This is a genomic window from Sphaerisporangium melleum, from assembly GCF_014646695.1.
Taxonomy (GTDB): Bacteria; Actinomycetota; Actinomycetes; order Streptosporangiales; family Streptosporangiaceae; genus Sphaerisporangium; species Sphaerisporangium melleum.
The window spans coordinates 56,822-105,465 of sequence record NZ_BMNT01000010.1 but is presented as its reverse complement, the minus strand read 5'-3'; the positions used below and the strand labels follow the sequence as shown (position 1 = coordinate 105,465).

Genomic DNA, 48,644 nt, shown 5'->3' with positions numbered 1-48,644 from the left:
GTGGACGTTCGTCAGGGGTCCGGGGCTTGGGGAACCGTGCATGCCGACAAGGCCGACGTCAACGGTGTGAACACCGAATGGGTGCAAGGGAGAAGCTCCGACGACGGGAAGATCACCTTCCCTAAAGCAGGGCTGAACGTGTACCGAGATGGGACCCAGGAGTGGGGGACCATGGCGGCCGACAAGGCCGACGTGAACAGCGTGATCACCCACGAGGTCCGCGGGTCGCGCGATGGCCAGGGGTACATCCAGTTCCTGGACAAGGACAAGGGCGTGCGGATATTCGGTGGTGTGTCCGCCGGTTGGATACGAGGACTCAACGATGACGAGGCATGGATCCGGTTCAACGAAGAGGGCATTTGGGTGCTCAAGCACCGGAACGGCAAGCGTGAGAGCGCGAACGTGACCTGCTCGACGGTCAATGAGCGGCCGGCATGATCACGTTGTGATCAGCGCTTTCGGCGGATGACGGGGACAGGGGCAGGGTGCTCCACCTTGCCCCTGTCCCTGCTCTTCTCCGGCAGGCGAGACGACGGCAACGGCTGATCGGCGGCGAAAGGAAGGTGAAGTCCCTCGGCGGGATACGGCCGGCTCGGACCGCCCAACGCCGGCGCCTGGCCGCCGGTCTCAGGGAGTTCTTCTCGTGCTCCAGCTCCGCGAATGCTGATTCCGGGCGCGGCGGCGCTCGGTCAGGTGGGTCCAGGCTGAGGCGACGGTGATGGAGACGATCAGCAAGGTGGCGCTTCCGGCGAGGTCGAGGACGTAGTGGTTGCCCGTGGTGAGCACGACCGCGACCATGCCCAGCGGGAAGAGCCACGCCGCCCGCGCCAGTCGGGGATGGGAGACGCGCAGCGCGTACCAGACGGCGTACGCGCACCACAATGACCACCCCGTGTGCACTAACGCCCCCGCTCCCAGCGGTCAGGCCGCCACGGCCGGGTGCGGGATTGCGCGTACGGCTTCCTGCTCACGCCGCCGAGCCTTGAGGGCCATGCGGAGGTTCACCGGACGACGTGCAGGAGGGCCTGGGTGCGGGCGGCGGCGGGCTCGGCGAGGCGCTGGAGTCGCTTGCCGGACGCGCTGAGGACGACCAGCGTGTTGTGGGTGGCGCCGGCGACGCGGACCACGAGGCGGCCGTCGGGAAGGTAGAGGGCGCCGACGAGCCGGCCGGAGACGGGGATGGGCACCTGCGCGCCGGTGGCCGTGTCGATGATCGTCGGGCGGTACCAGGTGGGCCAGGCGCCGTCGCCTCCCGGCTCGCGGGGGGACAGCGTGCGCACCACGACCCGCCTGCCGTCGGGCGACAGGCTCTGCACGTGGTTGCTCAGCTTGACGCCCTTGACCTTGACCGAGCGGCCGGTCGTGAGGTCGAGGCGGAAGACACCTTCGGTGGTTCCGGCGTATCCGGCCAGGTAGCGCCCGTTGGCGGACCAGGCCAGGTGGCAGGTGCCGGTGGTGCTGCCGGCCACGCGCTTGCCGGTGCCGCGGGCGTTCACGATGACCACGGGCAGGGCGTCGGCGGTGCCGCGGGACGGGAACGCGATCTTGGTGGAGTCGGGGGACCAGACCGGGGTGAGGCACGGGATGCCGGCGGGGGCGCCCTTGGCGATGGTGGTGGGCTTGGCCCCGGCGGCCACCTGCACCTGGCCGCCGGCGGTGACCCAGGCGACCTTCTCGCCGTCCGGGGACGCGCTGAACTGCGCGGTGTCCGGCGCCACGCCGAGCCGGGTGAAGCCCTTCGCCGGGGTGTAGCGGGTCACGGCGTACCCGCGGTCGTACCGGGCGTAGACGGCCACGCCGGTGAGCGGCCGGGCGCTCGTGCCGGCCGGGGCGGTGGCGTGCGCCGTGGCCGGTACGGCGGTGGCCGCCGAGGCGGCGTCGGCGGACGCGGAGGCTGCGAGCGGCGCGAGAAGGACCGCGGCGCTGACCGTCGCGAGTGGCAGGCGATGCTTCATGGGACCCCCGTCGTGGATCATGCGAACGAATCGGCCGGTGCCGAGGTTGCTTCGTTGGACGCGGGAAGACGCGGCGGAGTTCGCATGGAGAAGGTGATCTCTGCGCGAGGTGCCCCCGTTCCAAGGAGACCTCGGGTCGCGGAAGCGGTCTCCCCGCGTGTGCGGCGGTGTGGGGGGTTGAGGAGCGGGGGTGTCGCTGGTTGGCTGGAATGGAAGAGCGCCGGCCCGCCCATCGGCTGTGACCAAAGGGGTGTACGGGACGTTAGCGATGGCTTAACCGCAACGTTCGTATTGCGGGAGGAAGCGTTCATATCTAGAGGCTTGGGTCCACTATGACCACCCCGCCACGTGACTGGAAAAGGTGTTTTCATGACCTCCTCGATGTCTCGCCACGAGACGCCGGGCGCCGAGACGGAGGCCTCGGAGCGCGGCCTGTCCCGCCGTGACCTGTTCCGCGCCGGAGCGGTGGGCGGCCTCGGCATCGCCGTCGCCGGAAGCCTTGAGACGATCGCCGGCCCCGCGGCCTTCGCACAGACCGGTGCCCAGGGCACCGCGGGGTACGGCGCCGTCGTCGCCGACCCGGCCGGCATCCTCGCGCTGCCGCGTGGCTTCTCGTACAAGATCGTGGCGGAGGCCGGCAAGACCCTGCTGGAGACCGGCGAGCCGACCCCGAGCGACGCCGACGGCACCGGGTGCTTCCGTGGCCCCCACGGGTTCGTCCTGGTGAACAACCACGAGATCGGCGGCACCGAGCCCTATGGCGTGCCCGCGCTTGCCGGCCTCACCTACGACCCGGGCGCCAGGGGCGGCACGACCAACATCGAGGTCGACAAGAACGGGAACCGCGTCCGCGAGTACGTCAGCGTGGCGGGCACCCACAACAACTGCGCCGGTGGCGTGACGCCGTGGGGCACCTGGCTGACCTGCGAGGAGACCGAGCAGCGCAAGGGCGGCGCCTTCGAGAAGGACCACGGGTACGTCTTCGAGGTGGACCCGTTCGACCGCGAGGCCAACAAGAACCCGGTGCCGCTGAAGTACCTCGGCCGCTACTCGCACGAGGCCGTCGCCGTCGACCCGGCCACCGCGGCGATCTACCTGACCGAGGACGCGAGCGGCCCGAACGGCCTGTACTTCCGCTGGACCCCGCCGCGCGGCTTCCGCGCCGGCAAGGGTGCGCTGCGCAGGCTCGCCCTCGGCCCGAACGGCGACACCGCGGGCAAGCTGGAGGCGATGAGCTGCTACAAGGGCGGCAAGCACATCGCCGACCTGTCCGAGGCCACCCAGCCCGGCACGCGGTACAAGGTCACGTGGGTCGAGGTCCCCGACCGCGACGCCACGACCACCTCGGTGCGCAAGCAGTTCACCGACGACCAGATCACCCGCAGCCGCAAGCTGGAGGGCGCCTGGTGGGCCGAGGACGGTGCGTACTTCGTCGCGAGCTACGCCCGCAACGACGACGGCAGCGTCAACGAGCACGACGGCCAGGTCTGGTTCTACGACCCCAGGTCCGAGACCGTCACCCTCAAGACCATCTTCGGGGTGAACCCCGACCCGGAGGCGGACACGAACTATGACGGCCCGGACAACATCACCGTCTCGCCGTACGGCGGCGTGATCCTGGCCGAGGACGGCGAGGGCGTCTCCCACCTGGTCGGTGTGACCAAGCAGGGCACCCCGTACCCGATGGCGCGCAACGAGATGAACGACAGCGAGTTCACCGGCCCGGTGTTCAGCCAGGACGGCAAGATCCTGTTCGCGAACATCCAGTCGCCGGGCTACGTGTTCGCGATCACCGGGCCGTGGCGCCGTCCGTCCGACGCCGGCGGCCACCACCCGCACGACGGTGGCCACCCGCACCACTGAGCCGCGGCCGGCGGCTCCGCCACCCGCGGAGGCGCCGGATCCACGATCCACCGATCCCCCGGGCCGGCGGTCACCTGTCCGCCGGCCCGCTGATCCACCGGTCCGCTGATCCGGGACCTGGATCACCCTGACCGTCGGCCGCCCGGCCGGCCCACCGGCCGTCCGGTGCCGGTGGTCGCTTGTTCGGTGTGCCGCACACGGCGCCGTCCTCGCCCTCCACGGGCGAGGACGGCGCCGTTTTCGCATGTCGGGGCACCTCAGCCCGGACGCGGGCCCTCGCCGGGGAATAGTTGTATCCCTTGAAAGGTTGCCCTGGGCAATCATATATATTTGCCTAAGGCAACCAGATGGAGGAAGGGTCATGGCGTCGGAGGCCGACTGCGAGGAGCTGCTCGCCCGGCTGGGCGAGGTGGTGCCGATGCTCAAGGCGCTCAAGCGCGACCTGCCGTTCACCGGCCCGCGCGCCGGGCTCGGCCTGCTCGCGGTGCTGCGCCGCCAGGGCGACCTGCGCATGGGCGAGCTGGCCGAGTGCTCGGGAGTCGACCAGTCGGTCATCACCCGGCACGTCGCCGACCTCCAGGAACGCGGCTGGGCCGAGCGCGTGCCCAACCCCCGGGACGGGCGCTCCTGGTACGTGCGGCTCACCGCGGACGGCGAGCGCGTGATCGACGAGATGGCCGCCCACGCCAGGCGGGTCCTCGCCGTGACGCTGGACGACTGGACCGACCAGGACGTCACCGAGCTGTCCCGCCTGCTCGCCCGGCTGCGCGCCGGCTTCGACGCCCGCCCCGTCCGGCCAGGCCATCCCCATCACGACCGTCCCGGCCATCCCCGCCGCGACGGTCCCGGCCACCCCTACCTCGACGGTCCGGCACCGCCGGACGAGGACGGCTCCCCCCGACCGCTCCGTACTTCTCAGACACTGAAGGGAATTCGATGACCACCGCAGTACCGGCACAGACACGGGAGGCCGCCCCCGGTCCGGCCGAGCCCATGTCGCACAGACAGATTCTCGAAGCGCTGTCGGGACTGCTGCTCGGCCTCTTCGTGGCGATCCTGTCGTCCACGGTCGTGTCCAACGCGCTGCCCACGATCATCAACGATCTGCACGCGGACGAGACCACCTACACCTGGGTGATCACCGCCACCCTGCTCGCCACCACCGTCTCGACCCCCATCTGGGGCAAGCTCGCCGACCTGGTCAGCAAGAAGACCCTGGTCCAGCTCTCCCTGCTGATCTACATCGCCGGCTCCATCGTGGCCGGCCTCGCGCCGAACCCCGGCACGCTGATCGGCGCCCGGGTGATCCAGGGCCTCGGCGCCGGCGGTCTCACCGCCCTGGTCCAGGTGATCATGGCGGCGATCATCTCCCCGCGCGAGCGTGGCCGCTACTCCGGCTACCTCGGCGCGGTGTTCGCGCTGGCCACCATCGGCGGGCCGCTGATCGGCGGCGTGATCGTCGACACCTCGTGGCTCGGCTGGCGCTGGTGCTTCTACGTCGGCGTGCCGTTCGCCCTCATCGCGGTGCTCGTCCTGCAGAAGACCCTGCGCATCCCGGTGCACAAGCGTGAGGTCCGCATCGACTGGCTCGGCGCGACCCTGATCACCGCTGCGGTGTCGCTGCTGCTGGTGTGGGTCTCCTTCGCCGGCCACGACTACGACTGGGTGTCCTGGCAGACCGGCGCCATGGTCGGCGGTTCCCTGGTGCTGGCGCTGCTGTTCGTGCTGGTGGAGTCCAGGGCGGCCGAGCCGGTCGTCCCGCTGCGCCTGTTCCGCAACGGCTCCATCAGCCTCGCGGTGATCGGCAGCATGTTCGTCGGCATCGCGCTGTTCGGCGCGACGACCTTCCTCAGCCAGTACTTCCAGCTCGCCCGGGGCGAGACCCCGACGATGGCGGGCGTCATGACGCTGCCCATGATCCTCGGCCTCGCGCTGTCGTCGACCATCTCCGGGCAGATCATCACCCGCACCGGGCGGTGGAAGGTCTTCCTGGTCATCGGCACCCTGTTGCTCACCGCCGGAGTGGCCCTCATGGGCACGGTGCGGTACGACACCGACTACTGGCTGATGGCCGCCTACATGTTCCTCATCGGCGTGGGCGTCGGCATGACCCTGCAGAACCTCGTCCTGTCGGTGCAGAACCAGGTGCGGCCGCAGGAGCTCGGCGCGGCCAGCTCGGTCGTCGCCTTCTTCCGCACCCTCGGCGGCGCCATCGGTGTCGGCGCGCTCGGAGCCGTGCTCGGCCACCGCATCCTTGACTACCTCGCCGAGGGCCTGAAGGGCATCGGCGCCGGTGGCGCCGCCCTCGACAGCGGCACCATTCCCCGGCTCTCCGACCTGCCCACGCCCGTGCGGAGGGTCGTGCAGGACGCCTACGGGCACGGCATCGGCGACCTGTTCCTGTACGCGGCGCCGTTCGCGCTGCTGGCGCTCATCGCCGTCCTGTTCATCAAGGAGGTCCCGCTGCGCACCGCGAGCGGCGAGGAGCTGCGCGCGGCGGGCGCCGCACCGGCCCCGGCGGACTCCCCGGCCACGGCCGCGAGCGGCGCCAACGGCGCGGTGGCGGACCTCGCCGCGAACGGCGCGGTGACCACCGCGAGCGCGGCGAACGGCGCGATGGCCGGCGTGGCGGCGGCCGGGAACGGTGTGTCGTCCAGGACCGGGCGGCACGCGCAGCGGCCCGCGCCGTCGCCGGTGGCCGGCACACAGCCCGGCCTGACAGTGGGTGCTCATGCCGCCGAACCCACCGCGTTCGACGCCTTCGCGCCCGCCGCCGTGTCCGACGCCCCGGACACCTTCGCCGTCGACGGGACGGCCTTCGGCGCTCCCCAGGACGGGAGCGGGATCCAGGGCGTGATCCGCGGCGGCGACGGCGCCCCGGTGGGGCACGCCACGCTCACCCTGATCGACCTGCGCGGCCACCAGCTCGGCCGGGCGGTCACCCAGGCCGACGGCGCCTACAGCCTGTGGACGCCCGGGCCGGGCACCTACGTGCTGATCGCCTCGGCCGGCGAGCACGACCCGCAGGTGGCGACGCTCGCCGTCGGGGAGCGGCCGCTGGACTTCGACCTGGTGCTCGTCGGGTCGGGACGGCTGGCCGGCACGGTCCGCGACATGGACGGAGCCCCCGTCCAGCAGGCCATGGTCGTCGTGGCCGACGTACGCGGCGAGGTGGTCACCACCGGCGTCACCGGCCAGGACGGCGGCTTCGGCTTCACCGGCGTCGTCGCGGGCGACTACACGCTCGCGGTCAGCGCCGAGGGGTATCGCCCCGCCGCGGTGCCGGTCGCGGTCGGGACCGGCCTCACCACCCAGGACGTCGTGCTGCTGAACGGCGCCCGGGTCCGGGGGACCGTACGGGTCAAGGGCGGCGACCGGCCGCTGGCCGACGCCCGGGTCACCCTGGTCGACGCCGCGGGCAACGTGGTCGGCTCCGCGACCACCGGGGAGGACGGCGAGTACGCCTTCGCCGACCTGACCGGCGGCCAGTACACCGTCATCGCCACCGGGTACCCGCCGGTCGCGAGCACGGTGAACCTCACCGGTCAGGGCGACGACGCCCACGACGTGTGGCTCGGTCACCCCGAATGAGCGGCGAACGGAGCATCGCCGGTCCCGGTGCCACGGCCACCGGGACCGAACCCGGCCTGCGCGCCGTGGTCCGGGGCAAGGACGGCTGGGCGATCCGGCACGCCGTGCTCACCGTGACCGACGCCGCCGGGCGCCAGATCGCCCGTGCCGAGGTGGACTCCGAGGGCGCGGCGGCGACGCCGCCGCTGCCTCCCGGCGTCCACACGGTCGTGGTCACCGCGGTGGGGTACGCCCCCGCCGCGGCGACCGCGGTGGCGACCGCGTCCGGTGGCGCCGACCTCGGGGTGATCGTGCTCGCGCGGCAGGGCGGGGTGGAACTGCCGCCGCCCGGCCGCTGGACGATCGACCCGGCCCACTCGAAGGTCGCCGCCACCGCCCAGCACCTGGGACTGTCCAGCGTGCAGGGACGGTTCTCGGAGTTCAGCGGGCACATAGAGATCGGTGTCACGGCCGAGGCGTCGTCGGTGGTGGCCGAGATCGACGCGGCGTCGATCGGCACCGGCAACCGGACGCGCGACGACCATCTGCGCTCGGCCGACTTCCTCGACGTGGCCGCCCACCCGGTGATCTCGTTCCGCAGCACCGGGCTGTCGGCCGCCGGCCCGGACCGCTGGACGCTGCACGGCCTGCTCACGCTCGCCGGGGTCACCCGTCCGGTGGATCTCGCGCTGTCCTATCTCGGCACCGGGCCCGATCTGTGGGGCGGGCTGCGCGCGGCCTTCCGCGCGGTAACCGAACTGCGCCGGGAGGACTTCGCGATGAACTACAACCAGGTGGTCCAGGCCGGCATCGCGCTGATAGGAGCGACACTGAAAGTGGAGCTCGACGTACAGGCGGTACGGGACAATGATCTCGCGGGCGACACGGAGCCCGAAGGCACGGGGGCGTGAAGGGGGCGGCGAGATGAAGGCGGAGACGGGGGCGCCCGCGCCTGTCGAAGACGCGGACGCCTACTGCGAGCTGGAGGCCCAGCTCGGGCTGCTGCTGCGACGATCCCGGGCGCTGTCCGCCGAGGTGGGGCGCGCGGTGCACCCCGGCCTCGAGCCCGGCGCGTACACCCTCCTCGTCCGCATCAACGAGGCCGCTCCCGCCCGGCCGAGTGACCTCGCGGTGCACTTCGGCGTCGGCAAGGCCACGATGAGCCGGCAGATCAAGGTGCTGGAGGAGCTCGGCCTGATCGGCCGGCAGTCCGACCCGCTGGACGGCCGCGCCTGGCTGCTCGCCCTCACCGAGGAGGGCAAGGCCCGGCTCGACCGCGCCCGCCGGGCCCGCCAGCAGCGCTTCTTCGCCCTGCTGGGCGCCTGGCCGAAGGAGGACGTGCGGCTGCTGGCCGACATGCTCGCCCGCTTCAACGACCTCACGGCCACCTACACGGTCGGCGAGGTCCCCCCGCAGTCGCCTGTCCCGGCCCGCGAACGGGCCTGAGCCCCGCCGCGAAACCGGACGGGCGGGGGCGGGCTGCTGATTCCACCTGCCCGCGGCCGTCCGGGTGCTGCGCTTCCCGGGGTAGGGGGTTGGGTGGCGCATGGTGCAGGCGCGGCTGGGGTTGACTTTGGTGGCAGAGCGATTGCCGATACTTCAAGAAACGAAAGGTGATCAGGCATACTCTGTGCGGCTATGGAGACGCGCTGGGTCGGACCGGACGGGTACGAGATCACCGCCGCCACGCGCGGCGGCCACCAGGTGCTGCGCCTCCGGCGGTACGGCGAGCTGGTGGCCGACTGTTCCAGCGTGGACGAGCTGCGGGATTACGTGGATCTCGCGGACCTGTGCGAGGTCATCACCGTGCCGTTCGGCCTCCGTTCCGCGCGCCCCCGCACCGAGGCGCTGTCGTAGCCGTCCAGACCCAAGCCCGGAAAGCGCGCAGCGAGGCCGCACCACGCCCGCAGGCAGGTCGTTCTCCGGCTCGCCGGCCGTAGAAGTACGTGCGGCCGGGGGCGCTGCAGGCTCGGGGAAGTGGGCGTCCGGGGGCGGGGTGAGCAGGTGTGACGGCCGGGGGAGTCAGGGGCTGGTTCTGATTCGCGTAGCCCGGCGGGGGCGTGTATGGTTACACCTGTCCGAAGCGCGGAGCGGGAACGCGAAACGCACGCGAGACAGGCCCCTTTAGCTCAGTCGGCAGAGCGTCTCCATGGTAAGGAGAAGGTCTACGGTTCGATTCCGTAAAGGGGCTCGGCAGCGTAAACGCCCTCTCCTGGGAATCCAGGTGGGGCTTTTCGCTTGTTGATACCTGGCCGTGTTCACTCCGTGCCGGAAATAGGGGAAGTGCAGGGGTCCCGTGTTCCGGCATACTGGGAACACCCGGTCGAGATCGGACACGCGACCGCCATGCGCGATCGTCGTGCTGGTCGGGTATCCTTTCGAGGCCGGTCGAGTTCGCCGGTCGTGAGGCGGAGTAGCTCAGTCAGGCAGAGCAAGCGGCTCATAATCGCTGTGTCGCCGGTTCAAGTCCGGCCTCCGCTACTACCCTGCCGGGTTCCCTGCGAAGGTGACCTGGTGCGGGTTGTCCATGTGTCCCGAACGTAGAAAGGCACTCCCACGTGGCTGCCACCGACGTTAGGCCGAAGATCACGCTGGCCTGCCAGGAGTGCAAGCACCGCAACTACATCACGCGGAAGAACCGGCGCAACGACCCGGACCGGCTTGAGCTGAAGAAGTACTGCCCCAACTGCAAGACGCACCGTCCGCACCGCGAGACGCGCTAAGACCGACACCGCCCGCCGCGCCGTACGGCCGCGGCGGACGCCACCGTCACGCACGCTGACGTGCCCTGGGACGGTGCCCGCGAGGGCGGGGGGCCTTCGCGACCACACGTGTACTTTCACGCGTGACCGGCGTTCTCCAATGAGAGAACGCCGGTTTTGTCGCGTCCGGCGACCGATTCTTCCCGCCGTGTGCGGCAGGCGGCCGTGCTACCGGCGGATGTCCGGGCCTTCGGCCGGTGGCGTTTCCTGGGACACTTCTGCGGACGGCTCGCGCCCCGCGACCGGTTCGCCGAAGGTTGTTCTGTTACCGTCGGCCTGACGTGGACGTCCGCGTCGCCTCCCGCCGAGGTTCGCGGCGGCCCGGGGCACCCGCGGACGCCGTCCTGGTCAGCTTCGCGCACGTCGAAAGGGCACCGGCACGATGGCTTTGAACCGAGATTTCGTCGGACGGACATATCCGGCCGCCGGCACCTACGAGGTCGCCCGGGTGAAGATCAAGGAGTTCGCCGCCGCGATCGGCGACGACAACCCGATCTACCGCGACCCCGAGGCCGCGCGGGCCGCCGGGCACCCCGACGTCATCGCCCCGCCGACCTTCCCCATCGTGTTCACCCTCTCCGGTGCCGCCGAGGCGCTCGCCGACCCCGAGTTCGGTCTCAACTTCGCCATGGTCGTGCACGGCGAGCAGCGCTTCGAGTACACCCGCCCGATCTACGCGGGCGACGAACTGAAGTGCACCTCGACCATCTCGGAGATCCGCTCGGTCGGCCGCAACGAGCTCGTCACCGTGACCAGCGATGTGACCACCGTGCAGGGCGAGCCGGTCTGCCGGACGCACAACCTGCTGATCGAGCGCGGAGGGGCGGCGTAACCCATGACGGCGACCGTGAAGTACGACGAGGTCGAGGCCGGCCAGCAGATCCCGGCCGTCGACTACCGCGTCCACCGCGTGGACCTGGTGAAGTACGCCGGCGCGTCCGGTGACTTCAACCCGATCCACTGGAACGAGCGGCACGCCAAGGCCGTGGGCCTGCCCGACGTGATCGCGCACGGCATGTTCACCATGGCGCAGGCCGGCCGCTTCGTCACCGACTGGGCGGGCGACCCCGGGGCCGTGGTCGACTACGGCGTCCGGTTCTCCTCCATGGTGGTCGTCCCGGACAACGACGAGGGCGCGGTGATCACGGTCAGCGCGGTGGTCGAGGAGAAGCTCGACGGCAACCTCGTGGTCCTCGCGCTCACCGCCCGGTCCGGGGACTCCCGCGTGCTCTCCAAGGCCCGCGCGACCGTCCGCCTCGCCTAGCCGGCGTGCCGGGCGGGGCGGGGCTGAATGCTTCCGCCGCAGGTGGGTAGTGGGGCGAGCGTGACAGAGCCACCGAACCACGTGACCGGACTCGCCGAGCGGCGGGCCAAGGCCCGCGAGGCCCGCGACTACGCCGCGGCCGACAAACTGCGCCAGGAGATCGAGGACGAGGGCTGGCTGATCCGCGACGTGGCCGAGGGTTTCGCGCTGACCGTGAGGCCGCCGTTCACGATCTGGCCCACGGTCGCGTCGATCCCCGTCCCCGGCGGCGCCGGGGACACCGGGAGCGGTCGGCCCGGCCGGGAGCGGGCCGCCGAGGCCGTGGAGGAGAGGCACTCGCCCGCGCGTGAGCAGGCCGCCGGTGGCGCGGCCCGGACGCCCAACGTGGCCGACGGCACCGAGGGTGAGCCCGGCACCGAGAACGTGGTCGCCTCGCAGGTGCTGTGGGACGCCGCGCTCGCGACGTCCCGGCTGCAGGAGGCGATCAGCGCCGCTCCCGCCGCCGGGGAGCACGCCGAGGTCCCCTCGGGCCAGGTGAGCGTGGGCCTGCTCGTCGACGGCGGCCCGGCCGACGTGCGCAAGTGCGTGGACGCGCTGATCGCGCACACCACCGCCAAGATCCTCGTGCTGGACCTCGGCGACGTCGAGGGAGCCGGCAGCGTGCTGCACGAGCTGGCCGAGCGGCACCCCGAGCGCATCGAGGCATGGCACGTCGCCGAGACCCCGCACTGGCGCGGCGGCCCGGCCGGGTGGGGCGCCGCCCGTAACAAGCTGCTCGCGCTGGACTCTGCGGACGTCCACGTCGTCATGGAGACCTCCACGATCCTCGACGGCGACGCGATCACGCCGCTGGTCGCGGCGATCGAGGGCGACGTGGTCGCGGCCGGATGGAAGGGCGTCGATCCCGACGAGGGGGGCCGCGACTGGCACGAGGCGGGCCCGGGCCAGGTGCGCGGCCTGCTCGGCTACCTGTTCGCCGTCCGGCGGGACGCCGCGCTGGAGGCGGGTGGTTTCCCGGACAAGGCGCGCTACTACCGCAACGGCGATCTGGAGTTCTCGCTGGCGCTGCCGGGCACCCTGGTCGTCCCGCACGAGCGGCTCCCCGTCCACCAGGAGCGGCACCGCGGCTACCACGACGTGGACCCCGACTACCGCGACCGGGAGTCCCGCCGCACCTACGACCGGGTCCTGAACCTCCTGCGTTCCCACCCGGCCTCCTGACCGGCCCGGCCATCCCGACCCGGTCCACGAGGGTGGCCGGCCCATGGGTGATCGGCCATGCCGGGCCGGGTGACCTGGTTCCTCGGCCCGCACCCGAGATGAGCGACCTCGGCGCGGGGGTGCCGATTCTGCGGCGCCGGCGCGGCCGGGGGGCAGCCGGGTGTGGTGGGGCGGGCGGGGGTGGCCGTTAGGCTGATGCCCGGCGCGCGGCCGGCGCGCGCCGCTTTGGCAGGTCCGGGGAAAAGACGCATGGCTGACCGACTGGCAGGTGTACGGCTGGCGCCGTTCACGACGTTGAGAGTGGGCGGGCGGGCCCGCGCCTTCGCCGAGGCCGCCACCGCGGACGAGCTCGTCGCGCTGGTGGCCGCGGCCGACCGGGACGGCGAGCCGGTGCTGGTCCTCGGCGGCGGGAGCAACGTGCTCATCTCCGACGAGGGGTTCGACGGCCTGGTGGTGCGGGTCGGCTCGCGCGGCGTCGCCGTCCGGGACGAGGGCGACCGCGTCGTGGTCACCGCCCAGGCGGGGGAGGACTGGGACGCGCTGGTCACCCGGGCCGTCGCCGAGGGCTGGTCGGGCGTCGAGTGCCTGTCCGGCATCCCGGGCCTGGTCGGCTCGACCCCGATCCAGAACGTCGGCGCGTACGGGCAGGACGTCTCGCAGACGGTGACCGGGGTGCGCGTCTACGACCGCCGCGCCGGCGAGGTGCTCGACCTGGACGCCGCCGAGTGCGGGTTCGCCTACCGGCACAGCGCCTTCAAGGCCGATCTCGCGCGTTATGTGGTGCTCGCCGTCACCTACACGCTGGAGAAGTCCGGCACGTCCCGGCCGGTCGCCTACCAGGAGCTGGCGGGCAGGCTGGGCGTCAAGCCCGGCGACCGGGTCACCCTGCACGAGGCCCGGCACGCCGTGCTGGAGCTGCGCCGCGGCAAGGGCATGGTGCTGGACGCCGCCGACCCCGACACCTGCAGCGCCGGGTCGTTCTTCACCAACCCGGTGCTGGACGCCGGCCAGGCGGCCGACCTGGACCGCCGGGCCCCCGGGTTCCCCCGGCATGAGATGCCGGACGGTGCGGTCAAGGTGCCGGCCGCGTGGCTGATCGAGCACGCGGGCTTCGCCAAGGGGTACGGGCGCGGCCCGGCCCGCATCTCCACCAAGCACACGCTCGCGCTGACCAACCCCGGGGGCCACGCGGTGACCGGCTTCCCCGCCGACCCGGAGGAGGTCGCGCTCGGCGTACCGCACCGGGCGCCGCACCACGGGGCGACGGCGGCCGACCTGCTGGCGCTCGCCCGGGAGGTCCGGGACGGCGTCGAGGCCAAGTTCGGCGTCACCCTGGTCACCGAGCCCATCCTGGTGGGCCTGCACCTCTGAGACACCCGGCTTCGGCAGGGTGCGTGATCGTTCGAGCGGCCGGGCGCGCGTTCGATCACGCACCCGGCCGGCTGCGACGGTTCGGTCAGAGGAGGGCTTCGGCGAGCAGGAGAACGCCGAAGACGGCGAAGGCGGCGGCGGCACCGTAGCGGATGACCTTCTCGGGGAGGTGCCGGCCGAGCATCCGGCCGACGACGATGGCCAGCGCGTCGGCGGCCACCATGCCGACGGTCGAGCCGATCCAGGTGCCGAACCAGCCGTGCTGGGTGGCCAGGGTGATGGTGGCGAGCATGGTCTTGTCGCCGAGCTCGCTCAGGAAGAACGCCACGGTGACCGCGATCAGCGCGCTGCGGGTGGCGCGGTCGGCCTTGCGGGACTCCTCCTCGCTCAGTTCGTCACCGCGCAGCGTCCACAGCGCGAAGCCGAGGAACGCCACACCTGCCACCACCGCGATGGCGGTGGTGGGGAGCGCGTCCCCGATGAGACCGCCGAGCCCGACGCTCAGCAGGTGGACCACGGCGGTCGCCAGGGTGATGCCGGCCAGCACCGGCAGCGGCTTGAACCGGGTGGCGAACGTCATGGCCATGAGCTGGCTCTTGTCGCCCAGCTCGGCGACGAAGATGACGCCGAGACTGATCCAGAATGCTTCCACGTGGGGGTCGCCCTTCCCTCTCCGCGCGACCGGGGTGGAAGCGGCACCGGGGATCTCCGTGGCACGACGCTTCGGCCCGGTCGCGTGCTCGCACACGACAACGGGCCGAAGGTCTCGTCCGCCCCGGAGGACCGAGGCCCGCGCGACCGGGCTTACGCCAGCATGTCGACCACGCGGTTGGGACTACTCCCCTTCGGTGTTCGCCCCACCCTACCCGAGGCCCCCGGGTGCGCCTCCACCCCCGTCAGGCGAACAGGGAGAGGCGGTGGGCCGCCGCGGCGGCCTCGCCCCGGGTGGTGACGCCGAGTTTGCCGAGGATGTTGGAGACGTGCACGCTCACGGTCTTCGCCGAGATGAACAGCTCGCCCGCGATGTCGCGGTTGGACCGGCCGAGGGTGACCAGCCGGAGCACCTCCAGCTCGCGGGGCGTCAGGTCGGCGGCGGCGTCCGGGCGGTCTTCGGTGGGGGCGCCGGTGACCGTCGCGCCGACCCGGCGGGCCAGTGCCTCGATCTCGCCGAGCAGCGGCCGGGCGCCGAGGGCGAGGGCGATCGGGTGGGCCGTACGCAGCCGCGCCGCGGCCCCCTCCCGGTCACCGGCCTTGGCGCGGGCCGCGGCGGCCTGGGTGAGCGACCGGGCCCGGGGGTACGGGCGTCCCAGGCGCTCCCACGCCTCGGCGGCGGCGTCGTGCTCGCCGGTGGTCATCAGCCCGAACGCGTCGGTCACCGGCCCGTCGGACCGCATGACGGCGAACAGCTCCTCGGCCCGGCTCCACACCGCGCGCGCCCGTTCGGGGTCGCCCCCGGCGGCCACCTCGCAGGCCAGCCGGGCCTGTGCCATGAACTGCCGGCCGAGCATCGCGTTGCTGAAGTGCGGCGTGCCGGCCGCCCCCAGCATCGTCTCGACCTCGTCGAGGGCCTTGGCCGGCCGGCCGCGCAGCAGGTGCAGCTCGACGTGCAGCCGCAGGTTGATCAGCCACTCCTGGGCGTACTCTTCGCGTTCGTTCTGCAGGGCGCCGACCTCGGCGATGATGCGCTCCAGCAGCTCCACCTCACCACGCCCGGCGGCGATCTGCCCGCGCAGGCGGCGCAGGTGGCCGCGGACCTTCGGGATCGGCTCGAGGACCAGAGCCGACTCGATGACCTCGACGGCCTCCTCCCAGCGGCCGAGGGCCTCCAGCGCCTCGGCCCGGTTGTTGGCGATGAACGTGCCGTTCACCCGGTAGCGGCCGTACTGCCTGGCCAGCGTCTCCCCCTCCAGCGCGAGGGCCACGGCCTCCTCGGAGCGGCCGAGGTTGTTCAGCGCGTCGACCTTGTTGCCGAGCGCGCGCAGGACGGTGCGCTGCGCGCCGACGCCGGCGGCGATCTCCTTGGCCCGATCGTTCGTGCGCAGCGCGCCGATCATGTCGCCGTCCAGCGACTGGCCGAGGGCGAGGTTGATGAGCAGCTCGGCCTCCATGCAGGAGTCGCCGAGGTCGCGGACGATGTGCAGCGCCTCCTCGGTGACCGCGGTGCCCTCGGCGGTCGCGTTGCTGAACATCAGGAACATGCCGAGCCGCCCGAGCACCTGGGCGCGGACGGCACCCGGCGCGGGTACGAGGCGTTCGGCGTACCGCAGGTCGGGCATCGCGCCGCGCCGGCCGCGGTCGAGGGTGAGCTGCGCTTTGCGCACGAGCAGGGCCGCGACCCGTTCCGGCTCGGTGGTCTCGTCCAGCTCGGCGAGGGCGCCCTTGACGAACTTCATGCTGCGCTCGGTCTCGCCGCTGATGATGGCGGCCTCCGAGGCGAGCTCCAGCACCCGGACATGGTCGGCGCCGATGCGCTCGGCGGCGTCCGGGACGCGGTCCCAGAGGGAGAGCACGCGCTCCAGGAGCTGCACCTGCTCGGTGTAGGCGAACGCGCAGGCGGCCTGGGCGGCGGCCTCCCAGGCGGAGATGAGCGCCCAGAGGCTGTCGCGGGCGGAGTACCAGTGGTGGGCGATCTCGATGGCCGCCCGCCCGGGCGGGACGAGAGCGCGGTCGCGGTCGATCACCTCGGCGAATCGGGCGTGGATCCGGTTGTGTTCGCCGGGGAGCATCTCCTCGTGGACGGCCTCGCGGATCAGCGCGTGCCGGAAGACGTACGCCCGTCCGTCCACCTGCATGACGTTGCCGGCGATCGCGGGGCGCAGGGCGTTCTCCAGGTCCACGTCGGACAGCTCGGTGACCGCGGCGAGCAGTTCGTGGCCGACGCGGTTGCCGCCGGCCGACGCGATGCGCAGGACCCGCTGGGTGTCCTCGGGGAGCCGTTCCACCGAGCCGAGGATAAGATCCTGCAGCGAGTCGGGGACGGAGGAGTCGTCGTCGCGTTCCATCAGCGCCTCGACGAACAGCGGAATGCCCTCGCTGCGCTGGTAGACCCGGCGGACCAGGGCCGTCTCGGGTTCACCGCCGAGGATGCCGGCGATCTGCGCGGCGACCTCGCTCTCGCTGAGGCGGGGCAACTCGACGCGGGCGACCCCTTCCAGGCGGCTCAGCTCGGCGAGCACCGGGCGCAGCGGGTGCTGGCGGTGCAGCTCGTCCGAGCGGTACGTCATGATGATCAGTACCGGCGCGGCCCGCAGGTTGCGGCTGAGGAAGGCGATCAGGTCGCGGGTCGACCGGTCGGCCCAGTGGATGTCCTCGATGGTCAGGATGACCGGCCGCCGCTCCGCGAGGCGTTCGAGCAGGGTGAGGAACTGTTCGAAGAGCCGCGCCCGGCCGGTCTCGGTCTCGCGTTCACCGCTGGGCTCGCCGAACTCGGGCAGCAGCCGGGCCAGATCGCGGGCGGCGCCCTCGGGGAGCAGGGCGGCGACGTCGGCCGCGCCCATCTCCCGGACGAGCTGGCGCAGGGCCGCGGTGAACGGCGCGTAGGCCAGGCCCTCGGTGGACAGCTCCACGCAGCCGCCGGCCAGGACGTGCGCGCCGGTGCAGGCGGCTTCCTCGGTGAAGCGGCAGACCAGGCGGGTCTTGCCCCCGCCGGCCTCGCCGCCGACCAGGACGGCGGACGCCGACTGCTTACGCGCCTGCTCGAACGCCTCGGACAGCGTTCGCAGCTCCGCGTTCCGCCCCACGAAGACGGGGCTCACCATCCGGCCCACCATGTCCGCCAGCATTTCATGCCCTCTGACATCTTTCGTACTGCTTTTCGAGGTCGCTTCTCACGGTGGCTTCGATGCCCGGCCGGGAGGGAGGCTCCGGCCGGGCATCGGGTGGACGGGTTTCAGCCTGGCGTGGTGGCGTGGCTCCGGTCCGCCTCCGTACCCCACGTGGGGCCGGGCCGGGCCGGCGCCGCCGTGACCGGGGCGGGTCACGACAGGCGCAGCTTGCCGAAGGCGGCGCGCAGGCGGTGCTGCGAGGTGTCGCGTCCGGAGGCCGTCTGCCGGCCGGAGGCGGCCTCACGGACGCGGCGGCGCTCGTCGGCCTCGCCGTGCAGTTCGGCCACGCGGTGCTGGATGAGCTGGTAGTGAAGTTCGGGAGCCATCTCGGCGTCTCCTTTGGTGTCTGGTCTTTTCCGACACCTCTAGATTCCGGCTAAGGCGGCCCCCGGCACATCGGGCGAAAGCCTTATCTCTCCGCCCCGGGCGGCCCGGCGAGCGCCTAAGCCCCCTACGCCCGCCTTAGGCCCGCCCGCCCCGCCTTAGGCCGCCATTCAGGGGTCGCCGGCCGGAGTTCCCGGTTTGGAACAATCAGGCCGGTCGGCGATGCTGGGAAGGTGTCAACACTGACGACCTCGCCCGCGGAGATCGCGTCGTCGAACGCGTCCCTGCGGGCATTCCTGCACGGCCTGCCCGGCGTCGATCGCGTGGGCGCCGACCAGCGCGCCGCGATGCTCGGCACCCGTTCCATCAAGACCACCGCCAAGGCCCAGGCCATCGACCTGGCCATCTCCATGGTCGATCTGACCACGCTGGAGGGGGCCGACACCCCGGGCAAGGTGCGCGCTCTGTGCGCCAAGGCCGTCCGTCCCGACCCCGGCGACCCCTCTGTCCCCAAGGTCGCCGCGGTGTGCGTCTACCCCGACCTGGTCGAGCGCGCCGTGGACGCGCTCGCGGGCTCCGGAGTGAAGGTCGCGAGCGTGGCCACCGCGTTCCCCAGCGGCCGATCGTTCCTGGACGTCAAGGTGGCCGACACCCGGCAGGCCGTCCAGGCCGGCGCCGACGAGATCGACATGGTGATCGACCGCGGCGCGTTCCTGGCCGGTGACTACCGCAAGGTGTACGACGAGATCGTCGCGATCAGACAAGCCTGCGCCCGGGACGCCGCCTCCGGCGGGGAGGACGCCCACCTGAAGGTCATCCTGGAGACCGGCGAGCTCGCGACCTACGACAACGTCCGGCGCGCCTCCTGGCTCGCGATGCTGGCCGGCGCCGACTTCATCAAGACCTCCACCGGCAAGGTCTCCCCGGCCGCCACCCTCCCGGTCACGATGGTCATGCTGGAGGCCGTGCGCGACTTCCGCGACCGGACCGGGCGCGTGGTCGGCGTGAAGCCCGCCGGTGGCATCCGCACCACCAAGGACGCCATCAAGCACCTCGTGCTGGTCAACGAGACCGCGGGCGACGACTGGCTGACCCCGTCGCTGTTCCGGCTCGGCGCGTCCAGCCTGCTCAACGACCTGCTGATGCAGCGCCAGAAGATGACCACCGGGCGGTACGCCGGCCCCGACTACTTCACCCTCGACTGAGGCAGGCGGATCATGTTCGAATACGCACCCGCGCCCGAGTCGCGCGACATCGTGGACATCCGCCCGTCCTATGGCCTGTTCGTCAACGGCGAATGGGTCGACTCCCTGGGGGACGAGCGGGCCAAGACCATCAACCCGGCCAGCGAGGAGGTCCTCGCCGAGTTCGCCATGGCGGACGACGCCGACGTCGACCGTGCCGTCGCCGCGGCCCGCAAGGCGTACGAGTCGGTCTGGGGACGCCTCCCCGGCCGCGAGCGCGCCAAGTACCTGTTCCGCATCGCCCGCATCATCCAGGAACGGGCGCGTGAACTGGCCGTGCTGGAGTCCCTGGACAACGGCAAGCCGATCCGCGAGTCCCGCGACGTCGACCTTCCCCTGGTCGCCGCGCACTTCTTCTACTACGCCGGCTGGGCCGACAAGCTGGCCTACGCCGGGTTCGGCCGCCGCACCGCCGACGGCGCGGGCTTCGCCGACCCGCGCCCGCTCGGCGTCGCCGCCCAGGTCATCCCGTGGAACTTCCCGCTGCTGATGCTCGCCTGGAAGGTCGCGCCCGCGCTGGCCTGCGGTAACACCGTGGTGCTCAAGCCGGCCGAGACCACGCCGCTCACCGCGCTGGCGTTCGCCGAGATCTGCCGCCAGGCCGACCTGCCGCCCGGCGTGGTGAACATCGTGACCGGCGCCGGGGCCACCGGGGCCGCGCTCGTCGCCCACCCGGACGTGAACAAGGTCGCCTTCACCGGGTCCACCGAGGTCGGACGGCAGATCGCCCGCACCGTCGCCGGGACCGGCAAGAAGCTCACCCTGGAGCTCGGCGGCAAGGCGGCCAACATCGTCTTCGACGACGCCCCGCTCGACCAGGCCGTCGAGGGCATCGTCAACGGCATCTTCTTCAACCAGGGCCACGTCTGCTGCGCGGGCTCCCGGCTGCTGGTGCAGGAGTCGATCGAGGAGGAGCTGCTCGCCGCCCTCAAGCGGCGCCTGGGCACGCTGCGCCTCGGCGACCCGCTGGACAAGAACACCGACATCGGCGCGATCAACTCGGCCGCCCAGCTCGACAAGATCAAGGAGCTGAGCGAGGCGGGTGAGCAGGAGGGCGCCGAGCGCTGGTCCCCGCCCTGCCCGCTCCCGGACAAGGGCTTCTGGTTCCCGCCGACGCTGTTCACCGGCGTCGCCCAGTCGCACCGCATCGCCCGTGAGGAGATCTTCGGCCCGGTGCTGTCCGTCCTCACCTTCCGCACGCCGGCCGAGGCGGTGGAGAAGGCCAACAACACCCCCTACGGCCTGTCCGCCGGGGTGTGGACCGAGAAGGGCTCGCGCATCCTGTGGATGGCCGAGCGGCTGCGGGCCGGAGTGGTCTGGTCCAACACCTTCAACCGCTTCGACCCCACCTCGCCCTTCGGCGGGTACAAGGAGTCCGGTTACGGTCGCGAGGGCGGAGTGCACGGATTGGAGGCGTACCTCGATGTCTGACCCCTGCGAGCACCGCCGCCGGCCGCGCCGGGCCCGCCGCGCGCAGATCACCCGCGGGCACGCCCACGCCCGCGCCGGCCGTACGACCACGACCGCCCGCCAGGGCTGGTTCGCCCACCGCTGCGGAGTGAGCCGCTGCCGGCAGGTCCTCCTGCCGGTGCGGCTGTGGCAGGAAGAGATGACCTGGAGAGGCGATGACTGAGCCCGGCAGGCTCACCGTGCGCAAGACGTACAAGCTGTACATCGGCGGGGCGTTCCCGCGTTCGGAGAGCGGAAGGTCCTACCCGGTGACCTCCTCCAAGGGCGACTTCCTCGCCAACGCCGCGCTGGCCTCGCGCAAGGACGCCCGCGACGCGGTCATCGCCGCCCGCAAGGCGTTCCCCGGCTGGTCCGGCGCGACCGCCTACAACCGCGGGCAGATCCTCTACCGCATCGCCGAGATGCTGGAGGGGCGGCGCGCGCAGTTCGCCGACGAGGTGGCCGCGGCCGACGGGGTGTCGGCGCGCAAGGCCGGCGAGCTGGTCGACGCCGCCGTGGACCGGCTGGTCTGGTACGCGGGCTGGTCGGACAAGATCGGGGCGATCCGGGGGTCGGCGAACCCGGTGGCCGGGCCGTACCTCAACCTCTCCACCGCCGAGCCGGTCGGGGTGGTCGCGGTGGCCGCGCCGCCGGAGGGCCCGCTGCTCGGCCTGATCTCGGTGATCGCGCCGGTGATCGTCACCGGCAACACCTGCGTGGTCGTGGCCTCCGAGCGGGCGCCGCTGCCCGCGGTCACCCTGGCCGAGGCGCTGGCGACCTCCGACCTGCCGGGCGGCGTGGTCAACCTGCTCACCGGCAGGCTCGGCGAGCTCGCGCCGTGGCTGGCGTCCCACATGGACGTCAACGCGCTGGACCTGACCGGCTGCCCCGACGACCTCGCGCTCTCCTGCGAGCAGGCCGCCGCCGAGAACCTCAAGCGCGTCTTCCGCCCCTCCGGCAAGCCCGACTGGCTCGCCGACCCCGGCACCGCCCGCCTCACCGCCTTCCTGGAGACCAAAACCGTCTGGCACCCCATCGGCGTGTGACCCCCGCCCTCCGGAGGCGGCGCCGGACGTTCGTAACGTGCGACCCCGCCCTCCGGAGACACCGGACGACCTCGGAGAGGGAGCTTCGGCCGGGGATGGCGGCACCGGACGTGCCGCCCTCCTCGGCCAGGGCCGCCTGGACGCACCCGCCCGGGTCAGCGTTGCGGGCGGCGGTTGGTCCTTCGGGTGGGGGCGGCGGTGAGCGGGTCCTCGGGCCAGGGGTGTTTCGGGTAGCGGCCGCGTAGTTCGGCGCGGACGGCGCGGTAGCCCTCGCGCCAGAAGGACGCGAGGTCGCCGGTCACCGCCGCCGGGCGGCCCGCCGGGGAGAGCAGGTGGACGACGAGGGGCACCCCGGCGACCTGCGGCGCGGCCTGCCAGCCGAACAGCTCCTGGAGTTTGGCGGCCAGCACCGGCCGGTCGCCCGAGTAGTCCACCCGGATGCGGGACCCACTTGGCACGGTGACCCGCTCCGGGGCCACCTCGTCCAGGCGCAGGTGCCAGGGCAGCAGCCGTCGCAGTGCCGCCGCCACGTCCACCCGCGCGAGGTCGGCCCGGCGGCGCAGGCGCGGGAGGTCGAGCCAGGCGGGCGCGGCCTCGACCAGGGCGGCGTCGGAGACGTCCGGCCAGGGGTCGCCGAGGACCCGGTGGCAGAACGCCATGCGCTCGCGCAGCGCGACGGCCTCCGGAGTCCAGCGCAGCAGGGACAGGCCCTCCGCGCGCAGGCCGGCCACGATCGCCTCGCTGACGTCGGCGTCCGGGAGCGGGACGGCGGCCAGCTCGACCGCGCCGAGCCGCTCGACCCGCCGGGCCACCACGTCCCCCTCCCAGCGGACCTCCTCCTCGACCCGGTGGAACGGCGCCGCGGCGTGCCGTGCCACGTCCTCGTCGATCACGACGGCCTGGCGCACCCGGGCCGAGGCCGAGCCGGTCGGGCGGTCGGCCACCGCGATGGCCAGCCACTCGGCCGCGCCGAGCCGGGAGTCCGGCGGGAGCGTGGCGGCGGTCCCGGACACCATCAGGTACCCACCGCCGGGACGCCGCCTGGCCACCCGCTCGGGGTAGGCCAGCGCCACCACCAGCCCCGCCACCGCGTCATCCGCATCCGCCACGCTCAGGTGGCGGCCCGGCTCGCGTACGACCATCGCCCGCCCGCCGGTCCGGCCGGCGCCTGCGCCCGTACGCTCGGTGCCTTGTCCTGCGCCCGTACGCTCGGTGCCTTGTCCTGTGCCCGTGCGCTCGGCGTCTGTGTCCGTGGCCGGGTGTCCGGCGCCTGGGCGTGTGCTCGCGCTAGCGCGGGAGGGGTCCTTGCCGGCCGTTTGCGCGTCTGCCCGGGCGGCGGACTGGGCGAGGCGGCGGGTCTCGCGGCGCCAGGCGGGGGCGTCGCCGCGCCTGGCCTCGCGCCACACGGCCACCAGGTCGTCCGAGGCGGACCGCGGCAGGTCCTCCGACAGCAGGGCCACCACCTCGGCGGCTCGCGGCGGCCCGTCCAGCAGGGCACGGGCCAGCCGGGGGTGGACGCCGGCCTCGGCCATCCGGCGTCCCCGCTCGGTGACGCGCCCGTCGGCGAGCGCGCCGAGCGCGTGCAGCGTACGCAGGGCCACGGCCATGGAGGCGGCCGGCGGCGGGTCGAGCAGCGCGAGCCCGGAGGCGTCCGGCGTCCCCCAGCAGGCGGCCTGCAGCGCGAACGCGGTCAGGTCGGCCAGGGCGATCTCGGGCCGGGCCTGGTCGGGCAGCCGCGCGTGCTCGGCCTCCGGCCAGCAGCGGTACACCGTGCCCGGCGCTTCACGTCCCGCGCGCCCGGCCCGCTGCTCGGCGGACGCCTTGGACACCCGCACCGTGGTCAGCGCCCCCAGGCCGCGTCCGTGGTCGGTGCGCGGCTCGCGTGCCAGCCCCGAGTCGACCACGATCCGCACTCCGGGGACGGTCAGGCTGGACTCGGCCACCGAGGTGGCCAGGATGACCCTCCGGCGCGGCCCGGCCGACAGCACGGCGTCCAGCCCTTCGGCCCGCCCGTGGGCGCGCAGCAGGTCGACTCCGGCGGGCAGGTGCCCGGCCAGCGCGGCGGCCACCCGCTCGATCTCGCCGACGCCCGGCAGGAAGCACAGCGCGTCGCCTTCCCGTTCGGCCAGGGCCCGGCGGACCACCGCGGCCACGTGGGCGAGCAGGGCCGGGTCGACGCGCATGCCGTGCGGCGGGGTCACCGGGCGCTGCGGCGGCGCCCACACCACCTGGACGGGGTGCGAGGTGCCCGAGGCGCGGACGACGGGCGCGTCCGACAGCAGGCGGGACCAGGGCCCGGTGTCGGCGGTCGCCGAGGCGGCCAGCAGCCGAAGGTCCGGCCGCAGGGTGGCCCGGACGTCCAGCAGGAACGCGAGCGCGGTGTCGGCGTCCAGGTGACGTTCGTGGCACTCGTCGACGAGCACGGCGTCGACGCCGTCCAGGTCGGGGTCGCGTTGCAGCCGCTGGAGCAGTACGCCGGTCGTCATGACCTGCACCAGCCGGCCGGGCCGGTGCTCGCCGCGGACGGTGAACCCGACCTCCTCGCCGACCCGCGAGCCGAGCAGCCAGGCCATGCGCCGGGCCGCCGCCCGCGTCGCGACCCGCCTCGGCTCGGCCACGATCACCCGCCGCGGCGGCCCGCCGTCCACCAGGCCGGCCAGGGCGAGCGGCACCAGGGTCGTCTTGCCGGTGCCGGGCGGCGCGGCCAGCACCGCGCCGCCGGCGGCCTCCAGCGCCGCGCGCAACTCGGGCAGTGCCTGGCGGACGGGCAGGTCGCCCGCGCGCGACTCCTCCACGGTCATGTATCGAGCTTGCCGCACCCGCCGAGTGCCGGGCACCGGCCGGTCGCGCGTGCCGCACCCCGGTGGAGTGCCGGACACCGTTCGGCGGGCCGCGGCTCGCGTCAGCGCGGAGTGGACGCGGCCGCCGTCGTGGTGGTTCAGCGCCTGATCTGGTAGTGGGCCGTGCTCATCGGGGAGGCGCGGGAGGTCAGCGGGCCTGGAGGGCGTCCAGGGCGACGGCCATGGCGATGATCAGCCGGCGGTCCAGGCGAGGGTCCTGGATGTCCACCATGTACCGGTCGCGCAGGCCGTACTTGCGGTCCACCGAGAACGCGATCTGCGCTCCCGCGCCGAAGTCGAAGTGGTAGGGCAGCCAGGACAGCGAGTCGACGAACCGGCGCAGGATGCTGACCAGCACGTTGCGCTCCTGCCCGGTGAGCGTCGGCAGGCCGGGCTGCTGGAAGTGCCAGGTGGAGCGCAGCAGCGAGGCGGCGAACTCCTTGCGGAAGAAGCCGATCGGCTGGCCGGCGTGGTCGACGACGTCGTACCCGCTGCCGAGGTCGAGCACCTTGCGGGCCTTGAACCCGGCCAGGACGTACTGCCGGGAATCGTCGGTGTACAGGGTGACCTGTTCCTTGAACGCCATGCGCTTCTGCTCGGCGAAGGCCACCATGGGGCCCTCGGACCCGTCGGGCATCTCGATATGGACCACGTAGCGGTTCACCATCATGGTGATCTTCTGGCGAACGAGCAGGCGGCGCTGGGCCTGCAGGGTCGGGAGGTCCACGGTGCTACTCCATTGTCAGGGGATTGCCACCTTAAAGCCTGGCGGATCAGCGGAACGTGTGCGTGGCCGTGGCGTGACGAATGCCGGTCCCGGAACCGGGCAGGAGTCTCGATCGTTGGTCAAGTAACGAAGATCGGGGGAGGAGATCTCATGTACAGATCGAGGAAGCATAAGATCATCGCCGGCGTCTGTGGCGGCCTGGCGGACAAGTGGGGCGTGCCGCCCACCCTGGTGCGCCTGCTCTTCATCCTGTCGTGCATCCTGCCCGGCCCGCAGTTCGTGATCTACATCATCATGTGGGCGATCGTGCCGAAGGCGCCGTCCGCCCACGACCAGTGGTCCTCTACGGCACACTACTGACCGACGGCGGCCCGGCCGCCCGGTTCCCGCCGGACGCGCCGGTCCGTTCTTTCCGGCCCCCACGCGAGCCGCCGCTGATGAGCGTGACGGCCCGCGTGCCGGCGGACAGGCAGGTCAGCGGCGGCTCCGGGATGCGGGTCGTCCCGTTGTGGGACGTATGCTCGGAGTCGTGAGCGAACGAACCGTACGTGCGCGGCCGCTGGCCCTGATCCACGATGAGCTCGTCGACTACGAGCAGGCCATGGACCGCATGAACGACCTGGTCGCCGCGCGGCAGCGCGACGAGCTGCCGGACACCCTGTGGCTGCTCAGCCATCCGCAGGTGTTCACGGCCACCAAGCGCACCGCCGCCGAGCATCTGCCCGACCCCTCGCACGGCATCCCCGTCGTGCTCACCGGCCGCGGAGGCCAGCTGACCTACCACGGGCCCGGCCAGCTCGTCGGCTACCTCATCGTCAAGCTGCGCCCGGACGAGGGCGTGGTGGACTACGTCCGCGAGGTCGAGCTGCGGCTGGTCGAGGCGCTGGAGAAGCTCGGCCTGCCCGCCGAGCGACGGGAGACCCCGCCGGGTTCGGAGCTGCTCACCGGGGTCTGGACGCGCGAGACCGGCCGCAAGATCGCCTCGATCGGCATGCGGGCCGGCCGGGGTGTGACCAGCCACGGTTTCGCGCTGAACGTGGACGGCGACCTCGACCCCTGGCACTTCGCCGTGGCCTGCGGCATGCCGGACGTCGACATGACCTCCCTGGCCCGTGAGCTGGCCGAGCCGCCGTCGATGGGGCACGTCCGCCGGGTGGTGGCCGAGGCCTTCGAGGTCACCCCCGCCTGATCCGAGCCACCGGGCCGGCCCGATCGGCGGACCCGGTGGCCGCCGGACGGGCCCGATGCGGCTGGATGGGCAGGGGGTGACGGGCCGCCTCGCCCCCGGCGCGCAGGCCGGAACGAGGCGGCGCCGGGTCAGACGACCGGTTCGTCGAGGGGGACCTCGTCGACGGTGCGGCGCGGGCCGGTGAACCAGTGACGGGCCGACAGCGTCCACCACAGGGCGATGCCCAGCAGGACGGCGCCGACCGCGATCGGGGCGTAGTTGACCGAGGTCCAGGTGAAGTCCGGCGAGCCCGGCACGCCGGCCGGGCTGATCGGCATGACGAAGTACACCGAGATGATGGCGATCTCGATGACCGCGATCCAGCCGAACAGCTTGTACCTGCCGCCGAGCGTCCACGGGCCGGGCCGGAAGGCGGCGCCCATGCGCAGCCGCAGCCAGATCGGGATGAGGAAGGCCAGGTAGAGCCCGATCACCGCGATGGACACCACGGCAAGGAAGGCCACCGGGGTGGTGGTCCCGGCCGGCGCGTACAGCGCGGGCAGGGTGATCAGCAGGGCGACGGCGCAGCCGGCGATGATCGCGTTGACCGGGGTCCGGTTGCGGTCGACGCGCGACCACAGGCGCCAGCCGGGGACGGCGCCGTCCCGCGAGAAGGCGTAGGTCATGCGGGACATCGAGGTCACGCAGCTCATGCCGCAGAAGAACTGCCCGATCGTCGAGATGCCGAAGATCACCGTGGCCAGGCCCGGGGTCAGCGACGAGGTGAAGATCGCCCCGACGAATCCGGCCTCCTTGTTCACGGCGTCCACGTCGGTCGCGGCGAACAGGAAGGCGAGCAGCAGCACCCAGCCGCCGATGGCCGAGTAGAAGATCGACCGCCACAGTCCCTTGGCGGCCGACATGGCGGCTCCGTGCGTCTCCTCCGACACGTGGGCGCACGCGTCGAACCCGGTGATCGTGTACTGGGTGAGCAGGAAGCCCAGCGGCAGCACGTACAGCCAGAACGACGGCCCCGAGGTGCCCGAGCCGAAGCCGGAGTTGTTGAACTGCTCGAACAGGAATCCGACGCTCTGGTGCTCGGACGGCCCGAAGATCAGGATCAGCACGACCGCCGCCGCGCCGAACACGTGCCACCAGACCGAGATGTTCTGCAGCAGCGAGATCAGCCGGTGGCTGAAGATGTTGATCAGCGCGTGCAGCACCAGGACCACCGCGAACAGCAGGAACGTCTGCTGCAGCGGGTCGCCGCTCGCCCAGCTCTCACTGAACCGGCCGATGGTGATGTTCAGGAACGTCGCGCAGCCGTAGTCCACCGACGCGGTGACCGCGATCAGCCCGATCAGGTTAAGCCAGCCGGTGAACCAGCCGTGGACCGGTCTGCCGAGCTTGGCGGCCCACCAGTAGATGCCGCCGGCCGTCGGGTAGGCCGAGACCAGCTCGGACATGCACAAGCCGATGATGAGGATGAACGCCGAGATCAGCGGCCAGCCGATCGAGATGGCGATCGGCCCGCCGTTGTTCCACGCCTGGCTGAAGGTCGTGAAGCAGCCGGCCAGGATGGAGATGATCGAGAACGAGATCGCGAAGTTGGAGAAGCCGCTCCAGCTTCGCGAGAGCTCCTGCTTGTATCCGAGCTCGGCGAGGCGTCTGGCGTCGTCGTCGAGATGGGGCTGGGCCATCTGGCCTCCTTGGATGGCGCGGGTGGTGCCGTGGTGCGATGCGACGAGGGTGAGCCGAGAGAACGAGAGAACGGACGGAGAGGCGACGGGATCGGGGAGGAGCAGCGGGGGGAGCGGCCGGCGCGGGATCAGGCAGGGGATGAGGGCGGGGCGGGGCCGGGCGGCATGCGGACGAAGGGCGCGCCGGCCCCGCCCGTCCGGTGCCGCCCGCCCCGGACGTCGTCGATGAGCCGGCCGAACCCCGGATCGTCGAGATCACGGACGGCCTGCGCGAACTTGTCGGCGGCCTCGGCCTCGTAGTCGAAGTCGGCCGCCGCGGCGTGCTCGGCGAGCAGGCCGTGGTGGACGCTGAACCACAGCGTCCAGGTGAGGTTGGACATGATCAGATTGAGCCGGACTCTTGCCGCGGGAGTCTCGTCCCCGAAATAGGCCCGCGTCAAGCACCCGACCATGTCCGGGTCGTAGTCGGCCTCGGCGGCGATGTCGCCGAGCTCGAAGGCCGGGTCGTTGTTGCCGGAGAGCTGGTAGTCCACGATGCGGACCCGCGAGCCGTCGAAGATGAAGTTCTCCGGCAGCAGGTCGTTGTGGCACGGCACGTCCGGCAACGGCCGCGCGGCCAGCGCGGTCTCGATCGCGGCGACGGCGGGCAGCCGGTCCTGGTAGCCGTCCGGGATGGGCAGGTCGTGGGCGCGGCAGAGCCCCAGCAGCTCCTCCAGCTTCCGGAAGATCGAGAAGTCGGTGGCGAAGCGCGGCCCGGCGTGCAGGCGGCGGCAGGCGGTCGCGATGCGCCCGGCCATCTCCGGGTCGCGCACCGCCGCGGCGTCCAGCGTGACGCCGTCGATGTACTCCAGCAGGATCGCGCCGGGCAGCCGGAGCAGCACCCGGGCGCCGACCCCGGTCTGCGCGGCCCGGGTCGTGTTCACGATCTCCAGGTCCAGCGGGATGCCGAGCCCGGCGGCCGAGACGCGCGGGTCCAGGATGCGCAGCAGCCAGCGCTCGCCGGTCTCGGCCTCGACGCGCACGATGCGGTGGCTCAGCCCGCCCTTGATCTGGGTAGGGGTGATCGGCCGGCCCGCCCAGGCCGCGACGAGTTCGAGGGCCGAGCCGAGGTCTGGCACGCGTGCCTCCTTTGGTCTACCTTCAGACCATTGATCCGATTGTCCGGGCCAGGTGTTACACGGGGGTACCAATGGTGAAACTTCCCGCCGAGGCACGGGCGGTGGTCATCGGTGGTGGCGTCGCCGGGTGCAGCGTGGCCTACCACCTGGCACGACTCGGCTGGACCGATGTCATCCTCCTCGAACGGCACGGCCTCACGGAAGGCACCACGTGGCACTCGGCCGGATTCGTCGGCCAGCTCAGGTCCACCGTCACCCAGACCCGCATGATCATGTACTCGGCGGGGCTGTACCCGGAACTGCGCGAGCTGACCGGCCTGGACCCGGGCTGGCACGGAGTGGGCGGCCTGCGGCTGGCCACCACCGCCGAGCGGCAGGAGGAACTGCTGCGCCAGGCGGGCGCCGCCGAGACGTACGGGCTGGACATGGCGCTGGTCTCGGCGCGCGAGGCCGGCGACATGCTGCCGTTGATGCAGGTCGGCGACGTGCGCGCCGCGCTGTGGCTGCCCGGCGACGGCTGGCTGGACCCGGCGAGCCTCGCCCGCGCCCTCGCCGCCGGCGCGGAGAAGCTCGGCGCGCGCATCGTGACCGGGGCCGAGGTCACCGGGTTCGACGTACGGGACGGGCGGGTGCGCGGGGTGCTCGTGGGCGAGCAGGTCATCGCCACCGAGACCGTGGTGAACGCGGCGGGCGCGGCGGCCGGGCGGCTCGGCCGGCTGGCCGGCGCGGACGTCCCCATCGTGCCGATCAAGCACCAGTACGTCGTCACCCGGCCGTTCGGGGTGCCGTCCTCGGCGCCGACGGTCCGTGACCCGGACAACATCGTCTACTTCCGGGAGCAGGACGGCGGCATCCTCGTCGGCGGGTACATCCGCGACCCGCAGGTGTGGGACGCCGCCGCGCCGCTGGCCGAGCCGCGCACGCTGTTCGCGCCGGACATGGCGAAGTTCCGCGAGTCGTGGCAGTCGGCCGTGCGCAGACTCCCTGCGCTGCGGGACGTCACCGGCGAAGGGCCGCAGGGGGCCGCCGGGGAGGACCCGGCGGCGTTCGCCAAGGTCGTGCACGGCCCGGAGGCGTTCACCCCGGACGGTGAGTTCCTGCTGGGCGAGACCGCGGTCGCGGGCCTGTGGGTCGCGGCCGGCTTCTGCGTCCACGGGCTCGCGGCGGCGGGCGGCGTGGGCAAGGTCATGGCCGAGTGGATCGTGGACGGCACGCCCGAGTACGACGTGTTCGGCATGGACGTGCGCCGGTTCGGCGCGCACGCGCGCAGCGCGCGGTGGGCCCGGGCCAAGGCGCTCGACTCCTACAGCAAGTACTACGACGTGGTGTACCCCGGCGAGGAACGCACCGCCGCCCGCCCGCTGCGCCGCTCACCGGCCTGGGTGCGGCACGCCGGGCTCGGCGCCGCGTTCGGCGAGAAGTCCGGCTGGGAACGCGTCAACTGGTTCGCCACCAACGAAGCTACGAGCGCGGCCTCCGGTACGAGTGCGGGCTGGGGGGAGGAGTTCCGGCCGGTGGGGTGGGCGGGGAGGTTCTGGTCGCCCGCGATCCGGGCCGAGTGCCTGGCCACCCGTGACGCCGCGGCCCTGTTCGACCAGACCTCCTTCGCCAAACTGGAGATCACCGGGCTGGCGGGACTCCAGCGGGTGTGCGCGGGCGACCTGGACCGGCCGGTCGGCTCGGTCGTGTACACCCAGATGCTCAACGAGCGCGGCGGCATCGAGGCCGACGTGACCGTCACCCGGCTGGGCGCCGACCGGTTCCGCATGGTGACCGGGACGGCGTTCGGCGTGCACGACGCGGCCTGGCTGCGCCGCCACGGCCTGGACGTGCGGGACGTCACCTCGGCCTACGCCTGCTACTGCCTGTGGGGGCCGAAGGCGCTGGACATCCTCGGCGGGCTGAGCGACGACGACCTGACCTTCGGCTACCTGCGGGCCAGGGAGATCGCGGTCGCCGGCGTGCCGGTGCTCGCCCAGCGGGTGACCTTCGCCGGCGAGTTCGGCTGGGAGCTGTACTGCCCGTCGGAGTACGGCCTGACGCTGTGGGACGTGCTGATGGAGGCCGGCGCGCCGCACGGCATGCGCCCGGCGGGTTACCGCGCGCTCGACTGCCTCCGGCTGGAGAAGGGGTACCGCGTCTGGGGGCTGGACATCACCCCCGAGACGACCCCGCTGGAGGCCGGGCTCGGCTTCGCGGTCGCGGCGGGCAAGGACTTCCTCGGCCGGAGCGCGCTGACGCCCCCGAAACGCACGCTGCGCTGCCTCGTGCTCGCCGACCCCCGCCAGGTCTGCCTGGGCGGGGAGCCGGTGCGGGTGGACGGCGTCCCCGCGTCCCGGGTCACCAGCGGCGGGTACGGCCACCGGGTGGACCGCTCGATCGCCTACACCTACCTGCCGGTGACCGATGACGGGCCGGACGCCCTCGGCGCGGTGGAGGTCGGCGTCAACGGCGGCTGGGTGGCCGCGCAGGTCGTCGCCGAGCCGGTCTACGACCCGGGCAACACGCGCGTACGGCGCCTCCCCGGATCGTGAGAGACCGTCCCGGTCCCCGGCACGGCGCGTGCGCGGGGAGTTCGATCATGCGGATGCCATGACCTGGCGTTTCGTCAGTCCGCCGCGGGCGGGGAGTCGTCGGTCATCCCGGGGACGGGAGCTCCGGACGGCAGGCCGGCGGCCAGATAGGCGTCGTAGTACGGCCGCCACGGGGCGGCGGTGGCACTGTGCGGCCCCTCGGCCTGCGCTCCGGCGACGTGCCGGTCCAGTTCGTTGAGGCAGACGCTCCAGCCGGCCGCGTTGCGCGCGGCGGTGTCGGCCTCGCCGAGCACGTTGACCAGGGTCAGCCGGCACCGGCCTTCGCCGAGCGGCTCCAGCTCGAAGTGCAACTCGTCCTCGAACCAGGTGAAGGCCAGGCGCCGTGGCGGCTCGAACGCCACGATGGTGCCGGTCGACGGCTCCATGTGGGGATCGCCGGCGAAGCTGATCTTCCCGCCCGCGTGGGGTTCGAGCTCGACGGCGGAGGGGAACCAGTGGGCCAGCCCTTCCGGCGTCGCGACGGCCGTCCAGACCTTGCCGATCGGGTGGTCGTAGGTGCGCTCGAAGCGGACGGCCGGGCGGCCCTGGTGCTCGATGTAGGTGCCGAGATCCATCACGTCTCCTCGTTCGTGGTGTCCAGGTGGTGCCCGAGCGCGTCGAGGCGGTCGTTCCACAGCCGCCGGTAGGGGGCGAGCCAGGCGTCGAGGCCGGCCAGCGGCGCGGGGTCCAGGCGGTAGACCCGCCGCTGCGCGTCCGGTGTGACCCGTACGAGGCCGGCGTCGCGCAGCACGCGCAGGTGCTTGGAGGTGGCCGGCTGGGACAGGCGCAGCCCTTCGGCCAACTCGCCGACGGTGCGCGGGCGTTCGCGCAGCAGGTCGAGCATCGCGCGGCGGTGCGAATCGATCAGTACGGACCACACGACATCGGGCACATCACCGAATATGCCGCATGCGGTATATGTCTGGCAAGGCATATACGCAGCTGGCCGACTGAGGCGCAATGATCGATCGTGATCGGCGGAACGATTCCGCTCCACGAGTGCCGCCTGCGAAGGAAAGTTTCACACGTGGCCAGGGCGGTCGGCGCCGCTGCCACCAGAGACGTGCGAAGCGGCGTGGCGGAGCTTGACCGGCCCGGGCCGTGATGAGTTGATGCGGAAGAACACCGGCTGCGCGTGGGAGCGGAGCCCGCAGGCGGGACGGCGGAGCCACGCCCGGCCGTCCCGCCCGCCGGCCGCCGATTTCCGGCGCCGCACCGGCCCGACGGCGCTCGTGCGAGGGGGCCGCCCTGTACGTGGTGCCAGCCGCGGACACGGCACGTCCCGACGGGGGCCGGTGGATGACGCGGTGCACGGTCTACGCGATCGGGCACCGTTCGATCGGTATCCGAAGAAGGGGTGATCGGAAATGTCGGTACGCCGAGGCGCGCGTCTGGTCTCACTCGCCGCGCTCGCGGGGGCGGCGGCGCTGTCGCTCGCGCCCCAGACGGCGCGGGCCGCCGTGGAGGACTGCAAGCCCGGCTCCATCTGCGCGTGGAGCGGCTACAACTACACCGGCACGATGACCTACCTGTCGCCGGGATCGGGATGCGTGCGGCCGCCGTTCCCGATCTTGTCGATCAAGAACACCTTCGGCTCGCCCGGCATCCCCGCGGTCGCCGCCGTGTACGGGTCGGCCGGCTGCACGGGCCCCATCATCGGCGGGGTGGGCGCCGGAGCCGGCATCCCGTTCCTGCCGCAGCCCGGGGTCAGCGTCTTCCTGGCCTGGTGACCCGCCCCCGGTGCGTCAAGGACCGCCCTTCCGGTCAGAAGGTGAGCGGGGGGAGTTCCGAGCGGGTGGGCAGCCCTTGCCAGGGGCTGGGGCTGGCCACGGTGAACGCCGCGAGGGCGGCGCCGCGGCGCAGCCGGTCGGTCGGATGCAGCTCTTCGAGCATCCCGCTGAGGTAGCCCGCGACGAAGGCGCCGCCCGCGCCCACCGGGTCGACCACGGTCACCGGGGCGGCCTGGGCGTCGTAGCGCATGCCGCTGACGGTCGCGCTCGCGCCCTTGCCGCCTCGGGTGACCACCAGCTCGCGGACCGTTCCAATGGCCGGCTCGATGAGCTGCAGCTCGTCCTGGTTGGCGAACAGGACGTCCGCGCCGGTGGCCAGCTCGGTGAGCGCCTCGACGGCCTCCTGGCGGTCCACCCATAGCTGGGGACGGTGGTTGACGTCCACGGAGACCGTGACGCCGGCCTCCCGGGCCAGCTTGATCGCATGGTGGGCCGCGCTCCACGCGGTGCCGCTGAGCGCGGGCGTGACGCCGGTGATGTGCAGCACCTTGGCCGCCTGTACGGCGCGCGCCGGGATGTCGCCCGGGCCGAGCCTGGAGCCGGCCGAGCCGCCGCGGTAGTGGACGACGTGCCCCACCCGGCCGATGCGCCGCTGCCGGACCACCAGCCCGGTGGGGGCGGCGGGGTCGATCTGCGCGCAGGAGATGTCCACCCCCTCGCCGCGCAGCACGGTGATGACGCGGGCGCCGAGCTCGTCGTCGCCGACCCGGCCGAGCCAGGTCACGGCGTGGCCCAGCCGGGCCAGGCCCACGGCGGCGGTGAACTCGGCGCCGGCGACGTCGAGGCGCACCTCGGAGTCGTGCCGGAGCCGGTCGGCCGAGACGACGCCGAGCGCCTCGCCGAGCGTGAATACCTCGGTCATCTGGTGATCTTTCAGATCGGGCGGCATGCCGATCCGCCGCCGATGGCGGAAAGCATGGCAGAGACCGATATCGCGTACAACGAGATGGCCGGATTCGGCGTGGGCCGTCGCGAGCCGGCCTGGCCCGCGACGGCCCGCGACATGGTCAGGAGCCGCCGAATGCGTCGATCGTGGCCTGGCAGAACGCCTTGAGGTCGTCCGGCTTGCGGCTGGTGATCAGGGTGTTCGGCCCGTTGGTGCACACCACGACCTCCTGGTCGACCCAGGACGCGCCCGCGTTGTGCAGGTCGGTCTTGATGCTCGGCCACGACGTCATCGCGCGGTCGCCCACGACGCCCGCCTCGACCAGGGTCCACGGCGCGTGGCAGATGGCCGCCACCGGCTTGCCCGCGTCGAAGAACCCGCGCGCGAAGCGCACGGCGTTCTCGTGCATCCGCAGGTTGTCCGGGTTGGCGAGGCCGCCGGGCAGGACCAGCCCGTCGAAGTCGTCCACGCCGACCTCGTCCACGGTCGCGTCGATGTCGAACGCGTCAGCCTTGTCGAGGTGGTTGTAGGCCTGGGCCTTGCCGTGCTGGGTGGAGATCAGGCGCGGAGTGCCGCCGGCCTGTTCCACGGCCCGCCAGGGCTCGGTCAGCTCGATCTGCTCGATGCCCTCGGGGGCCACCAGAAAGGCGATCGTCTTGCCTTGGAGCATGATGCCTCCTCTGATCTGCGTTTACCTTCTGATAGCCCGTGCCCGGCATTCGGCCGGATATACCCGCGAAGCGCCAGGGCTCACAGCTCCTTGCGCAGGGCCTCCAGGAAGCGCCGGGATTCGGCGACGTTGGCGGCCTCCACGCACAGGCGGTCCATGACCTTCATGTACGGGTCGGTCTCTTCGCGCTTGTCCAGATAAAGGGCGCTGGTGAGCTGCTCCATGTACACGACGTCGGGCAGGTCGCGCTCGGTGAAGCGCAGGATGGTGAACGGCCCACCGGCCGCCGCGTGCCCGCCCTGGCCGAACGGCACCACCTGGAGGGTGATGGCCGGCAGCTCGGTGAGCTCCAGGAGCCGCTCCACCTGGGCGCGCATGACGTTCCTGCCGCCGAGCGGGCGCCGCAGCGCCGCCTCGTCCACCAGGGCCCACAGCCTCGGGCCGTCGGGTCCGATGATGCGCTGCTGCCGTGCCATGCGCAGTGCGACGCGCCGGTCGATCTCCCCGGCCGGGGCCTCGGAGTGGCCGAGCATGATCACGGCGCGGGCGTAGTCCTCGGTCTGGGTGAGACCCGGCACGAACTGGATCTCGTAGGTGCGGATGACCGAGGCGGCCTCCTCCAGGCCGACGTACAGCTCGAACCAGTTCGGCAGCAGGTCGCTGTACTTCTGCCACCAGCCGGGGGCGTTGGCCTGCTGGGCCAGCTTGAGGAACGTCTCGCGCTCCTCGGGGGTGACCACCCCGTAGAGGGTGAGCAGGTCGGCGATGTCGCGCGTCTTGAAGCCGACGCGTCCGAGCTCCAACCGGCTGATCTTGGCGTGCGAGGCACGGATGGCGTCGCCCGCCGCCTCGCGCGTGATGCCCTTTTCGGTGCGCAGCCGGCGGAGGTGCGCGCCGAGGAGGATGCGCAGGGCCGTCGGGCCGCCTCGCGAGTACGCGAGGATATGTCCATCAGGTGCTTCGTCGTCTTGTCCGAGGGCCGAGATCATGCGAGCTCCCTGGAGCCACGGATGAATGAGCAGCCGACAGTGTCTCATCCCTGAGTCATGCTCGTACACCGGGCGAAAGGGGTCGGAGGTTTTCGACCGTCGCTTTCGTCAAAAACGGTCATTGGTGGTCATAAGTCCGACTTTCTTGAGAAAAGTGGGATTTGCACGTGCATCCGTACTTGCATCGGAACGTGTCGTGAAGAAAGATTGACTTGCCCCGTCATGTCAGGGCCGTCTGACCGGCCGCGACACAGTGAGGACCTCGATGACCGCACACCAGGTAGGCCGGCAGTCCGTAGTCCGGGGTGAGGCTCCCTGGTGGCTGCTGCCCGCAGTCGAGGGAGACTCCTGGGAGCCCTTCGGCGCCGAACTGGGCGGGCTCGGTCACAGCGGCGCGACCGTAAAGGTCGCGCGGGACTTCACCGTCGCCACGCTGAACAACTGGGGCCTGGACGAGCTGGCGTACGAGATCCGCGTGGTGGTCTCCGAGCTGGTGACCAACGCCATGCGGCACGCGGGGGAGCCCACCCGGCTCCGGCTGCTGCATCGCGCCTCCCATCTCGTCTGCGCCGTCTACGACCCGCATGACCTGCCGCCCGTGATCACCCGGGCCGACCACTTCGCCGAGAGCGGCCGTGGCCTGCACCTGGTGGAGAGCCTGAGCTGCTCGTGGGGCTGGCGGGTGAACCAAGGCCACGGCAAGCTCGTCTGGGCCGCCTTCACCGCTCCCTTCGCCACCCCTCTGGCCTACCACCAGACCCGCGCCTCCGCCTGAAGCCCGCCTCCGTGCGGCCCGCGTCCCCGGTCACCCCTGCGTCCCCGGTGACCCCTATTGAAACGCACCGGCCCCCCGGCGGGCACCCGAATCCCCGGCCGCCTGACGGCCTTCTCCCGGGCGATCCCGCGCCGGGCACGCCGGCACGCCCTCACTGAGCACCGGAAACGGCAATCATCGGAGGGGTGGGCCGGCGGGCGCCTCGTGCAGACGTCCTTGCACGGCGTTCCGGCCTCAAGGTCGGCGTGCCCCGGTGGGCGTTCACATCCCTGGACGGTCCGATGTGTCTCGGCGGCCGTCGGGCGGGGTGGCGTCGTGACGGCGTTCCAGGACGAGCCGGGTGAGCTCCACGCGTGAGCCGATGCCCAGCTTGCGGAAGGTCTGGCGAAGGTGGAAGGCCACCGTGTGCGCGCTGAGGAACATCTGCCCGGCGACCTGGCGGTTGGTCAGCCCCTGGGCGACGAGCAGCGAGACCGTCCGCTCGGTGTCGGTCAGGCTGGCCCAGCCGCACGCCGGCCGGTCGGCGGTCGCCCAGTGCCGGTGCCGCACCCCGAGCCGGCGCAGCCTGTGGCGTATCCGGCCGGCGTCCCGGGCCGCCCCGCAGCGCTCGTAGCCGGCCAGCGCCTCCTCCAGCGCCCGTACGCATGCCCGGTGGCCGTCGTCCCCGGCCGCAGGCGCCTGCCCGAGGTCCTCGGCGGCGGACGCGCGCGCCCAGGGGTCGCTGCCACGCGCGGCGACGAGGCCCAGCGCGGCGGCGTCCCCGTCCAGCAGTCCGCGCGCGTGCACGGCCGCCGCCCGAGATGCGGGCGACTCGGGGACGAGCCTCGCGAGGTCCTCGGCGGCGGCGGCCACCAGCTCGGCGGTGCGGCGGTCCCCGGCCGTCAGGGCCAGGCGCAGGAGCCATGGCGCGGCGCCGGGCTCACCGGCCAGGACGGCCCGCGCCCGTGCGCCGCCCTCGCGCAGTGCGGCGTACAGCGGGGCGGCCTGGGCCATGGCCGCGTGCGGGCCGGCCGCCGCCTCGGTCACCTGGACCGCCACCAGCGCGGCCCGTACGGACGCGGAGGTGGGGCGCCGGGGTGACCGGCCCGGCGGATCCTCCGGCGCGCCGGGACCGCACGGGGAGTCCGCGGCGAGGGCGGTCTCGGCGTGCCGGGCGGCCGAGCGGATGTCGCCGCGGCGCAGGGCGGCGGTCGCCAGCACGGACGCGGCGTCCGGGACGAACAGCCGGGCGCCGGTGGCCTCGGCGAGGTCGAGCGCGGCCTGTGCGTGCCCCGTCGCCTCCGCGAGCCGTCCGCAGGCCAGCTCGGCCCGCGCGGTCAGCACGGCGGGGGCGGGCGCCCACGCGAGGTGGCCGAGCGCCTCGATCTCCTCCGCGGCCTCGCGCAGTACGGCCCGCGCCTCGTCCGGTCGCCCGGCGTCGAGCAGCGTCGCGGCCAGCGCGAGCCGGGGCCGCGCACTGCGCCCGGCCGGTGCCCGGTGTACGGACTCCCAGGCCCGCCGCAGCCCCTCGTCCGGCCGCCCGCCGCTCCAGGCGACCGCCCCGAGCACCGCCAGCGCCGCGCTCACCGCGACCTCGCCGTACCCGGCGCCGAGCCCATCGAACTGCCGGACGACGGCCGTCCCGGCGCCCGCGCCGGGGTGTGTTCCGGTGTCGTGCTCGTCGCGGTGTCCGGTGTTCGTCCGGCCTTGCGGCTCGCCGCTCGCCGGTCCGCTGTGCCGTCCGGCGTCCGTTTCGCCGCGCGGCCGGGCGTCCGAGGCGATGCCGCAGGTGCGCAGTACGTGGTGGGCCTCGCGTTCGGCTGCTTCGTGGTCGGGAAGGGCCGCCAGGGCGTACAGCAGGGCCTCGGTGGCACGGTCGCGCAACGGCACGGACGACCCGGGTGACGACTCCCGCGAGTCGGGCCGGTACGGCGGCGAGGGCGGGCCGGGGCGGTGGGGCGGGGGCGGTGTGCCGGGCTCGCGCAGCGCGCCGCGCGCCGCGGTGACCGCCTCGGCGGCGCGTCCGCGCAGCAGCAGGACGCCGGAGAGCGCGCAGTGCAGCTCGGCGAGGAGAGGGGCGGGCAGTGAGTGGGGGCGTGCCGAGCGCGCCAGCCGTTCGGCCTCGGCGAGCCGGCCGGCCCGCGTGGTGGCCTCGACCGCGGTGAGCAGTCGCGCGGGCCGTCCCGGGTCGGCGGGGTCGCTCAGCTCGACGGCGAGGACGGCGAGGTCGGCGGCGGCGTCCGGCGTGGTGGCGAGGACCTCGGTGATGGCGTGGTCGAGGTCGGCCAGGGTGCGGGTGTCGCCGGGCCGGGTGCCCTCGATCAGGTGCCCGGCGGCGCGCGCGGGGGCGCCGCCCCGGCCGAGCAGGATGCGGCCGATCTGATGGTGCAGCGCGTGCCGCATCGGCGGCGGCAGTTCGGCGACCACGGCCCGCCAGACCAGCTCGTGCCGGAACTCCAGGGTGTCGTCGGTGGCCGTCACCAGCCCGGCGTCCAGTGCCTCCTCGACGGCGGGCAGCAGCGCCGCGGGGGTCGTGCCGACCAGCTCGGCGGCGTCCTCGGGGGAGAACCGCCTGCCGAGCACCGCGGACACCTCGACGAGCTGCCGCGCCTCCCGGCTGAGCGCGCAAAGGCGCGAGCGCACCAGGGCCCGCACCCGTCGCGGCGGCTCCGGCGGGCGGGTGAGCCCGGCCCGGCCGCCGTGGATCTCGACCGCGCCCTCCTCGCGCAGCCCGTTGAGCAGCTCCACCAGCAGGAACGGGTTCCCGCCCGCGCCCGCCGCGCCGGCCAGCAGGTCGGGCCTCGGCACCGCGCCCAGCACGTCGGCGGCCACCGCGGCCACCGCCTCCTCGGCCAGGGGGCGCAGCGGCAACCGGACCGCGCCCTGCCGCTCCAGGCTGCGGAACAGGTGGTCGCTGCCCTCGGCGGCCCACGTCCGGGACGGCGAGCCGCCGCCGGTCCCGGCCTGCCGCCGGGCCGGCCACCCCGCACCGGAAGCGGTCCGGCAGGTGTACCCGGCCGGGGTGACCGACCGGGACAGCAGCCACACCGCCCGGGACGCGCCGAGCCGCGCGTGCAGGGTGCGCAGCGCGGCCAGGGTGGCGGCGTCGGCGCACTGCAGGTCGTCCAGGCCCACCAGCACCGGGTGGTCCGCCGTGCCGCGGCTCAACCGGGCGCGCAGCCGGCGCAGCGCCCGCGCCCGGGGGTCCGCGGCCTCGGGCCGTGCGTCACCGCCGGGCGTCTCGTCCCGCTCGGGGTGCGTCGCGGCGCCGGTCGCCCCGGCGACGGCCAGCAGGAAACCCTGCCTGGCGGCCTGTGCGGCGGCCTCGGCGAGCAGCAGGCTCTTGCCCGCCCCCGGCTCGCCTTCGATCAGGAGCGTGCCGCCGCCCCCGTGCTCGGCCGCGCGCAGCAGCCGGTTGACGATGTGCCACTCGGGCTCGCGTCCGCGCATCACTCCCCCGCGACGCCCCGCGCCTCACCCTGCTCTACCAGCGCTTTTCCTCTTTTCACGGTACACAAGGGGCCTGGACGTGATTCCGGGGCGTCCCCTCCAAGGACCCGTCCCGAACTAGCCGGATTGAGGATGTGGACCGCCGCCGGGCTGGAAAGGGTCGGTTGTGTGGGCGTGCACGCTGCGCATCGGCGCGTCAGCGTGCACGCCGCCAGCCCGCGACTCCGGGAGGCGGAAATGGCCAAGGCAGTCGGCATCGACCTCGGGACGACCAACTCCGTCATCGCCACCACCGAGGACGGCCAGCCGGTAGTCATCCCGAACGCCGAAGGGCAGCGGACCACCCCGTCGGCGGTCGCCTTCACCGACACCGGGGAGCGGCTCGTCGGGCAGCTCGCGCGGCGGCAGGCCATCCTCAACCCCAAAGGCACGCTCTACTCCGTGAAGCGGTTCATCGGCCGCCGGTACGACGAGGTGCAGAGCGAGATCAACGCCGTGTCGTTCGACGTGGTGCCCGGCCCGGACGACGCCGTGCGCTTCAAGGTCAGGGACAAGCTGTACGCGCCGGAGGAGATCTCCGCCCTGGTGCTGCGCAAGCTGGTCGCGGACGCCGCGAAGTTCCTCGGCGAGAAGATCACCGAGGCGGTGATCACCGTGCCGGCCTACTTCAACGACGCACAGCGGCACGCCACCCGGGACGCGGGACGCATCGCGGGCCTCGAGGTCATGCGGATCATCAACGAGCCGACCGCCGCCGCCCTCGCCTATGGCCTGGACAAGAAGGGCAGCGAGACGGTGATGGTGTTCGACCTCGGTGGCGGCACCTTCGACGTGAGCATCCTGGACATCGGCGAGGGCGTCATCGAGGTCAGGTCCACCTCCGGTGACACCCACCTGGGCGGCGACGACTTCGACCGCCGGATCGTCGACCACCTGGCCGAGGAGTTCCAGAACCAGACCGGCATCGACCTGCGGCGCGACCCGCAGGCCCTGCAGCGGCTGTTCGAGGCCGCCGAGAAGGCCAAGGTCGAGCTGTCGTCGGTGACCCAGACGACGGTCAGCCTCCCGTTCATCACCGCCGACGCCAACGGGCCCAAGCACCTGAACACCACGCTGATGCGCTCCACGTTCGACGAGATCACCAGGGACCTGGTGGAGCGGACGATGGAGCCGGTGCGGCGCGCCATGGAGGACGCCAAGCTGTCGGCCGACGACCTGGACGAGGTCATCCTGGTCGGCGGTTCCACGCGCATCCCGGCCGTGCAGAGCCTGGTGCGCCGCCTGACCGGCGGCAAGGAGCCCAACATGACGGTCAACCCCGACGAGGTGGTGGCCGACGGGGCGGCGGTCCAGGCCGGTGTGCTCAAGGGCGAGGTCAGGGACGTACTGCTGCTGGACGTCACGCCGCTGTCGCTGGGCATCGAGACCCTGGGCGGGGTGATGACCAAGGTGCTGGAGCGCAACACCACCATCCCGGCCCGCCGCACCGAGACCTTCAGCACGGCCGAGGACGAGCAGAGCGCCGTGGACGTGGTGGTGCTGCAGGGGGAGCGGGAGCGGGCGGCGGACAACCGTGCCCTCGGCCGGTTCCGGCTGGAGAACATCCGCCCGGCGCCGCGCGGCGTGCCGCAGATCGAGGTGACCTTCGACGTGGACGCCAACGGCATCCTGAACGTCACCGCCAAGGACAAGGAGACCCAGGCCGAGCAGCGCATCACGATCAGCGAGAGCTCCAACCTGGACAAGAGCGAGATCGAGCGCATGGTGCAGGACGCCGAGCGGCACCGCGCCGAGGACGTCAGGGTGCGCGAGACGATCGACCTGCGCAACGAGCTGGACGCGGTCGCCTACCAGGCCGAACGCCGGCTCGGCGAGCTGGGCGAGGCGGTGCCGGTGCACGAGAAGGCCCGGGCCGAGCAGCTCGTCGGCGACGCGCGGCGGGCGGTCCGGGAGGAGGCCCCGGTCGAGCGCCTGCGCGATCTGATCGCGGAGCTGCAGCAGGTCTACCACGGCCTGGCCGGCGTGTCGGCGCGGCAGGAGCCGGCGGGCGCGGAACCGGGCGCCGGGCCGTCCGCCACCCAGGGGGCCGGGCAGGGCCGCAAGGCGGGCGGTGAGGACGTCATCGACGCGGAGTTCACCACCTCGGACTGAACGGTGTCCGCCCTGGCGGCACCGGACGGGACCCCGGTACGCGGAACGAGGCCGCAACCCAGGTCGGCGGAACCCGACGTGGGCCGGCAGGTGGCCGCGGGGACGCGGTCCGGCGGTCCGGCGGTCCGGCGGCACGGACGCCGGGCCGGCCGGGGGAGCCGGGCCGCCACCGGGGTCCGGGGCGGATCGAACGGGAGGAGGGACATGGTCGAGGAACGCGGCACACCATCGGCCGGGCCCGCCGACGGGTCGTACGGGCCGCAGGCCGACGACGCGGTGCAGGACATGGAGGTGAAGCTCGCCGAGCTGGAGGACCGCTGGCTGCGGTCCGCGGCCGAGCTGGACAACCTGCGCAAGCGCGTCGCGCGGGACGCCGAGCGCATCCGCGCCGACGAGCGGGCGCGAACGGTGCGGGAGGTGCTGCCGGTCGTCGACAACCTGGACCTCGCCCTGCGGCACGCCGACGCCGAGGCGGGCAGTGTGGTCGAGGGGGTGCGCGCGGTGCGGGACCAGGCGGTTTCCACGCTGGCCCGGCTGGGGTTCCCCCGGCACGAGGAGCTCGGCGTGCCGTTCGACCCGGTCCACCACGAGGCGGTGGGCACGGTGGCCGACCCGGAGCTCCCGGCGGGCACCGTGGCCGGGGTGGTGCGGCCGGGGTACGGCGACGCCGACCACCAGCTCCGCCCGGCGGCGGTGATCGTCGCCATGACCCCGGAACAGGCGCCGGTGGAGCCGGTCGAACGGGTCGAGCAGGCCGACCTCGGCGAGCTGACCGAGCAGGCCGATCTGGGCGAGCAGGCCGAACGGGTCGAGCAAGCGGATCTGGGCGAGTTGACCGAGCAGGCCGAACGGCAGGCCGAGGAGGCGGAGCCGGCCGAGCAGGACGAGCGAGGTGCGCCTCCCGGATCGGCGCGGTGATGGCCGGGCGGGACTTCTACCAGGTGCTGGGGGTGCCGAGGACGGCCGGCCAGGACGAGATCCAGCGCGCCTACCGCAAGCTCGCCCGCGCCTACCACCCGGACGTGAACAAGGACCCCGGCGCCGAGGAGAGGTTCAAGGACGTCTCCGAGGCCTACGACGTGCTGTCCGACCCGGCCAAACGCCGCAGGTACGACGCGTTCGGCGCCGACTGGCGCTCGGTCCCCGAGGACGTGGACCCCGAGGCCTGGCGCAGGGCCCGCGCGGGCGCCGGAGCCGGCCGGCCGGCCGGTGGCTTCCCCTGGGAGCACGCCGGAGCCGGGGCCGCGGGGGAGGGGCGGGGCTTCCGCTTCACCTCGGAGCAGGCAGGTGCGGACATCGACCTGGAGGAGTTGCTGGGCGGCATGTTCGGCGGCGGCCGGGGCCGGCGGCGCCGGGGCGCGGTCCCCGGGGCCGACCAGGAGGCCGAGATCACCCTCGACGTCGGCGAGGCGTACCACGGCGGGCGCCGCCCGATCACCATCCAGGGGGCCGGCGGGACGCGCACGTTGCAGGTGACGATCCCCGCCGGGGTCACCGAGGGGCAGCGCGTCCGGCTCGCCGGCCAGGGCGGCCACGGCACCGACGGCGGCCGGCCCGGCGACCTGTACCTGATCGTCCGTATCGTGGACCCCCGCTACCAGGTCGACGGGCGCGACGTCCACGTCCCGCTGCCGCTGACGCCCTCGGAGGCCGCGCTCGGCGCGACCGTCCCGATCGACACCCCCGGCGGCGAGGCGAAGGTCAAGGTGCCGCCGGGCACCTCCTCCGGCCGCCGGCTACGGCTGCGCGGGCGCGGCCTGCCCGACCCGAAGGGAACACCGGGCGACCTGTACGCCGAGGCGCGGGTCATGGTGCCGCGCACGCTGACCGACGCCGAGCGCGAGGCGTTCGAACGCCTGGCGGCGGTGTCCCACTTCAACCCGAGGGAGCGCGCGTGAGGGGAGACCGGGTGACGACGGCGCTGATCCGGGTGCCGGGCATCGCGCTGGAGGAGTTCGCGCGGGCGGGCGGCCTGCACCCCGACCACGTGCGCAGGCTGGTCGCCCTCGGCCTGCTGGAGCCGCTGGACCGCCACGACGAGGACCTGCGCTTCCCGCCCTCGCAGCTCGCCGTGCTCGGCCGCATCGAACGCCTGCACGAGGGCCTGTCCATCAACTACGCCGCGCTCGGCGTGGTGCTGGACCTGCTCGACCGCATCGCGGAGCTGGAGTCGGCTCTGCGCCGCTACTCGCGACCGACGGGAGTGCCGCCGTGGACCCGAACCGACTGACCCAGAGATCGCAGGAAGCCCTGCACGACGCGCAGACCAAGGCGATCCGCCACGGGCACACCGAGGTGGACGGCGAGCACCTGCTGCTGTCCCTGCTCGGCCAGTCCGAGGGGCTGGTCCCGCGGCTGCTGTCGGCCGCGGGCGGCGACCCGGACAAGCTGGTGCTGGAGCTGGAGTCCGAGCTGGGGCGCAGGCCCAGGGTCACCGGCCCCGGCGCGGCCCCCGGCGAGGTGTACGTCACCCGCCGCCTGTCGAGCCTGTTCGACCGGGCCGACCAGGAGGCCAGGCGGCTGAAGGACGAGTACGTCTCGGTCGAGCACCTGCTGCTCGCGCTGCTGGAGGAGGGGGTGGAGAGCGCGGCGGGGCGGCTGCTGCAGGGGCACGGCATGACTCGCGAGCGGCTGCTGGACGCGCTGACCCGCATCCGCGGCCACCAGCGGGTGACCTCCGCGCACCCGGAGGTGGCCTACGAGGCGCTGGAGAAGTACGGCATGGACCTGGTCGCCGCGGCCAGGGCCGGCAAGCTGGACCCGGTGATCGGCCGGGACGCCGAGATCCGCCGGGTCGTGCAGATCCTCTCCCGCAAGACCAAGAACAACCCCGTGCTCATCGGGGACCCGGGGGTCGGCAAGACCGCGATCGTCGAGGGGCTGGCCCAGCGCATCACCCGGGGTGACGTCCCCGAGGGGCTCAAGGACCGGACGATCTTCAGTCTGGACATGGGCGCGCTGATCGCGGGCGCGAAGTACCGCGGCGAGTTCGAGGAGCGGCTGAAGGCCGTGCTCACCGAGGTCAAGGCGTCCGAGGGGCGCATCCTACTGTTCGTCGACGAGCTGCACAACGTCGTCGGCGCCGGGGCCACCGAGGGCGCGATGGACGCCGGCAACATGCTCAAGCCGATGCTGGCCCGCGGCGAGCTGCACCTGATCGGCGCGACCACCGTCGTGGAGTACCGCAAGCACATCGAGAAGGACGCCGCTCTGGAGCGGCGCTTCCAGCCGGTGGTCGTGGACGAGCCGTCCGTCGAGGACGCCGTGTCGATCCTGCGCGGCCTGCGCGAGCGCCTGGAGGTGTTCCACGGGGTGAAGATCCAGGACGCGGCGATCGTCGCGGCCGTCGTGCTCGGCCACCGCTACATCGCAGACCGCTTCCTGCCCGACAAGGCGATCGACCTGGTGGACGAGGCGTGCGCGATGCTGCGTACCGAGATCGACTCGATGCCCGCCGAGCTGGACGAGCTGACCCGCCGGGTGATGCGGCTGGAGATCGAGGAGGCCGCGCTGGCCAAGGAGGGCGACCCGGCGAGCGTCCAGCGCCTGGAAGCCCTACGCAGGGACCTGGCCGACCTGCGCGCCGAGGCCGACGCCACGCGGGCGCAGTGGGAGGCCGAACGGCACGCGCTGCGCAAGGTGCAGCACCTGCGCCGAGAGCTGGAGGAGGTGCGGCGCGAGGCCGAGCTGGCCGAGCGGCGGTACGACCTCGACCGGGCCGCCGAGCTGACGCACGGCCGGCTGCCGGAGCTGGAGCGCAGGCTGCGCGCGGCCGAGGAGCAACTGGAGGCCAAGCAGGGCGAGCACCGGCTGCTGCGCGAGGTGGTGACCGAGGACGAGATCGCCGGCATCGTCTCCCGCTGGACCGGCATCCCGGTGCGGCGGCTGAAGGAGGGCGAGCGGGAGAAGCTGCTGCGGCTGGACGAGATCCTGCACGAGCGGGTCATCGGCCAGGACGAGGCGGTACGGGTGGTCGCCGACGCGATCATCCGCGCCCGCTCCGGCATCAAGGACCCGCGGCGGCCGATCGGCTCGTTCATCTTCCTCGGCCCGACCGGCGTCGGGAAGACCGAGCTGGCCAAGGCGCTGGCGCAGGCGCTGTTCGACACCGAGGAGAACATCGTCCGGGTCGACATGAGCGAGTACCAGGAGCGGCACACCGTCAGCCGGCTCGTCGGCGCCCCGCCCGGCTACGTCGGCTACGAGGAGGGCGGGCAGCTCACCGAGGCCGTGCGGCGCAAGCCGTACTCGGTGGTGCTGTTCGACGAGATGGAGAAGGCGCACGCGGACGTGTTCAACACCCTGCTCCAGGTGCTCGACGACGGGCGGCTGACCGACGCCCAGGGCCGCACCGTCGACTTCCGCAACACCGTGATCATCATGACGTCCAACATCGGGTCGCAGTACCTGATGGAGGGCGTGACCGCGCGGGGCGAGATCGAGCCGCGGGCGCGCGAGCTGGTCATGGGCGAGCTGCGCGCGCACTTCCGGCCGGAGTTCCTCAACCGGGTGGACGACACGGTGCTGTTCAAGCCGCTGACCGAGCCGGAGATCGAGCAGATCGTCGCGCTGATGTTCGACGACCTCAGGGCGCGGCTGGCCGACCGGCTGATGACGTTGGAGGTCACCGGGGCGGCGCTGCGGTCCATCGCCGAGCAGGGCTTCGACCCGGTGTACGGCGCCCGGCCGCTGCGCAGGTTCATCGCCCGCGAGGTCGAGACCCGGGTGGCGCGGGCCCTGGTCGCCGGGGACGTGCGCGACGGCGCGGTCATCCGGGTGGACGCGCCGGGGGACCGGATCGCCGTCACCTACGACAATCCCGGCCCTTCGCCCGAGTCGTCCGCTCCCTCCTCCGGCGCCCCGGCCGGCGAGCGGATCGAGGGATGGGGGAGATGACGGGCGACGGCGGAATTCGTCCAGAGCGAAATATCGGCCGGAATGATTCGCCGGGAGCGTAGCGAACGGGTGTCGCGGACGCCCACAGTGAAAAGTCTGTCGAACGGGAAGCGGGAGCTGGCACCGTTGGGTTCGTGAATTCCGCCGCGTCCGCCGCGGCGGGTGGACGACCTATTACGGGAGCAGGTGGCGAACGATGAACCCGGCATTTTCCCCGGCGAGCCCCTTCGACTTCTCCGCGCCGCACGTCATGCGGGCCAAGCCCGTCGAGGTGCCCCAGCAGCAGCCGGTGGACGCCCTGGAGCAGCGGCTGCTGCGGGAGCGCATCATCTTCCTCGGCAAGGAGGTCGACGACGAGATAGCCAACCGCATCTGCGGCGAGCTGCTGCTGCTGTCCGCCGAGGACGCCGACCGCGATATCTTCCTTTACATCAATTCCCCGGGCGGTTCCGTATCCGCCGGCATGGCCATTTACGACATCATGCAATTTGTCCCAAATGATGTGGCAACCGTCGCGATCGGCCTCGCCGCGTCGATGGGGCAGTTCCTGCTGTGCGCCGGCACCTCGGGCAAGCGGTACGCGCTGCCGCACACCCGGGTCATGATGCACCAGCCCTCCGGCGGCATCGGCGGCACCGCCTCCGACATCAAGATCCAGGCCGAGCAGATGATCTACACCAAGAAGCTGCTCGCCGAGCGCATCGCCTTCCACACCGGCCAGACGGTCGAGCAGGTCGAGCGCGACTCCGACCACGACCGGTGGTTCACCGCCGCCGAGGCCCGCGACTACGGCTTCGTCGACCAGGTGGTGGGCAGCGCCTCGCTGGTCGCCTCCGCCGGCCCGGTGTCCTGACCTCAACCACCACCGAAGACGAGGAAGGGAGCACCATGCCGCACCGCCCCGCCGCGCCCCCGATCAGCGCGCGCTACGTCGTGCCGTCCTTCACCGAGCGCACGACCTACGGCGTCAAGGAGATGAGCCCGTACAACAAGCTGTTCGAGGACCGCATCATCTTCCTCGGCGTGCAGATCGACGACA

Annotated in this window: 42 protein-coding genes, 2 tRNA genes and 1 pseudogene; 30 read left to right on the top strand and 15 right to left on the bottom strand. The window is 72.8% G+C overall.

The annotated features are described in order from the left end of the window. On the top strand, positions 1-438 hold a 438-nt coding region (locus IEY93_RS10870; RefSeq protein ID WP_229691037.1), incomplete at its 5' end, for a hypothetical protein. A gap of 189 nt (positions 439-627) precedes the next feature. Here the strand turns inward: IEY93_RS10870 and IEY93_RS10865 are convergent. Beyond that, positions 628-900 carry a phosphatase PAP2 family protein gene (locus IEY93_RS10865; RefSeq protein ID WP_203968247.1) on the bottom strand — a complete coding sequence of 91 codons (273 nt, stop codon included), beginning with the start codon at positions 898-900 and terminating at the stop codon, positions 628-630. 101 nt (positions 901-1,001) lie between these two features. Continuing rightward, positions 1,002-1,955 (bottom strand): TolB-like translocation protein, encoded by a 954-nt coding sequence (locus tag IEY93_RS10860; protein ID WP_189162870.1) that lies wholly within the window; start codon positions 1,953-1,955, stop codon positions 1,002-1,004. Positions 1,956-2,324: 369 nt separating this feature from the next. Between IEY93_RS10860 and IEY93_RS10855 the strand changes: the two genes are divergently transcribed. The 13 genes from IEY93_RS10855 to IEY93_RS10795 all read left to right on the top strand — a co-directional run bounded on the left by IEY93_RS10855 (position 2,325) and on the right by IEY93_RS10795 (position 14,006). After that, positions 2,325-3,818: an alkaline phosphatase PhoX gene (locus tag IEY93_RS10855; protein WP_229691036.1), complete on the top strand. Its 1,494-nt coding sequence runs from the start codon at positions 2,325-2,327 to the stop codon at positions 3,816-3,818. A 361-nt stretch (positions 3,819-4,179) separates the two neighbouring features. Next, positions 4,180-4,758 carry a MarR family winged helix-turn-helix transcriptional regulator gene (locus tag IEY93_RS10850; RefSeq protein ID WP_189162869.1) on the top strand — a complete coding sequence of 193 codons (579 nt, stop codon included), beginning with the start codon at positions 4,180-4,182 and terminating at the stop codon, positions 4,756-4,758. Next, positions 4,755-7,409 carry an MFS transporter gene (locus IEY93_RS10845; protein WP_203968248.1) on the top strand — a complete coding sequence of 885 codons (2,655 nt, stop codon included), beginning with the start codon at positions 4,755-4,757 and terminating at the stop codon, positions 7,407-7,409. The genes IEY93_RS10850 and IEY93_RS10845 overlap by 4 nt, the downstream gene beginning before the upstream one ends. Beyond that, positions 7,406-8,299: a YceI family protein gene (locus tag IEY93_RS10840; protein ID WP_189162868.1), complete on the top strand. Its 894-nt coding sequence runs from the start codon at positions 7,406-7,408 to the stop codon at positions 8,297-8,299. Before IEY93_RS10845 ends, IEY93_RS10840 begins: the two co-directional genes overlap by 4 nt. Positions 8,300-8,312: 13 nt before the next feature. Next, positions 8,313-8,834, top strand: a complete 522-nt coding sequence (locus tag IEY93_RS10835) for a MarR family winged helix-turn-helix transcriptional regulator (protein WP_189162867.1) — start codon at positions 8,313-8,315, stop codon at positions 8,832-8,834. Positions 8,835-9,026: 192 nt separating this feature from the next. Next, complete coding sequence (locus IEY93_RS10830) at positions 9,027-9,245, top strand: transposase (RefSeq protein ID WP_189162866.1); 219 nt, start codon at positions 9,027-9,029, stop codon at positions 9,243-9,245. A gap of 261 nt (positions 9,246-9,506) precedes the next feature. Continuing rightward, positions 9,507-9,579: transfer RNA gene (locus IEY93_RS10825), tRNA-Thr, on the top strand. Between the two features lie 216 nt (positions 9,580-9,795). Continuing rightward, positions 9,796-9,869 (top strand) — tRNA-Met (locus tag IEY93_RS10820). A 77-nt stretch (positions 9,870-9,946) separates the two neighbouring features. Continuing rightward, positions 9,947-10,111 carry a 50S ribosomal protein L33 gene (gene rpmG / locus IEY93_RS10815; protein ID WP_189162865.1) on the top strand — a complete coding sequence of 55 codons (165 nt, stop codon included), beginning with the start codon at positions 9,947-9,949 and terminating at the stop codon, positions 10,109-10,111. Positions 10,112-10,532: 421 nt separating this feature from the next. Next, on the top strand, positions 10,533-10,982 hold the full coding sequence (locus IEY93_RS10810) for a MaoC family dehydratase N-terminal domain-containing protein (protein ID WP_189162864.1): 450 nt from the start codon (positions 10,533-10,535) through the stop codon (positions 10,980-10,982). 3 nt (positions 10,983-10,985) lie between these two features. Continuing rightward, complete coding sequence (locus IEY93_RS10805; protein WP_189162863.1) at positions 10,986-11,414, top strand: MaoC family dehydratase; 429 nt, start codon at positions 10,986-10,988, stop codon at positions 11,412-11,414. A 60-nt stretch (positions 11,415-11,474) separates the two neighbouring features. Beyond that, a complete protein-coding gene (locus IEY93_RS10800; protein WP_189162862.1) occupies positions 11,475-12,635 on the top strand; it encodes a glycosyltransferase family 2 protein in 1,161 nt (386 codons plus the stop codon). A 249-nt stretch (positions 12,636-12,884) separates the two neighbouring features. Further along, complete coding sequence (locus IEY93_RS10795) at positions 12,885-14,006, top strand: UDP-N-acetylmuramate dehydrogenase (RefSeq protein ID WP_189162861.1); 1,122 nt, start codon at positions 12,885-12,887, stop codon at positions 14,004-14,006. 85 nt (positions 14,007-14,091) lie between these two features. On the opposite strand, the gene IEY93_RS10790 is transcribed toward IEY93_RS10795, so the two are convergent. The 3 genes from IEY93_RS10790 to IEY93_RS10780 form a co-directional block, all read right to left on the bottom strand. After that, positions 14,092-14,658 carry a TMEM165/GDT1 family protein gene (locus IEY93_RS10790; protein ID WP_189162860.1) on the bottom strand — a complete coding sequence of 189 codons (567 nt, stop codon included), beginning with the start codon at positions 14,656-14,658 and terminating at the stop codon, positions 14,092-14,094. Positions 14,659-14,902: 244 nt separating this feature from the next. After that, a complete protein-coding gene (locus tag IEY93_RS10785; protein WP_229691035.1) occupies positions 14,903-17,764 on the bottom strand; it encodes a helix-turn-helix transcriptional regulator in 2,862 nt (953 codons plus the stop codon). Positions 17,765-17,982: 218 nt separating this feature from the next. Further along, positions 17,983-18,156, bottom strand: a complete 174-nt coding sequence (locus IEY93_RS10780) for a hypothetical protein (RefSeq protein ID WP_189162858.1) — start codon at positions 18,154-18,156, stop codon at positions 17,983-17,985. Between the two features lie 240 nt (positions 18,157-18,396). Here IEY93_RS10780 and deoC point away from each other — a divergent pair, with 240 nt between their 5' ends. From deoC to IEY93_RS10760, 4 genes are read left to right on the top strand one after another with little or no spacing between them, the layout of a single operon-like run. Further along, complete coding sequence (deoC, locus tag IEY93_RS10775) at positions 18,397-19,359, top strand: deoxyribose-phosphate aldolase (RefSeq protein ID WP_189162953.1); 963 nt, start codon at positions 18,397-18,399, stop codon at positions 19,357-19,359. Positions 19,360-19,368: 9 nt separating this feature from the next. Beyond that, entirely contained in the window at positions 19,369-20,829 is a 1,461-nt protein-coding gene (locus IEY93_RS10770) for an aldehyde dehydrogenase family protein (RefSeq protein ID WP_203968272.1), read from the top strand. Continuing rightward, a complete protein-coding gene (locus IEY93_RS10765) occupies positions 20,822-21,031 on the top strand; it encodes a hypothetical protein (RefSeq protein WP_189162856.1) in 210 nt (69 codons plus the stop codon). Before IEY93_RS10770 ends, IEY93_RS10765 begins: the two co-directional genes overlap by 8 nt. Then, positions 21,024-21,893, top strand: a complete 870-nt coding sequence (locus IEY93_RS10760; RefSeq protein WP_189162855.1) for an aldehyde dehydrogenase family protein — start codon at positions 21,024-21,026, stop codon at positions 21,891-21,893. The genes IEY93_RS10765 and IEY93_RS10760 overlap by 8 nt, the downstream gene beginning before the upstream one ends. Before the next feature lie 155 nt (positions 21,894-22,048). On the opposite strand, the gene IEY93_RS10755 is transcribed toward IEY93_RS10760, so the two are convergent. Both IEY93_RS10755 and IEY93_RS10750 read right to left on the bottom strand, forming a co-directional pair. Beyond that, positions 22,049-24,694 (bottom strand): ATP-dependent RNA helicase, encoded by a 2,646-nt coding sequence (locus IEY93_RS10755; RefSeq protein WP_189162854.1) that lies wholly within the window; start codon positions 24,692-24,694, stop codon positions 22,049-22,051. 187 nt (positions 24,695-24,881) lie between these two features. Continuing rightward, on the bottom strand, positions 24,882-25,460 hold the full coding sequence (locus IEY93_RS10750; RefSeq protein ID WP_229691034.1) for an LURP-one-related family protein: 579 nt from the start codon (positions 25,458-25,460) through the stop codon (positions 24,882-24,884). A gap of 150 nt (positions 25,461-25,610) precedes the next feature. On the opposite strand from IEY93_RS10750, the gene IEY93_RS10745 reads away from it, so the two are divergent. Together IEY93_RS10745 and lipB are read left to right on the top strand one after the other, a co-directional pair. Then, positions 25,611-25,820: a PspC domain-containing protein gene (locus IEY93_RS10745; protein WP_189162853.1), complete on the top strand. Its 210-nt coding sequence runs from the start codon at positions 25,611-25,613 to the stop codon at positions 25,818-25,820. A 169-nt stretch (positions 25,821-25,989) separates the two neighbouring features. Next, positions 25,990-26,649, top strand: coding sequence for a lipoyl(octanoyl) transferase LipB (gene lipB, locus IEY93_RS10740; protein WP_229691033.1), 660 nt, complete (start codon positions 25,990-25,992; stop codon positions 26,647-26,649). 128 nt (positions 26,650-26,777) lie between these two features. Here the strand turns inward: lipB and IEY93_RS10735 are convergent, their stop codons facing one another. Next, positions 26,778-28,328, bottom strand: a complete 1,551-nt coding sequence (locus IEY93_RS10735) for an amino acid permease (protein ID WP_189162851.1) — start codon at positions 28,326-28,328, stop codon at positions 26,778-26,780. Positions 28,329-28,456: 128 nt separating this feature from the next. Continuing rightward, the gene (locus IEY93_RS10730) at positions 28,457-29,446 is read right to left on the bottom strand and encodes a phosphotransferase (protein ID WP_189162850.1); all 990 of its coding nucleotides are present in this window, start codon (positions 29,444-29,446) and stop codon (positions 28,457-28,459) included. 71 nt (positions 29,447-29,517) lie between these two features. Here IEY93_RS10730 and IEY93_RS10725 point away from each other — a divergent pair, with 71 nt between their 5' ends. Next, positions 29,518-31,980 carry a GcvT family protein gene (locus IEY93_RS10725; protein ID WP_189162849.1) on the top strand — a complete coding sequence of 821 codons (2,463 nt, stop codon included), beginning with the start codon at positions 29,518-29,520 and terminating at the stop codon, positions 31,978-31,980. Between the two features lie 74 nt (positions 31,981-32,054). On the opposite strand, the gene IEY93_RS10720 is transcribed toward IEY93_RS10725, so the two are convergent. Both IEY93_RS10720 and IEY93_RS10715 read right to left on the bottom strand, forming a co-directional pair. After that, positions 32,055-32,594, bottom strand: coding sequence for an SRPBCC family protein (locus IEY93_RS10720; RefSeq protein ID WP_189162848.1), 540 nt, complete (start codon positions 32,592-32,594; stop codon positions 32,055-32,057). Further along, positions 32,594-32,911: an ArsR/SmtB family transcription factor gene (locus IEY93_RS10715; protein ID WP_268241548.1), complete on the bottom strand. Its 318-nt coding sequence runs from the start codon at positions 32,909-32,911 to the stop codon at positions 32,594-32,596. Before IEY93_RS10715 ends, IEY93_RS10720 begins: the two co-directional genes overlap by 1 nt. A gap of 475 nt (positions 32,912-33,386) precedes the next feature. On the opposite strand from IEY93_RS10715, the gene IEY93_RS10710 reads away from it, so the two are divergent. After that, a complete protein-coding gene (locus IEY93_RS10710; protein ID WP_189162846.1) occupies positions 33,387-33,749 on the top strand; it encodes a peptidase inhibitor family I36 protein in 363 nt (120 codons plus the stop codon). Positions 33,750-33,783: 34 nt separating this feature from the next. On the opposite strand, the gene IEY93_RS10705 is transcribed toward IEY93_RS10710, so the two are convergent. The 3 genes from IEY93_RS10705 to IEY93_RS10695 all read right to left on the bottom strand — a co-directional run bounded on the left by IEY93_RS10705 (position 33,784) and on the right by IEY93_RS10695 (position 36,354). Beyond that, on the bottom strand, positions 33,784-34,671 hold the full coding sequence (locus IEY93_RS10705; protein ID WP_189162845.1) for a sugar kinase: 888 nt from the start codon (positions 34,669-34,671) through the stop codon (positions 33,784-33,786). A 145-nt stretch (positions 34,672-34,816) separates the two neighbouring features. Continuing rightward, a complete protein-coding gene (locus IEY93_RS10700) occupies positions 34,817-35,365 on the bottom strand; it encodes a type 1 glutamine amidotransferase domain-containing protein (protein ID WP_189162844.1) in 549 nt (182 codons plus the stop codon). An 80-nt stretch (positions 35,366-35,445) separates the two neighbouring features. Further along, positions 35,446-36,354, bottom strand: a complete 909-nt coding sequence (locus tag IEY93_RS10695; RefSeq protein WP_189162843.1) for a Sco1979 family transcriptional regulator — start codon at positions 36,352-36,354, stop codon at positions 35,446-35,448. Positions 36,355-36,619: 265 nt separating this feature from the next. On the opposite strand from IEY93_RS10695, the gene IEY93_RS10690 reads away from it, so the two are divergent. After that, positions 36,620-37,129: an ATP-binding protein gene (locus tag IEY93_RS10690; RefSeq protein WP_189162842.1), complete on the top strand. Its 510-nt coding sequence runs from the start codon at positions 36,620-36,622 to the stop codon at positions 37,127-37,129. A 261-nt stretch (positions 37,130-37,390) separates the two neighbouring features. Here IEY93_RS10690 and IEY93_RS10685 read toward each other — a convergent pair whose 3' ends face one another. Next, positions 37,391-40,558, bottom strand: coding sequence for a helix-turn-helix transcriptional regulator (locus tag IEY93_RS10685; protein WP_189162841.1), 3,168 nt, complete (start codon positions 40,556-40,558; stop codon positions 37,391-37,393). Between the two features lie 237 nt (positions 40,559-40,795). Here IEY93_RS10685 and dnaK point away from each other — a divergent pair, with 237 nt between their 5' ends. The 7 genes and pseudogenes from dnaK to clpP form a co-directional block, all read left to right on the top strand. Beyond that, positions 40,796-42,709: a molecular chaperone DnaK gene (gene dnaK, locus IEY93_RS10680; protein ID WP_189162840.1), complete on the top strand. Its 1,914-nt coding sequence runs from the start codon at positions 40,796-40,798 to the stop codon at positions 42,707-42,709. 204 nt (positions 42,710-42,913) lie between these two features. Next, complete coding sequence (locus tag IEY93_RS10675) at positions 42,914-43,627, top strand: nucleotide exchange factor GrpE (protein WP_189162839.1); 714 nt, start codon at positions 42,914-42,916, stop codon at positions 43,625-43,627. After that, positions 43,627-44,607 carry a DnaJ C-terminal domain-containing protein gene (locus IEY93_RS39330; protein WP_189162838.1) on the top strand — a complete coding sequence of 327 codons (981 nt, stop codon included), beginning with the start codon at positions 43,627-43,629 and terminating at the stop codon, positions 44,605-44,607. Before IEY93_RS10675 ends, IEY93_RS39330 begins: the two co-directional genes overlap by 1 nt. After that, positions 44,604-44,939: a chaperone modulator CbpM gene (locus IEY93_RS10665; protein WP_229691031.1), complete on the top strand. Its 336-nt coding sequence runs from the start codon at positions 44,604-44,606 to the stop codon at positions 44,937-44,939. Before IEY93_RS39330 ends, IEY93_RS10665 begins: the two co-directional genes overlap by 4 nt. Next, complete coding sequence (clpB, locus tag IEY93_RS10660) at positions 44,921-47,605, top strand: ATP-dependent chaperone ClpB (protein ID WP_189162837.1); 2,685 nt, start codon at positions 44,921-44,923, stop codon at positions 47,603-47,605. Before IEY93_RS10665 ends, clpB begins: the two co-directional genes overlap by 19 nt. A 250-nt stretch (positions 47,606-47,855) precedes the next feature. Continuing rightward, positions 47,856-48,458, top strand: coding sequence for an ATP-dependent Clp protease proteolytic subunit (locus IEY93_RS10655; RefSeq protein WP_189162950.1), 603 nt, complete (start codon positions 47,856-47,858; stop codon positions 48,456-48,458). Between the two features lie 35 nt (positions 48,459-48,493). Further along, positions 48,494-48,644: pseudogene (clpP, locus tag IEY93_RS37995) on the top strand (ATP-dependent Clp protease proteolytic subunit); the annotation flags it as partial.

Excerpts from the sequence above, each read along its gene's own strand:
- IEY93_RS10700 (WP_189162844.1), bottom strand. The coding sequence starts at position 35,365 with ATGCTCCAAGGCAAGACGATCGCCTTTCTGGTGGCCCCCGAGGGCATC.
- IEY93_RS10850 (WP_189162869.1), top strand. The coding sequence starts at position 4,180 with ATGGCGTCGGAGGCCGACTGCGAGGAGCTGCTCGCCCGGCTGGGCGAG.
- dnaK (WP_189162840.1), top strand. The coding sequence starts at position 40,796 with ATGGCCAAGGCAGTCGGCATCGACCTCGGGACGACCAACTCCGTCATC.
- IEY93_RS10830 (WP_189162866.1), top strand. The coding sequence starts at position 9,027 with ATGGAGACGCGCTGGGTCGGACCGGACGGGTACGAGATCACCGCCGCC.
- IEY93_RS10860 (WP_189162870.1), bottom strand. The coding sequence starts at position 1,955 with ATGAAGCATCGCCTGCCACTCGCGACGGTCAGCGCCGCGGTCCTTCTC.
- IEY93_RS10805 (WP_189162863.1), top strand. The coding sequence starts at position 10,986 with ATGACGGCGACCGTGAAGTACGACGAGGTCGAGGCCGGCCAGCAGATC.
- IEY93_RS10745 (WP_189162853.1), top strand. The coding sequence starts at position 25,611 with ATGTACAGATCGAGGAAGCATAAGATCATCGCCGGCGTCTGTGGCGGC.
- IEY93_RS10695 (WP_189162843.1), bottom strand. The coding sequence starts at position 36,354 with ATGATCTCGGCCCTCGGACAAGACGACGAAGCACCTGATGGACATATC.
- IEY93_RS10765 (WP_189162856.1), top strand. The coding sequence starts at position 20,822 with ATGTCTGACCCCTGCGAGCACCGCCGCCGGCCGCGCCGGGCCCGCCGC.
- IEY93_RS10845 (WP_203968248.1), top strand. The coding sequence starts at position 4,755 with ATGACCACCGCAGTACCGGCACAGACACGGGAGGCCGCCCCCGGTCCG.
- IEY93_RS10835 (WP_189162867.1), top strand. The coding sequence starts at position 8,313 with ATGAAGGCGGAGACGGGGGCGCCCGCGCCTGTCGAAGACGCGGACGCC.
- IEY93_RS10755 (WP_189162854.1), bottom strand. The coding sequence starts at position 24,694 with ATGACCGTGGAGGAGTCGCGCGCGGGCGACCTGCCCGTCCGCCAGGCA.
- IEY93_RS10840 (WP_189162868.1), top strand. The coding sequence starts at position 7,406 with ATGAGCGGCGAACGGAGCATCGCCGGTCCCGGTGCCACGGCCACCGGG.
- IEY93_RS10720 (WP_189162848.1), bottom strand. The coding sequence starts at position 32,594 with ATGGATCTCGGCACCTACATCGAGCACCAGGGCCGCCCGGCCGTCCGC.
- IEY93_RS10675 (WP_189162839.1), top strand. The coding sequence starts at position 42,914 with ATGGTCGAGGAACGCGGCACACCATCGGCCGGGCCCGCCGACGGGTCG.
- IEY93_RS10795 (WP_189162861.1), top strand. The coding sequence starts at position 12,885 with ATGGCTGACCGACTGGCAGGTGTACGGCTGGCGCCGTTCACGACGTTG.
- IEY93_RS10855 (WP_229691036.1), top strand. The coding sequence starts at position 2,325 with ATGACCTCCTCGATGTCTCGCCACGAGACGCCGGGCGCCGAGACGGAG.
- IEY93_RS39330 (WP_189162838.1), top strand. The coding sequence starts at position 43,627 with ATGGCCGGGCGGGACTTCTACCAGGTGCTGGGGGTGCCGAGGACGGCC.
- IEY93_RS10725 (WP_189162849.1), top strand. The coding sequence starts at position 29,518 with ATGGTGAAACTTCCCGCCGAGGCACGGGCGGTGGTCATCGGTGGTGGC.
- IEY93_RS10685 (WP_189162841.1), bottom strand. The coding sequence starts at position 40,558 with ATGCGCGGACGCGAGCCCGAGTGGCACATCGTCAACCGGCTGCTGCGC.
- IEY93_RS10735 (WP_189162851.1), bottom strand. The coding sequence starts at position 28,328 with ATGGCCCAGCCCCATCTCGACGACGACGCCAGACGCCTCGCCGAGCTC.
- IEY93_RS10655 (WP_189162950.1), top strand. The coding sequence starts at position 47,856 with ATGCGGGCCAAGCCCGTCGAGGTGCCCCAGCAGCAGCCGGTGGACGCC.
- IEY93_RS10810 (WP_189162864.1), top strand. The coding sequence starts at position 10,533 with ATGGCTTTGAACCGAGATTTCGTCGGACGGACATATCCGGCCGCCGGC.
- IEY93_RS10690 (WP_189162842.1), top strand. The coding sequence starts at position 36,620 with ATGACCGCACACCAGGTAGGCCGGCAGTCCGTAGTCCGGGGTGAGGCT.
- IEY93_RS10785 (WP_229691035.1), bottom strand. The coding sequence starts at position 17,764 with ATGGTGAGCCCCGTCTTCGTGGGGCGGAACGCGGAGCTGCGAACGCTG.
- IEY93_RS10760 (WP_189162855.1), top strand. The coding sequence starts at position 21,024 with ATGACTGAGCCCGGCAGGCTCACCGTGCGCAAGACGTACAAGCTGTAC.
- IEY93_RS10705 (WP_189162845.1), bottom strand. The coding sequence starts at position 34,671 with ATGACCGAGGTATTCACGCTCGGCGAGGCGCTCGGCGTCGTCTCGGCC.
- IEY93_RS10780 (WP_189162858.1), bottom strand. The coding sequence starts at position 18,156 with ATGGCTCCCGAACTTCACTACCAGCTCATCCAGCACCGCGTGGCCGAA.
- IEY93_RS10710 (WP_189162846.1), top strand. The coding sequence starts at position 33,387 with ATGTCGGTACGCCGAGGCGCGCGTCTGGTCTCACTCGCCGCGCTCGCG.